Source organism: Novosphingobium lentum NBRC 107847 (genome assembly GCF_001590965.1).
GTDB lineage: Bacteria > Pseudomonadota > Alphaproteobacteria > Sphingomonadales > Sphingomonadaceae > Novosphingobium > Novosphingobium lentum.
The window spans coordinates 57,672-109,037 of sequence record NZ_BCTW01000018.1 but is presented as its reverse complement, the minus strand read 5'-3'; the positions used below and the strand labels follow the sequence as shown (position 1 = coordinate 109,037).

General features: G+C 64.4%; 45 protein-coding genes (1 of these 45 cut by a window edge). 21 read left to right on the top strand and 24 right to left on the bottom strand.

What is annotated here, in order from left to right; translation table 11 throughout:
- Window positions 1-581 (bottom strand): Rv3169 family protein (locus tag NL2_RS15825; protein ID WP_500797116.1); only part of this gene is annotated, 581 nt, incomplete at its 3' end.
- A 165-nt stretch (window positions 582-746) separates the two neighbouring features.
- On the opposite strand from NL2_RS15825, the gene NL2_RS15820 reads away from it, so the two are divergent.
- Window positions 747-1,229: a MarR family winged helix-turn-helix transcriptional regulator gene (locus NL2_RS15820; RefSeq protein ID WP_068076664.1), complete on the top strand. Its 483-nt coding sequence runs from the start codon at window positions 747-749 to the stop codon at window positions 1,227-1,229.
- A 214-nt stretch (window positions 1,230-1,443) separates the two neighbouring features.
- Window positions 1,444-1,926, top strand: a complete 483-nt coding sequence (locus tag NL2_RS15815; protein WP_068076663.1) for a MarR family winged helix-turn-helix transcriptional regulator — start codon at window positions 1,444-1,446, stop codon at window positions 1,924-1,926.
- 21 nt (window positions 1,927-1,947) lie between these two features.
- Here the strand turns inward: NL2_RS15815 and NL2_RS15810 are convergent, their stop codons facing one another.
- Window positions 1,948-3,099 carry an acyl-CoA dehydrogenase family protein gene (locus NL2_RS15810; RefSeq protein ID WP_068076662.1) on the bottom strand — a complete coding sequence of 384 codons (1,152 nt, stop codon included), beginning with the start codon at window positions 3,097-3,099 and terminating at the stop codon, window positions 1,948-1,950.
- A 103-nt stretch (window positions 3,100-3,202) separates the two neighbouring features.
- On the opposite strand from NL2_RS15810, the gene NL2_RS15805 reads away from it, so the two are divergent.
- Window positions 3,203-4,000 (top strand): enoyl-CoA hydratase/isomerase family protein, encoded by a 798-nt coding sequence (locus NL2_RS15805; RefSeq protein WP_169799529.1) that lies wholly within the window; start codon window positions 3,203-3,205, stop codon window positions 3,998-4,000.
- 3 nt (window positions 4,001-4,003) lie between these two features.
- On the opposite strand, the gene NL2_RS15800 is transcribed toward NL2_RS15805, so the two are convergent.
- From NL2_RS15800 to NL2_RS15785, 4 genes are all read right to left on the bottom strand, one after another.
- Entirely contained in the window at window positions 4,004-5,245 is a 1,242-nt protein-coding gene (locus tag NL2_RS15800) for a cytochrome P450 (protein WP_068076660.1), read from the bottom strand.
- Between the two features lie 57 nt (window positions 5,246-5,302).
- Entirely contained in the window at window positions 5,303-7,492 is a 2,190-nt protein-coding gene (locus NL2_RS15795) for a CoA transferase (RefSeq protein WP_068076659.1), read from the bottom strand.
- 40 nt (window positions 7,493-7,532) lie between these two features.
- Window positions 7,533-8,726 (bottom strand): acyl-CoA dehydrogenase family protein, encoded by a 1,194-nt coding sequence (locus tag NL2_RS15790; protein WP_068076658.1) that lies wholly within the window; start codon window positions 8,724-8,726, stop codon window positions 7,533-7,535.
- Window positions 8,727-8,830: 104 nt separating this feature from the next.
- Window positions 8,831-9,874: an NADPH:quinone oxidoreductase family protein gene (locus NL2_RS15785; protein WP_068076657.1), complete on the bottom strand. Its 1,044-nt coding sequence runs from the start codon at window positions 9,872-9,874 to the stop codon at window positions 8,831-8,833.
- A gap of 104 nt (window positions 9,875-9,978) precedes the next feature.
- Here NL2_RS15785 and NL2_RS15780 point away from each other — a divergent pair, with 104 nt between their 5' ends.
- From NL2_RS15780 to NL2_RS15770, 3 genes are all read left to right on the top strand, one after another.
- Window positions 9,979-11,193 (top strand): acyl-CoA dehydrogenase family protein, encoded by a 1,215-nt coding sequence (locus NL2_RS15780; RefSeq protein ID WP_157083208.1) that lies wholly within the window; start codon window positions 9,979-9,981, stop codon window positions 11,191-11,193.
- 80 nt (window positions 11,194-11,273) lie between these two features.
- Entirely contained in the window at window positions 11,274-11,708 is a 435-nt protein-coding gene (locus NL2_RS15775; RefSeq protein ID WP_068076655.1) for a Zn-ribbon domain-containing OB-fold protein, read from the top strand.
- A 12-nt stretch (window positions 11,709-11,720) separates the two neighbouring features.
- Window positions 11,721-12,860 carry a thiolase family protein gene (locus tag NL2_RS15770; protein ID WP_068076654.1) on the top strand — a complete coding sequence of 380 codons (1,140 nt, stop codon included), beginning with the start codon at window positions 11,721-11,723 and terminating at the stop codon, window positions 12,858-12,860.
- A 45-nt stretch (window positions 12,861-12,905) separates the two neighbouring features.
- Here the strand turns inward: NL2_RS15770 and NL2_RS15765 are convergent, their stop codons facing one another.
- Both NL2_RS15765 and NL2_RS15760 read right to left on the bottom strand, forming a co-directional pair.
- On the bottom strand, window positions 12,906-13,676 hold the full coding sequence (locus NL2_RS15765; protein ID WP_084356138.1) for an enoyl-CoA hydratase-related protein: 771 nt from the start codon (window positions 13,674-13,676) through the stop codon (window positions 12,906-12,908).
- Window positions 13,677-13,686: 10 nt separating this feature from the next.
- On the bottom strand, window positions 13,687-14,529 hold the full coding sequence (locus tag NL2_RS15760) for an SDR family NAD(P)-dependent oxidoreductase (RefSeq protein ID WP_169799528.1): 843 nt from the start codon (window positions 14,527-14,529) through the stop codon (window positions 13,687-13,689).
- Window positions 14,530-14,618: 89 nt separating this feature from the next.
- Between NL2_RS15760 and NL2_RS15755 the strand changes: the two genes are divergently transcribed.
- Genes NL2_RS15755 through NL2_RS15745 form a run of 3 tightly spaced genes read left to right on the top strand, consistent with a single transcriptional unit; the run spans window position 14,619 to window position 17,495 of the window.
- Window positions 14,619-15,566 carry an SDR family NAD(P)-dependent oxidoreductase gene (locus NL2_RS15755; protein WP_068076651.1) on the top strand — a complete coding sequence of 316 codons (948 nt, stop codon included), beginning with the start codon at window positions 14,619-14,621 and terminating at the stop codon, window positions 15,564-15,566.
- A gap of 13 nt (window positions 15,567-15,579) precedes the next feature.
- Entirely contained in the window at window positions 15,580-16,737 is a 1,158-nt protein-coding gene (locus NL2_RS15750) for a Rieske 2Fe-2S domain-containing protein (protein WP_068076650.1), read from the top strand.
- Window positions 16,737-17,495: an SDR family NAD(P)-dependent oxidoreductase gene (locus tag NL2_RS15745; RefSeq protein ID WP_068076649.1), complete on the top strand. Its 759-nt coding sequence runs from the start codon at window positions 16,737-16,739 to the stop codon at window positions 17,493-17,495. Before NL2_RS15750 ends, NL2_RS15745 begins: the two co-directional genes overlap by 1 nt.
- A 97-nt stretch (window positions 17,496-17,592) precedes the next feature.
- Here the strand turns inward: NL2_RS15745 and NL2_RS15740 are convergent, their stop codons facing one another.
- The 8 genes from NL2_RS15740 to NL2_RS15705 form a co-directional block, all read right to left on the bottom strand.
- A complete protein-coding gene (locus tag NL2_RS15740; protein WP_068076648.1) occupies window positions 17,593-21,078 on the bottom strand; it encodes an indolepyruvate ferredoxin oxidoreductase family protein in 3,486 nt (1,161 codons plus the stop codon).
- Entirely contained in the window at window positions 21,075-22,073 is a 999-nt protein-coding gene (locus NL2_RS15735; protein ID WP_068076647.1) for an amidohydrolase family protein, read from the bottom strand. The genes NL2_RS15740 and NL2_RS15735 overlap by 4 nt, the downstream gene beginning before the upstream one ends.
- Window positions 22,074-22,086: 13 nt before the next feature.
- Complete coding sequence (locus NL2_RS15730; protein ID WP_068076646.1) at window positions 22,087-22,875, bottom strand: SDR family NAD(P)-dependent oxidoreductase; 789 nt, start codon at window positions 22,873-22,875, stop codon at window positions 22,087-22,089.
- An 8-nt stretch (window positions 22,876-22,883) separates the two neighbouring features.
- Window positions 22,884-23,795, bottom strand: a complete 912-nt coding sequence (locus NL2_RS15725) for a VOC family protein (protein ID WP_068076645.1) — start codon at window positions 23,793-23,795, stop codon at window positions 22,884-22,886.
- Between the two features lie 25 nt (window positions 23,796-23,820).
- Window positions 23,821-24,309 carry an aromatic-ring-hydroxylating dioxygenase subunit beta gene (locus tag NL2_RS15720; protein WP_068076644.1) on the bottom strand — a complete coding sequence of 163 codons (489 nt, stop codon included), beginning with the start codon at window positions 24,307-24,309 and terminating at the stop codon, window positions 23,821-23,823.
- A 4-nt stretch (window positions 24,310-24,313) separates the two neighbouring features.
- Entirely contained in the window at window positions 24,314-25,645 is a 1,332-nt protein-coding gene (locus NL2_RS15715; RefSeq protein ID WP_068076643.1) for an aromatic ring-hydroxylating oxygenase subunit alpha, read from the bottom strand.
- A gap of 100 nt (window positions 25,646-25,745) precedes the next feature.
- Window positions 25,746-26,666, bottom strand: a complete 921-nt coding sequence (locus NL2_RS15710; protein WP_068076642.1) for an NADP-dependent oxidoreductase — start codon at window positions 26,664-26,666, stop codon at window positions 25,746-25,748.
- 127 nt (window positions 26,667-26,793) lie between these two features.
- A complete protein-coding gene (locus NL2_RS15705) occupies window positions 26,794-27,696 on the bottom strand; it encodes an SDR family NAD(P)-dependent oxidoreductase (RefSeq protein WP_068076669.1) in 903 nt (300 codons plus the stop codon).
- Window positions 27,697-27,866: 170 nt separating this feature from the next.
- Here NL2_RS15705 and NL2_RS15700 point away from each other — a divergent pair, with 170 nt between their 5' ends.
- The 4 genes from NL2_RS15700 to NL2_RS15685 all read left to right on the top strand — a co-directional run bounded on the left by NL2_RS15700 (window position 27,867) and on the right by NL2_RS15685 (window position 32,394).
- A complete protein-coding gene (locus tag NL2_RS15700) occupies window positions 27,867-29,123 on the top strand; it encodes an Rv3169 family protein (protein WP_068076641.1) in 1,257 nt (418 codons plus the stop codon).
- A 77-nt stretch (window positions 29,124-29,200) separates the two neighbouring features.
- On the top strand, window positions 29,201-30,349 hold the full coding sequence (locus NL2_RS15695) for an acyl-CoA dehydrogenase family protein (RefSeq protein WP_245647719.1): 1,149 nt from the start codon (window positions 29,201-29,203) through the stop codon (window positions 30,347-30,349).
- A gap of 10 nt (window positions 30,350-30,359) precedes the next feature.
- Window positions 30,360-31,526 (top strand): acyl-CoA dehydrogenase family protein, encoded by a 1,167-nt coding sequence (locus NL2_RS15690; RefSeq protein WP_068076640.1) that lies wholly within the window; start codon window positions 30,360-30,362, stop codon window positions 31,524-31,526.
- 13 nt (window positions 31,527-31,539) lie between these two features.
- Complete coding sequence (locus tag NL2_RS15685; protein WP_068076639.1) at window positions 31,540-32,394, top strand: MaoC/PaaZ C-terminal domain-containing protein; 855 nt, start codon at window positions 31,540-31,542, stop codon at window positions 32,392-32,394.
- 120 nt (window positions 32,395-32,514) lie between these two features.
- On the opposite strand, the gene NL2_RS15680 is transcribed toward NL2_RS15685, so the two are convergent.
- Together NL2_RS15680 and NL2_RS15675 are read right to left on the bottom strand one after the other, a co-directional pair.
- The gene (locus tag NL2_RS15680) at window positions 32,515-33,525 is read right to left on the bottom strand and encodes a TIGR03617 family F420-dependent LLM class oxidoreductase (RefSeq protein WP_084356136.1); all 1,011 of its coding nucleotides are present in this window, start codon (window positions 33,523-33,525) and stop codon (window positions 32,515-32,517) included.
- A gap of 31 nt (window positions 33,526-33,556) precedes the next feature.
- Complete coding sequence (locus NL2_RS15675; RefSeq protein WP_068076638.1) at window positions 33,557-34,180, bottom strand: glutathione S-transferase family protein; 624 nt, start codon at window positions 34,178-34,180, stop codon at window positions 33,557-33,559.
- A gap of 92 nt (window positions 34,181-34,272) precedes the next feature.
- Between NL2_RS15675 and NL2_RS15670 the strand changes: the two genes are divergently transcribed.
- From NL2_RS15670 to NL2_RS15660, 3 genes are read left to right on the top strand one after another with little or no spacing between them, the layout of a single operon-like run.
- Complete coding sequence (locus NL2_RS15670; protein WP_068076637.1) at window positions 34,273-35,454, top strand: acyl-CoA dehydrogenase family protein; 1,182 nt, start codon at window positions 34,273-34,275, stop codon at window positions 35,452-35,454.
- 10 nt (window positions 35,455-35,464) lie between these two features.
- A complete protein-coding gene (locus NL2_RS15665; protein ID WP_068076636.1) occupies window positions 35,465-36,616 on the top strand; it encodes an acyl-CoA dehydrogenase family protein in 1,152 nt (383 codons plus the stop codon).
- A gap of 16 nt (window positions 36,617-36,632) precedes the next feature.
- On the top strand, window positions 36,633-36,995 hold the full coding sequence (locus NL2_RS15660) for an EthD domain-containing protein (RefSeq protein ID WP_068076635.1): 363 nt from the start codon (window positions 36,633-36,635) through the stop codon (window positions 36,993-36,995).
- Window positions 36,996-37,028: 33 nt separating this feature from the next.
- Here NL2_RS15660 and NL2_RS15655 read toward each other — a convergent pair whose 3' ends face one another.
- Entirely contained in the window at window positions 37,029-38,432 is a 1,404-nt protein-coding gene (locus tag NL2_RS15655; protein ID WP_068076634.1) for an aldehyde dehydrogenase family protein, read from the bottom strand.
- 29 nt (window positions 38,433-38,461) lie between these two features.
- Window positions 38,462-40,765 carry a TonB-dependent receptor gene (locus NL2_RS15650; protein ID WP_169799527.1) on the bottom strand — a complete coding sequence of 768 codons (2,304 nt, stop codon included), beginning with the start codon at window positions 40,763-40,765 and terminating at the stop codon, window positions 38,462-38,464.
- A gap of 138 nt (window positions 40,766-40,903) precedes the next feature.
- On the opposite strand from NL2_RS15650, the gene NL2_RS15645 reads away from it, so the two are divergent.
- The 4 genes from NL2_RS15645 to NL2_RS15630 all read left to right on the top strand — a co-directional run bounded on the left by NL2_RS15645 (window position 40,904) and on the right by NL2_RS15630 (window position 44,103).
- Window positions 40,904-41,425 carry a cytochrome P450 family protein gene (locus tag NL2_RS15645; protein WP_068076632.1) on the top strand — a complete coding sequence of 174 codons (522 nt, stop codon included), beginning with the start codon at window positions 40,904-40,906 and terminating at the stop codon, window positions 41,423-41,425.
- A gap of 9 nt (window positions 41,426-41,434) precedes the next feature.
- Window positions 41,435-42,145: a cytochrome P450 gene (locus tag NL2_RS15640; RefSeq protein ID WP_068076631.1), complete on the top strand. Its 711-nt coding sequence runs from the start codon at window positions 41,435-41,437 to the stop codon at window positions 42,143-42,145.
- A 66-nt stretch (window positions 42,146-42,211) separates the two neighbouring features.
- On the top strand, window positions 42,212-43,309 hold the full coding sequence (locus NL2_RS15635; protein WP_068076630.1) for an NAD(P)-dependent alcohol dehydrogenase: 1,098 nt from the start codon (window positions 42,212-42,214) through the stop codon (window positions 43,307-43,309).
- Window positions 43,306-44,103: an SDR family NAD(P)-dependent oxidoreductase gene (locus NL2_RS15630; protein ID WP_084356135.1), complete on the top strand. Its 798-nt coding sequence runs from the start codon at window positions 43,306-43,308 to the stop codon at window positions 44,101-44,103. Before NL2_RS15635 ends, NL2_RS15630 begins: the two co-directional genes overlap by 4 nt.
- A 9-nt stretch (window positions 44,104-44,112) precedes the next feature.
- Here NL2_RS15630 and NL2_RS15625 read toward each other — a convergent pair whose 3' ends face one another.
- The 4 genes from NL2_RS15625 to NL2_RS21250 all read right to left on the bottom strand — a co-directional run bounded on the left by NL2_RS15625 (window position 44,113) and on the right by NL2_RS21250 (window position 48,513).
- Complete coding sequence (locus NL2_RS15625) at window positions 44,113-45,195, bottom strand: NADH:flavin oxidoreductase (RefSeq protein ID WP_068076628.1); 1,083 nt, start codon at window positions 45,193-45,195, stop codon at window positions 44,113-44,115.
- Window positions 45,196-45,275: 80 nt separating this feature from the next.
- Complete coding sequence (locus NL2_RS15620) at window positions 45,276-46,055, bottom strand: enoyl-CoA hydratase-related protein (RefSeq protein ID WP_068076627.1); 780 nt, start codon at window positions 46,053-46,055, stop codon at window positions 45,276-45,278.
- A gap of 1,095 nt (window positions 46,056-47,150) precedes the next feature.
- Complete coding sequence (locus NL2_RS15610) at window positions 47,151-47,885, bottom strand: glycosyltransferase family 2 protein (protein WP_068076625.1); 735 nt, start codon at window positions 47,883-47,885, stop codon at window positions 47,151-47,153.
- A gap of 217 nt (window positions 47,886-48,102) precedes the next feature.
- On the bottom strand, window positions 48,103-48,513 hold the full coding sequence (locus NL2_RS21250; protein ID WP_157083207.1) for a hypothetical protein: 411 nt from the start codon (window positions 48,511-48,513) through the stop codon (window positions 48,103-48,105).
- A 344-nt stretch (window positions 48,514-48,857) separates the two neighbouring features.
- Between NL2_RS21250 and NL2_RS15605 the strand changes: the two genes are divergently transcribed.
- Window positions 48,858-51,366: the 5' portion of a TonB-dependent receptor gene (locus tag NL2_RS15605; protein WP_068076624.1), read on the top strand. The gene runs 14 nt beyond the window's last position; the window shows 2,509 of its 2,523 coding nt (coding positions 1-2,509); it begins with the start codon at window positions 48,858-48,860; the stop codon falls past the right edge of the window.

The window sequence follows — 51,366 nt, the reverse complement described above, 5'->3', positions numbered from 1 at the left end:
CCCGCCGTGCCGGTCATCGGCTCGAACCCGCCGACGCCCGGCCGCACGCCCCAGCTGTGATCGCGCCAGCCGAACCAGTCGTCGGCGGCGACCGTCTCGCCATCGACCGTGACGTGCCCGCTGATCCGGCCCAGCTGGTTGTAGCGCAAGTAATCGGTGTGGAGCCGGCCGTCGCCGCGCGAAACGTGCGGCTGCTCCAGCCTTGGCGGCAGCATCGCGTCGAACGTCATGTCCAGCGCAATGGGATAATCGCCCGCGTCCAGCACATAGCGCAGCTGTTGGAACGCCTCGACGATGTGCAGCGAGAGCGGGCCGATGGACGCCTCGCTGCCGGGCATCGGGCGCAGTTGCCGCGTCAGCCGCACGTTGTACTGGCGCGCCGAACGGGTCTGCACCATCGCGAAACCCTCGATCACGTTCATGTTCTTGAACACGGTGATCCCGGCCAGAAACGCCACTTCGCCGTCGGCGCGAAACCCGCCCATCAGCTGGCGATCATAGAAGCGATGATCGGTGGTGGCGACGTGATCGAACGTCAGGGGCGCCTGATGGTGCAGCGTTTCGTCCAGTGGCGTCAGCACATCGATCTCCCGTTTGCGCATCGGCATATTGTCGCGCTGCAACGAGGTCAATACAAGTTCGCCAGCTTATAGTCAGGATGCTGATATAGCATGACCGTCCAATTTTCTTGACAGCCAAGGCCCACCCTCGCAAGTGATGGAGTAATTCGGGGAAGACTGACAAAAATGGAATACACCGATGCGCCCGTGGCCAGCCAGTTCCGGCTCGGGTTTCTCATCCACGATGTTTCGCGCCTGCGACGGACAGTTATCGACAAGGCGCTGAAGCCGCTGGGCATCACCCGGTCGCAGTGGTGGGTCCTGAGCAACCTGTCGCGCAATTCCGCGCACGAGATGATGCAGACCGAACTGGCCAATGTACTCGACATCGGCAAGGTCGCGCTGGGCGGGCTGCTCGACCGGCTGGAGGCGTCGGGCTACATCGAACGCAAGGCCGATCCGGCCGATCGCCGCGCCAAGCGCATCGTGATGACCCAACTGGGCGAAGAAGTGCTTGAGCGGATGCAGGCACAGGGCGCCGAACTCAACCGCGATACGCTGCGTGACGTCACGCCCGAAGAAGTCAAGATCGCCGAGGACATCATGCACCGCATGAAAAAGCGGCTGATGGAGATGGACTCTGATCTTCGGAATGGGCGCTCCGCATAAACCGGTGACTGCCGCACTGTGTTCCGGCCCTGTCTTCCACTGGTGACTAGTGGTGTTAGTCCGCTGCTTGTCGGCACAAACCGATCTGCCGCACTGCGCTCCGATTACATTCGCTTGCTTATTATTAGGCTCCTGATAACATCGCTATGTACCGTATTTGCCGGTCGATCTGGGCAGGGTCGATAAAGGCAGGGCGGAATTTGGGGGCAGGCCTGTGAAGCAGTCCGACACGCCGACGGTGAGCCGCTTTCGGCTCGGTTTCCTGATCCATGATGTGTCGCGTCTGCGGCGGACCATCGTTGACAAGGTCCAGAAACCGTTGGGCATCACGCGTTCGCAATGGTGGGTGCTGACCAACCTTGCGCGCGACCCCGGCAACGAAATGATGCAGACCGAACTCGCCAACGTCCTCGACATCGGCAAGGTCGCGCTGGGCGGGCTGCTCGATCGGCTCGAAGCCTCAGGCTATATCGAGCGCAAGGCCGATCCAGTCGACCGGCGGGCCAAGCGGATCGTCATGACGCCCGCCGGAGCGACGGTGCTGGCCGGCATGGAAGCGCGCGCGATTGCGCTCAATCGCGAGATGCTCGACGTCGTGACCCCGGACGAAATCAGGCAGGCGGAGGAGATCCTCGGCCGCATGAAGAAGTGCCTGATGGACATGGACGCAGAGCTCAAGGAGCGTAGCAAGGGCTGATATCCGCCCGTTGCCGATGGTCTAGAGCGCGCGACCGATCTGCATCCGCATGATCTCGGCCGTGCCCGCGAAAATGCGGTGAAGGCGCCCCGCTGTAAACAGCCGCGACACCGGGTATTCGTCCATATAGCCCGCCCCGCCATGCAACTGCACGCACTGGTCGAGCACGCGGCCTTCCATTTCCGGCAACCACAGCTTGGCGACGGTCGCTTCCTGCATGTCCACTTCGCCCGTGCGCAGATACGTGCGCAAGCAGCGGTCGATGTAGGCCTGACCCACGTCGAGATCGGCCTTGAGATCGGCCAACTTGAACTGGGTGTTCTGGAAATCGAAGATCGTCTGGCCGAAACCCTTGCGGTTCTTCACGAAGTCCACGGTCAGGTCGAACGCGCGCGTTGCGGCGGCGTGGCTGATGATGCCCCACATCAGGCGATCGCGGTTGAGGCTTTTGGCCAGCACCTTGAACCCGCCGTTGAGCGGTCCGAACAAGTTGGCGGCCGGCACGCGCAAGTTGTCGAAATGCAGCTCGCCGTTGTTGGAGGCGTGGCAGCCCATCTTGTGCAGCACACGGCCGATGTTGAGGCCCGGCGTGTTGCGTTCCGCCAGGAAGATCGAGATGCCGCGCGAACCGGCGGCAGGATCGGTCTTGCACGCGATCATGAACAAGTCGGCGTCGGCGATGCCCGAGATATAGGTCTTGGCGCCGTTGATCACGTAATCGTCGCCGTCGCGCACCGCTGTCGTGCGGATCGCGGCAAGATCGCTGCCCGAATCGGGCTCGGTCACGGTGAACGCGAGCAGGCATTCGCCCTTGACCATCTTCGGCAAGAATCGGCACTTCTGATCTTCCGTACCGAAGTCCATCAGCTGTTCGCACATCTGGTCGCGCTGCACGGCGGGGCCGATGCTGGCACCCGAAATCGAATAGCCCATTTCCTGCGTCATCACCACGCGGTGCAGAAAATCGCCGCCCGGCCCACCGAACGCGTCCGGCACGCCGATGCCCAGAATTCCCGCTTCGCCGGCCTTCAGCCAGAACGAGCGCGGCATGTTTTCGTCGCGGTCCCACTGCTCGACATAAGGGTCGGCCTCGGCCTCGAAGAAGCGGCGGACCGTGCGGCGGAACATCTCGTGTTCTTCGCCGAAAATGTCGGGGTCATAGTTCAGCGGCATCGCGCCCTCCGTTCTTGTTCGTTGGATCACAATACGCAGGATCATTATTTCGTTGCAAGGCCCCTTGCGTGACGGCACGATCGTTTGTGGGAGTATGACCACCATGGACCGTATTGCCGTAAACCGCCGTGACGCCATCTGCGCGATCACCATTAGCCGCCCCGATCGCCTCAATGCGATCGACGACGAGATGATCAGGACCCTCACCCGGGCGTTCGAGGAACTGGCGAGCGACGCCACAACGCGCGTGGTCACGATATCGGGCGAAGGCAGCAATTTCTCGTCGGGCGGCGACATCGGCAACATCGCCGACTGGCTTTCACCCGAACCCGAAGTGCGCCGCGACACGTTCACCAAGGCGGTTTCCACGCTCTCCAAACCGCTGGCGCTGGCGCTGCAGCACGTGCCGCAACCGGTCATCGCATCGGTGCGCGGGCACGCGATCGGCGTGGCGCTGCAGATCGTGATCATGGCCGATATCGTGGTGGCGTCCGATACCGCCAGGTTCAGCCTGCCGCAGCTCGATCTCGCCCACACTCCCGATCACGGCGAAAGCTGGGCACTGCCGCGCAAGGTCGGCATGGCGCGGGCGTTGCAGATGGCGCTGCTGGCCGAACGGATAGATGCAGCGACGGCCGAGCGTTACGGGCTGGTCAATTTCCTTGTCCCCGATGCCGAACTCGAAGCGCGCACCACTGCCATCGCCGGGCGCATCGCCGCCAGCCCGCCGGCGGCCACGCGTGGCGCCAAGGCGCTGTTCAACGCCGCCGAGCGCCAGACGCTGGCCGAAGCGCTCGACGGCGAAATCGCCATGCTCGGTCAGGTCACGATGCAGCAGGATTTCGTCGAGGCGATCACCGCCTTCACGCAAAAGCGCAAGCCGGTGTTCCGGGGCAGCTGAACTCTAGCGCGGCGTCACGCGCACGTTCATCTTGTACACGCCGCGGAACACCCACACCGGCAGGAAATCGAGGTCTTCGTCCAGCACCTCGATCGTCTTCACCTTGCGCACCAGCGCGCCCATGAATTCGGTCAGCTGCATCTTGGCCAAGTGATGGCCCAGGCAGAAATGCACGCCAGGCCCGAATACCATCGACCCCCGGTTGTCGCGCGTGAAATCGAGCGTGTCGGGATGCGCGAACACCGCCGGATCGCGGTTGGCCGCCGCGATCAGTACCGCAATCACCTCGCCCTTGCGGATGGTCTTGCCGCCCAACTCGAAATCCTCGTAGACCAGCCGCGGCTGCCCGCCGACCATGCCGATGTAGCGCTGCAGTTCGGTCACGATGTCGAGCATCTTGTCCTGGTTCTGCTCGACCCACGCCCACGCATCCGGGTTGCGCGCCAGTGCGTCGACCGACAGCGTCAGCGTGTTCATCGTCGTGTCGTGGCCAGCCACGATCGCCACGTGCATCTGCGCAAGGATTTCGTCGATGGTCAGCTTGTCCTCACCTTCGGCCGCGTTGAGCAGCCCGGTGATGAGATCATCCTTGGGATCGGTGCGGCGCTTGTCGAGTTCGATCAGCACCGCCTCGTTCATCTTCTCGAGCGCGTAGCTGGCTTTCTCCAGCCGCTCGGGCGTGGGCACCGTCGCGCCAACGCCTTCCATCAGCCACGTCGCCCAGTCGCGCAATTGCGGGACCAGTTCGGGCGGCATGCCGAGCAGCTTGAACAGCACGTCACCGGTCATCGCGCGCGAGATCGTCTCGTTGAACTCCAGTTCGCCGGCCGACAGCATTGTGTCGACGAGGAATTCGGCGCGCGCCTGCGCATAGGGCCGCAGGTTCTCCACGATCTTGCGGTTGAGCGCCTTCATCAGCAGCGAGCGCAACCGGGCGTGGCGATCGCCTTCGCTGCTGGTGATCCACAAGTCCGAATACTTGACCAGCGCCGGGATGCGCGCGCCCCACTCCTCGGGCGGGATCAGGTGGAACACCGGGAACATGCGCCCGTCGTTGGTCACCGGGATCTTGCGCTGGAATGCAGCGACGACATCGGCATGCCGCGTGACGAACCAGCAGCGCGATTTCTCGCTCCAGTGCACCGGATCGGTGTCGCGGATCTGGTCGAGATCCTCGATCATGTGCTGGCCGCGGGTCCGCGGATCGTTGGTGAGGTCGACGTCGAGAAGTTCATGCACGGTCATGGCAATGTCCTTGGCGTGGCAATTTTCTGGATACGAATTTGATGGAATGCGCGGTGGTCAGACGACCGCCTTGCTTTCGTACAACGCATCGATCTGCGGCTCGGCATAACCGATCGCGTCGAGAATAGCGCGGGTATCGGCACCCTTTTCCGGCGCGGCGCGATCGTTGCCGGTGGCCGAGCGTGACAGCGCGAAACCCGATCCCAGTTCATTGATCCAGCCGAACACAGGGTGGATCGTGGAGCGCACGGTGCCGCGCGCGATCAGCGCCGGGTCGGACAGGATCTGCTGTTCCTTGCCATCACGGCAGGGTTCGACCCAGATGCCGAGCGGCGTGAGCAATGCGACCAGATCGGCGATGCTGTAACCGCCAATCCGGTCACCGATCGCGCGCTCGGCCGCATAGCCCCACTGCGCGAAATCGTCATCGAGCGCCGCATCGAGCCTGAGCGCATCGCGCAGGCCGAGCGCAGCCGTGCGACCGCGCGCAACCACCGCCACCCACCCGTCGTCGGTGCAGTACAGGCATTCGAGCGGAGTGTAGCCCGACAGGCTCTGGCCCAGCTTGGGCACGCCGGCGAAGCTGCCGTCGGCGTGCTGGATCAGTTCGGACAGCGTAAAGATGCCGGCGTTGCACAGCGGCGATTCCAGGCTCGCGCCCTTGCCCGTCCGCTCGCGATGGAGCAACGCGGCCAGCACCGATACCGAGCCGAGCATGCCGCCGGCAATATCGACCAGGTTGGTGCGGTTCCAGCGCGGATCGTTGCCCGCCCCCGCCGCCTTGGCCTCGTGCCCGGTCCAGGCCTGCATGACCATGTCGAACCCGGCCTTGAGCGCGAGCGGACCTTCGTTGCCGAACGCTGGCGCTTCGAGCACCACCAACGCGGGGTTGATCGCGGCAAGGCTCGCCGGATCGATACCGAGGCGGGCCGAGGCGCCCGGACGGAAGTTGTTCATCACCACGTCGGCGCGCGCGCACAACTTGTGCACCACCCCCAGCCCTTCGGCGTTCTTCATGTCGACGCCGATCGTGCGCTTGCCGCGATTGGCGACAAGGAACGACTTGTAGATCGAGCGGTTGGGATCGCCCTGCCGCGCCTCGACCTTGATCACGTCCGCCCCCAGCTCGGCCAGGGCAACGCCGGCCAGCGGACCCGCGACGAACGCCCCGCAATCGACCACGCTGATGCCGTCGAGTGGGCGCGCGCTGTGGGCAGCACGCTTGGCCGCGCCCGCGCCCAGCGGATGTGCGCGGAACGGCAGCGCCACATGGCGGATGCCATCAGCGTCGCGCGCGATCACGCCGTTGTGACGCACTTGCTCCTCGTCCCAGCAATCGCCGGGATTCTGCACCAGTTCGGCGGGCAACCCGCGTTCCCAGATCCGCGCGAGCAGGTCGGCGCTGTCCTTCCTGGCCACATGTTCGGCGAGCAGTTCGTAATCGCCGAAGAAATCTCGGCGGCTGCCGCCGGGCTTGGGCATACCGCTGTCACCGGGCAGCACCGTGGGATCGTCGATCTCGAGCGCTTGGTAGAAGCCGTACTTGGACCCGGCTCCGCCAATCGCCATGTGCAGGAACTTGCCGTCGCGGGTGCGGAAGATCAGCGGCGCGACGCCGCGCGGGATCACGAAATCGGACGCGGGCGTCGGCTTTTCCAGCTTGGCCCAATATGTCCCGATCCACTGCAGGGCGCCCTCGAACAGCGAGGTGGTGACAACCTGCCCCGTGCCCGACGCCTCGCGCTCGAACAACGCGCCGAGCAACCCGATCACCCCCTGCAGCGCAGCACCATAACTGCCCGGCTCGAACGCGTTCACGATCGGCCGGCCCGGCTCCTGTTCCCACACCAGGCCTGCGCGCACTTGCGCCAGCAGTTCGGTCGACGGGCCGACGTAGTCCGTGCCTTCCGGCCCATCGGTGATGTCGAGGAACACCACGCCGGGAAAGCGCGCAGACAGTTCGGCCACATCGCGCCGTCGCGGCAGATCGGGATGATCCTCCCCGCCCAACAGGCAGGCGTCCGCCGCCGTCAGTTCAGCATCGAGCGCAGCGGCATCGGCGCGCCGAGCGCTGCGATGCCAGACCTCGTAGGCTGGATACGTCGCCGCAAACGGATCGCCCGCTGCGGGTTCGATCCGCACGACGTCCGCGCCCATGTCGGCGAGCAGCTTGGCGGCCAGTGCAGCAGCCATGCCCACACCCAGATCGACGACCTTGAGGCCATCCAGCAAGCGGATATCGTTCACCCGGCATAGTCTCCCGTAGCTGATCTCAACGCTCGCGGCTTCAGCCGGTGTAGCGCCGTCCCAGCGTGTGTTTCATCAGTTCGGTGGCGCCGGCAAAGATGCGCTGTACGCGCGCTGCGGTAAACATGCGGCTGATCGGATGATCGTCCATCCACGCCTGACCGCCCCACAGCTGGACGCAATTGTCGAGGGTGCGGAACTCCAGCTCGGTCAGCCAGATCTTGGCCATCGAGCTTTCGGCATCGGTGATGTTGTTGCCCGAAACCTTGCGCAGCAGCGAATTGTAGAACGCGCGACCGACGCGGATTTCGGTCTCCATCTGCGCCAGCACAAACTGGGTGTTCTGAAAATCGATCAGCCGCTGGCCGAACAGCTTGCGGTTGCGGCAATGATCGAGCGTCATCTCGAACGCGCGCTGCACCGCGCCGATCGAGCGCGCCACCACTTGCAGCCGGTCAAGCGCCATGTTGGGCACAAACATGCCCGCCGCGCCGTTTTCGGGTCCGACGAGGTTGGTGACCGGCACACGCACGTCGTCGAAGAACAGCTCGCCGGTGTCGCCGCCCGCATAGCCTTGCGTGATCATGCGCCGCTGGGTGAAGCCGGGCGTGCCTTTGGGCACGATGATCATGCTCATGCCCTTGGCGCGCAGTTCGGGCGCGGTCTTGCACAGGACATAGCAGATGTCGGACTTGGCGCCGTTGGAGATGTAGATCTTGCTGCCGTTGATCACCCATTCGTCGCCGCCCTCAGCATTCTTGGCTCGCACCGCCGTGGTGCGCGCGGCGAACGCGTCTGAGCCAGACTCGGCCTCGGTCATGCCCATCGACTGGATGCAGTCGCCCGCCAGGATCAGCGGGAAGTAGTGACGCTTCTGTTCCTCGGTGCCGTAGTCGACGAGGAAATTGGTGCAGATGTCGGTGCCGATGAACGACCCGGCCGTCGCCCCGGCGGGCGAATAGCCCATCTCCTCCGACGCGACCATGATCGCGAAGCGATTGGCGCCGGGGCCGCCGTATTCCTCGGGGATGGTGGTGCCCAGGATGCCGTATTCGGCCGCTTTCTTCCAGATTGCGCGGTCGGTGCCAGCCGCCTCGAACTCGCGATAGCGCGGCTCGACCTCTCGATCGAAATAGGCGCGCACCGTAGACCGGTACATCTCCATCTCGTCGCCGTAAGGACTTTCTTCGGTATCCCAGTTGGTCGGATCCAGCTTCAGGAATACGCCGCTCATCCCAGTCTCCTTATTTGATACGCACGCTAACAATGTGCCAGCGACATATCAATGGGCGATTTGCGCAACATGCGGATTCCGGCCTGCCGGGGCTCAAGGAGTAATCACCGCATCGTGACGATGATCCGCCCTTCCGCCTCGCGATCAAGCAACCGGCGCAGCGCCGCGCCCGCCTGAGCAAGATCATAGCGCTCGGTGATGATCGGGTGCAGCAGGCCCTGCTCGTACCACGCGAACAACTGCCGCAGCGCAGCCGGCGTTCGACCCGGCAGCCGCAGTTCGGGCTCGGACGGCTGGATGCCATAAAGGCTGGCGTTCTTGAACAGCAGGGGTCCCAGCGCAACCTTGGGCATCCCCGCAGCGAACCCGACCGACAGGTATCGCCCTTCCCACGCCAGCGCGCGGATCGCTGGCTCGGCATAGGAACCGCCGACCCCGTCGTAGATCACGTCGAAGCCTGCTGCATCGCGCACCGCGTTGATCGTACCGATCGTCACCCGCCGACGGCTGGCGGCCGATTCGAGCAGTTGCAGGGCCAGACCTTTCTGGGCAGCGAGATCGAGCTGCCCGCGCGCGTAGAGCAGCGTCGCATCGGCGCCCGCGTCACGCGCCAGCGCCAGTTTGCTTTCCGACGAGGCCGCGGCGACCACGCGTGCGCCCAGGGCCCTGCCCATCTGCACGGCGGCCAGCCCTGCCCCACCGCCCGCGCCCAGCACCAGCAGCGACTCGCCCTCCGTCAGTCGCGCCCGCGTCACCAGCGCATGCCACGTGGTAAAGGCGGCGATGTAGAACGCAGCGGCATCGTCCATCGTCATGGCGTTGGGAATGCGGGCCACGGCATCGCTATCGACCGCAACAAGCTCGGCGAACCCGCCGCACATCAACTGGCACAGCACGCGATCGCCCAGCGCGAACCCGGTCGTGCCCTCGCCCAGCGCTAAGACCGTTCCTGCCGCCTCGACGCCCGGAATCATCGGAAAATCGCGCGCGAGCTGCGATCGTCCGCCGGTCGAGAGCACATCGGTGAAGTTGACGCAGGCCGCCTCTATCGCGACCAGCACCTGTCCCGGGCCGGCCACCGGATCGGCAACTATCTCGACTTTCAGGGTTTCAGGCGGGCCGAATTCCCGGCAGACCAGTGCACGCATCCATTGTCCCCGTGGCCGGAAGCACGGTCCGGCCTGTTATCAGCTATTGTGATGCAGCGGATGATACGCTAGCGCAACAATAAAGCGATGTGGGAGAATGATGCGTGGCCGGCCAGGATCTAGTGCGCGACGTCGAGGCATTCATGCTCGAACGGGTGATCCCGACTGAGGCGGAGCATCACCACCAGTTGCAGGCCGCAGCCAACCGCTGGACCTACACGCCGATCATGCGCCAGCTGCGCGCCGAAGCCCGTGAAAAAGGGCTGTGGCTGTTCCCGATGCCGGTCGAACTGGGCGGACGCGGGCTGTCGCTGACCGAATATGCGCCGATCGCCGAGATCATGAACTGGTGCAACCACGGCCCGGAAATCTTCAACTGCTACACCGGGACGATTTCCAACGGCACGGCGATGGCGGCGCACGCCTCCGACGAGTTGAAGGAACGCTACATGAAGCCGCTGCTGGCCGGTGACATCCGCTCGTGTATCTCGATCACCGAACGCAACGTGCCCTCGTCGGACCCGACGGACCTCAAGTTCGACATCAAGCGCGATGGCGACGAATGGGTGCTCAATGGCGTCAAGTCGTGGGCAACAGGCGGCGCGATGGACGAGTGCAAGTTCTTCCTCGTGCTCGGCGCCACCGACGTCAGCGCACCGCGCCATGCGCGCCATTCGATGGTGCTGGTCCCGCGTGAGGCTGCCGGGCTCAGCACGGGCCGGATCGAAACCGTGATGGGTTATGACGATGCCCCATTCGGCCACTGCGACCTGATTTTCGACAACGTGCGCGTGCCCGTGGGCAACCTCATCGGCAAGGAAGGCGAAGGCTTTCTGATGATGCAGTCGACGCTGGGTGTGGGGCGCATCCAGCTCGGCATGGGCGCGATGGGCGCATCGGAACGGGCGATGATGGAAATGTGCTCATGGGTGGAAAAGCGCGTGATCAACGGCCGCCCGCTGGTCGATCGCGGCGTGGTCACCGATGCCATTGCCCGCAGCCGGATCGAGATCGACGCGTGCCGCGCGTTCATCGTCCAGACCGCCACGCGGATGCAGCAGCAGGGCATGAAAGCGGTGCGCGGCGAGATTGCGCAGCTCAAGGTTCTCGCGCCCGAGGTGGCGCTCAAAGTGCTTGACCGCGCGATGCAGTTCCATGGCGGCGCTGGCCTGACGTACGATACGCCGCTGCCGGAAATGTGGGCGCACATGCGCACCGTGCGGATCGGTGAGGGCGCCGACGAAGTGCACCGCGAAACGGTGGCCAAGCTGGAACTGCGCCGCCAGGCGGAATGGCGCGCCACGCACGGGCGGGCGTGATACTGCTTCGTCCAAACGCCCCTTGCGAAATTTGGTGAACTTATTTACTAACTGGTGCGAAAGCGTACGAAGGACCTGAAATGACCACCACCACCGAACTGCCGCGCGCAGCATTTCCATTCATCGTCGTCGATGACATGGGCCGTCCAGCACTTACCGCGCAACGCTGCACCAAGTGCGGCGCGACGTATCCCGACAGCGAGCGGATGGCCTGCGGCAAATGCGGCGCGCGCGCCGATGCGCTCGAGGCGTTCAGCCCCGCGATGGAAGGCACGCTGCATTCGGCGGTGATTGTCCGTCGCGGTTTTCCCGGTGTGGAAGTGCCGTTCATTTCGGCGGTGGTCGATCTCGATGGCGGTCCCACGCTGAAGGGCACGCTGCGCCATTCGGGTTTCGAACTGGACGACATCCAGCAGGGCCGCCGAGTGAAAGTGGTGTTCGACGATGCGCTGGGCCGCCAGGACAAGAACGGCAATTCGTACATCGCCCACCACTTCGAACCCCTTTCGGCCTGAGGAGCGCCCATCATGAGCCAGGACACCTACATCGTCGGCATCCACATGATCGATTTCGGTCGCTACCCGCACCGCACGCCGGCGCAGCTGGGCGCGCAGGCCGCGCTTGAGGCGCTGGACGAGGCCGGGGTCACCATCCACGATATCGAAGCCGTGTTTTCGGGCAGCAACTACACCACGATGATCGGGCAGAAGATCCTGCAGCAGATCGGCCAGACCGGGGTGCAGATCATCAATCTGGTCAACGCCTGTTCGACCGGCGCGTCTGCCGTGCGCATGGCAACGACCGCGATTCGGGCCGGTGAGTTCGACACCGTGCTGTGCGTCGGCGTGGAACAGATGACTGGGCTCGGCATGCTCGGCGGCGCCGTGCCCGGCTCGATCCCGACCGAGGGCATCCTCGGTTCGGCGACGATGCCGGCGGTGTTCGGCGAATCGGGCATGGAATACGCCGCGCGCTCCGGCGCGACGTTTGCCGATTTCGCGCAAGTCGCGGTCAAGAACCACCACAACGCGACGATGAATCCCAAGGCGTTCCTGCGCAAGGAAACGCCGCTGGACATGGTGATGGAAGCCGAGATGATCGCCTATCCGCTGACCAAGCTGATGTGCTCGGTCAACGTCGATGGCGCCGCGGCCGCCGTGGTGATGTCGGAAAAGAAGGTCAAGGAACTGGGTCTGATGGACCGCGCGGTGCGTATCCGCGCGTCATCGATGGCCTCTGCGCCGTGGCAGGAACGCGACCCGGTGATGCATGACGTCAACGGCCCGACGCGGCTGGCGGCGCAAAAAGCCTATGCCATGGCCGGCGTCGATCCCAAGGACATCGACCTGGTCGAACTGCACGACTGCTTCGCCTCGGTCGAAATCCAGCATTACGAAAACCTCGGCCTGTGCGGCGATGGCGAAGGGGTGAAGCTGCTGCGCGACAAGACGACCGAAATCGGTGGCCGCATTCCGGTCAACGCCTCGGGCGGATTGCTGTCGAAGGGCCATCCCATCGCTGCCACCGGCATCGCCAACATGTACGAGATCGTGCAGCATTTGCGCGGCCACGCAGGGGAACGTCAGGTTCAGGGTGCGAAGATCGGCATGACCCACGTCGTCGGTCTGGGCACCAGCGCGGCGGTACACATCCTCGAAAAGATGTGAGCGTTGCAAGACCGGGCGGGGCTGCGCGAGCGCCCTGCCCGGGCCTTATTTGCCGGCAAACACCGGCCGCCGCTTGTCCATGAATGCGGCCATCCCTTCCGCAAAATCCGCGCTGGCCATGCTTTGCGCGCGCAGTTCCAGTTCGACGCGGTCGAGTTCTTCCGCCGAAGCGCCCGCCAGCGCCAGCTTCATGATCCGGCGCGTGATCCGCAGCGACAGCGGCGAACCTTTCAGCATGTTCGCAGCGATGGCCTTGGCCGCATCCACGACCGTTCCCGCCGGAACAACCTCGGCGAGCAAACCGAGCCGGTACGCTTCCGCCGCATCGATCCGCTCGCCCGTCAGCGCCAGTTTCATCGCGTGGCTGGGCGGCATCTTGCGCGCAAGCTGGATCAGCCCGCCGCCCAAGGCAGCAGCGCCGACGCGCGGTTCGGGCAGCGCGAAACTGGCGGTCTCGTCGGCGATCAATATATCGCACGCCAGCGCGATTTCGAACCCGCCCCCCATGCACAGCCCGTTGATCGCCGCGATCACCGGCTTGTTCAGCGTGGTATTGTGCGTGAGCCCGCCGCCGCCTGCGGGGGGCAACGGGCGGTTGGTTCCCGCGACATAGGCGGCGATGTCGGATCCGGCGCAGAACGCCCGGCCCGCGCCGGTCAGGATCGCGACGTGCAATTCCGGATCGGCCTCGAAGGCGTTGAAGATGCCTGCCATCTCGTCATGCGCGTGCGCGACCAGCGCGTTGAGCTTGGCAGGGTTGTTCATCGTCACGACAAGGATCGCGCCGTCGCGCGCCACCGTACAGAATGGTGTCATCGATCTGCCCTCACTGATAGCGCGCCGGTGCGCTGAGGCTGGTCATTGCGGGCTGCTGGCCCTGAATGCCGTGCCCGGTCCACGCGATCACGTCGCTCGCCGCCTTGTAGGCGTCCATCGGCGCAAGGTCCGCATCCCATAGCCGCGCCTGAATACGCCGCCCCGTGATCGCGTCGGCTTCGTCCGAGGCGAGGAACACCATCGGCGGCCCCATGATCTCGGGCGCCAACACCGCACTGCGCGGCAGACCCATGTCGTCGGTCATGCGCGAACCGCAGCCGCCGCCGGGCACAAGCACGTTGGCGGTCACCCCGGTGCCGACGAGGTCGTTGGCCATGATCGCCATCTCCGCCTCCAGCGCCGATTTCGATCCGCCGTACAGCGATGTGCGCAGCATGGTGTCGAGGCTGGTCGTGTCGGACACGATCCGGCCCCAGCCTTGCGCCTTCATCGGCGCGACCAGCGCAATCGACAGGATCATCGGCGCGATCACGTTGACCGCGAAATAGCGTTCGATTACCGCCCGATCGGATCGCCAGAAGCGATACGGGTTGATGAGGTAGTCCTTGGACACCTCGTTGATGCCCATCCCGGCGTTGTTGAGCAGCACGTCGATCCTGCCATGCTTTTGCAGCGCGTGATCTGCCAGCCGCTCGGCCTCTCCGGCTTCTGCCAGATCAGCCAGCACGTAATCCGCCTCAGCCCCCAGCGCACGGCATTCGGCCACGGTGGCCTGCAGCGTATCCTCGCTGCGCGACGTCAGCAGCAGCGTATGCCCCGCTTGCGCCAGCGCCAGCGCCTGCACTCGACCGAGACCCCGGCCACCGCCGGTCAGCAACACAACGCGTCCCATGGAACTCTCCCAAACTGTTTCCGCGAAGATATATTGCATCCTTATCATGCGCCAGCTAACTTTCAGGCTTGGGAGACGGAGTCCGCCGAATGGTTCCGCTTGAATCGATCGATCTCGGCCTTGCCGGGAAGGCCGCCGTGGTGACCGGCTCTGCCCGAGGGTGGGGGCGCGGCATCGCGCTCGAACTGGCGGCGCGCGGCGTGCGCGTGATCGTCAACGGGCGCAGCGCCGCCACCACCGACGCCACGGTCCAGGCGATTCGGGACGCAGGCGGCACCGCCGAATCATGCATCGCAGATGTCGGCACCACGCCCGGTTGCGATGCGCTGGTCGAAGCCTGCATCGCCGCATTCGGCACCATCGACATCCTGATTAACAACGCCGGCTTCCTGATGTCCGCCCCGCTGTGGGACATGACCGACGCGCAGTGGGACGAGGTGCTGGCGACCCAGCTCACCGCGCAGTTCCGGTGCAGCCGCGCCGCTGCGCGCCACATGATCGCGGCCGGGCACGGCGGGCGGATCATCAACATGGTCGGCGGCGGGGGCTTCACCGGGCAGTTCAACAACGCCAACCACGCTGCGTCGAAAGGCGGCGGCATGGGCGCGGTGCTGACGTGGGCGGGCGAACTGGCGCCGCACGCGATCACCGTCAACGGCGTGGTCGGCATCGTCGAGACCGACCTCACCCGCCCGCTGCACGACAAAGTCCGCGCCGCGCGCAAGGCTCAAGGCATGGCCGACTGGGACATTTCCGCGCGTGATCTCGGCAGCTTTCCGGCCGACGAGGCGGCCTCGATCGTCGTGTGGCTGGCCAGCGCAGCGGCGGCCGAAGTCACCGGCCAGTTCTTCGAAATCCAGGGGCCGGAGATCCAGCTGTGGCGCATGGCCACGATCGAGCGCAGCTTTCACCGCTATCCCCGCTGGACGCCCGAGGCGATCGAACAGGCCGGGATCGCCCGGATCGCCGCCGGCCCGCCGCGCATCGAACCCAGTGTCGCCGCCCGCCTCGCGCGGATGAAGATCATGCACAAGTAAGGAGACCTGCCCCATGGCCACGCAGCCCCTGGTCGATCCCGAACTGCTCCAGCGCAAGACCAGCTGGCAGCCCTATTTCGCCGCCAAGCTGGGTTTTCGCGATCACTGGTATGTCGCCTGCTTCAGCCACGAACTGGGCGAAGGCGCGGTGGTGCTGCGCCAGATCATGGGCGAAGGCATCCTGCTGCGCCGGATCGACGGCGCGGTTTATGCCATCCGCGACCGCTGCATCCATCGCGGCGTGCGGCTGTCCGAAAAGGTGGAATGCCACACCGCCGACACGATCAGCTGCTGGTATCACGGCTTCACCTTCCGCTGGGCGACGGGCGACTTGTGCGCGGTGTTCGGTGCCCCCGAAAGCACTGCGATCGGCAAGAAAAAGATCGAGACGTATCCCGTCTCGGAGGCCAAGGGGCTGGTGTTTGTCTATATCGGCGAACAGGGCGCGACCCCGCCGCCGCTGGCGCACGATTGCCCGCCCAACTTCCTCGACGATGACAACGTGGTCGAGGGCGAGGCGCGAATGGTCGCGTCCAACTGGCGGCTTGGTCCCGAAGGCGGGCTGGACGAAATCCACCGCTACCTCCACCGCGAATCGCCGCTGCTGCTCAACATCCAGGGCTCGATGCCGCTGGGCCACACGGCGATGCGCGGGCAGTTCGAACTGATCGACGGCGAGGACGGACCGCGCGGGATCATCGACCGGTTCAAGGCCGAAAAGATGTTCTTCGATGCCGAGATCGACGGCGTGACCGTGGCCAAGGGCGTCAACTTCGGTGCAGCCAAACGGCGCGCGGTCTATTCCTCGTGCTGGATGCCCGCCTGCCTCAAGGTCGAAGGCTTTCCCGACGACGGCGTGACGCTGTTCGAATGGTACGTACCGGTCGACGAGACCACGCACCGCTGCTTCATCACCTTCGGCAAACACTGCGCCGACGCGGCCGGGGAAGCCGCGTTCCGCCGCGAATACCATACGCGGTGGCTGCCGCTGGCGATCGACGGGTTCCTCAGCCAGGACATCATGGCGCGCGAAAGCTCGCAGCATTACTACCAGAACGACCGCGCGTGGTTCGAGGAAGGGCTGATCGGCGAGGATTTCATGCTGATCGAATGGCGCAAGCTGTGTTCGCGCCGCCAGCGCACCGTTCAATCCCTCGACCGCCTGCTGTGATGCTGGCGGGCAAAGTCGCGCTGGTCACCGGCGCGGCATCGGGCATCGGCCGCGCCGCCGCGATCCTGTTCGCGCGTGAGGGCGCGGCGGTAACGGTGGCGGATATCGACGAGCCGGGCGGGCACTTCGTTGTCGCGGAAATTCTGGCGAGCGGCGGGCGCGCGCACTTCATCCGCACCGACGTGACCCAGGCCGAAGCGGTGACGCATATGGTCGATGAGACCGTCGCAGCGTTCGACGGGCTCGACGTGGCGTTCAACAACGCCGGCGGCCCGGTGCGCTATGCGGCGGTCGACGATTGCACTGCAGCGGATTGGGACAAGGCGGTGGCGCTCAACATGACCGGCATGTGGCTGTGCATGAAGGCGCAAGTCCCGGCGATGGAGCGGCGCGGCGGCGGCGCGATCGTCAACTGCGCCTCGCGCAATGCCGATGCGGCGGCTCCCAACCTGTTCGCCTATACCTCGACCAAGCACGGCGTGATCGGCATGACGCGGTCGGCGGCGCTCGATCTCGCCTCGCGCAACATCCGCGTCAACGCGCTGCTGCCCGGCGTCACCCGCTCGCCGATGATCGAGCAGGCGCTGAAGGGCACCGGCTTCATCGCCTCGGGCAAGCTGCAGGAGCGCGTGCCGATGGGGCGCCTGGCTACTTGCGAGGAACAGGCCGAGGCCGCGCTATGGCTGCTGTCGGACCGCGCGTCGTATGTCACTGGAACGACGCTGACGGTCGATGGCGGGCTGAGCGCGGCGATGTAGGCGGCGGCTATCGTCGTCCCGGACTTGATCCGGGACCGCTGGCGAGGTGACGCCTGCCTGCCAGAGGTCCCGGGTCAAGCCCGGGACGACGCATGGTTCAAGCCGCCGCCTTCACTGGCGTATCCAGCGCTGCGATCAGCTTCGCCTTCTCCGCCTCGTACAGCACCGCATTCTCGTCCTTCACGTGGCCATAGCCTTTGACCATGTCGGGCAGCGCGGCGATCGCGGCGATCTGTACTTGCGTACCGGCGTTGAGATGCGGCAGCAGCGCGTCGATCATGTCGCGGTATTCGCCGATCATCCGGCGCTCCATGCGGCGTTCCGCGCTTTTGCCGAACACGTCGAACAGTCCTCCACGCAAGCTCTTCATCTTCGCCAGAAGCTTGAACCCGGTGAAGATCCACGGCCCGAACTCGATCTTGCGCGGTTCACCGCCGGCTTTGCGCGGCCGTGAGATCAGCGGCGGCGCCAATTGCACGCGCAGCTTGAAGTCGCCTTCGAACTGCTGCTCGATCCGCTCGCGGAACTCGGGCGCGCTGTAAAGCCGGGCGACTTCGTATTCGTCCTTGTACGACATCAGCTTGGACAGATAGCGCGCGACCGTCTCGGTCACCTTGAGATCGCCGCCCAGCCCCGCTGCGGTTTCGGCAGCGCGGACTTTCGCCACAAAATCCGAATACGACTGCGCCCAAGAAGCGTCCTGCCACCCGGTAAGGTGCTTGATCCGGCGGGCCAGCAGCGCGTCGAGATCGAGCGATAGCGGCTCGCTGACTTTGTGCACGCCGGTGCGCGCCAGGTATTCGCCCAGCTTCACCCGGTCATGCGCCGCCAGGCGCCCCCAGTTGAACACCTGCATGGTCGACTTGACCTGGCTGCCGTTCAACTTGATCGCCTCTTCCAGTGAAGCGATCGACAGCGGCACCAGTCCCTGCTGCACGGCATAGCCCAGCATGAACATATTGGTGGTGATGCTGTCGCCCATCAGCTCGGTTGCGATTTCGGTTGCCGAAATGCCCTCGACATTGTCGCCGACTACCGAGCGCAGCAGCTCGATCTGCGCGTCGGAGGCGAAGTTGAGCGTGTTGTTCGACTGGAACTGCGCGGTCGGCACGACTTCGGTGTTGACGACGATGCGCGTGTCGGGCGCGACCATGTCGAGCGTGCCGGGGCTGGCGGTGACGACCATGTCGCAACCGATCACGAGATCGGCCGACTGGTTCCACAGGCGCGGCGCGTGGAGCTGTTCAGGCGATGGCGCGATGCGGATGTGGCTGAGCACGCCGCCGCCCTTCTGCGCCATGCCGGTCATGTCCATCACGCTGGCGCCCTTGTTGTCAAGGTGCGCGGCCATGCCCGCGATCGCCGCCACGGTCAGCACGCCGGTGCCACCGATGCCGGTCAGCAGGATATTGTAGACATCATCGTGCGGCTTGATCTGCGGCGCGGGGATCGCGGCGAACACCGACGCCAGCTCCTCATCGCGAAACGCCGCGCCGAACTTGCGCGGTTCACCGCCGATGACGCTGACGAACGACGGGCAGAACCCCTCCTGGCACGAGAAGTCCTTGTTGCATTGCGACTGGTCGATCTTGCGCTTGCGGCCGAACTCGGTGTCGACCGGCTGGACCGCAACGCAGTTCGACTTCTTGCTGCAATCGCCGCAGCCCTCGCACACGTCCTCGTTGATGAACACGCGCTTGGGCGGGTTAGCGAACGTGCCGCGCTTGCGACGACGGCGCTTTTCGGCGGCGCACGTCTGGTCATAGATGATTGCGGAAACGCCGGGATGCGCTTGCATCTCGCGCTGCACGTCTTCCAGATCGCGGCGATGGCGGATTGTGGTGCCTTCGGGCCAGCGCGTGTCGGAAGGATACTTGTCGGGTTCGTCGGTGACGATGACGACCGGCTTGACGCCTTCCCAATAGACCTGGTTGGCCATCGATTCCACGGTCAGCGTGCCGTCGAGCGGTTGACCCCCGGTCATCGCCACGGCATCGTTGTACAGCAGCTTGTAGGTCATCGTCGCGCCGCTCGCGACCGATGCTCGCACCGCGAGCAGGCCCGAATGGAAATACGTGCCATCGCCGATGTTCTGGAACGCGTGCGGCACGTCGATGAACGGGTGCAGCCCCGCCCACAGCATGCCCTCGCCGCCCATCTGCGCCGACCATTCGGTCGGGCGGTCGGGCATGAACATCGCGGCCAGGCCGTGGCAGCCGACTCCGGCAAAGGTCAGGCTACCATCGACCGTGCGGGTCGAGCTGTTGTGCGGACAGCCCGAGCAGAAGAACGCGGTGCGCATCAGCCCGGTCGGCTTGATCGCGTGGACTTTCGAGCGGCCTTCGCGGATGCGCGCGATCCGTTCAGCCAGCACCTCGTCGGCCAGCCCCAGCGCTTCGATCCGGCCGATCAGCACGTCGATCGCCAGATGAACCGATGTTTCGCCGAAATCGGGCACCAGCGGCTTGCCCGAAGGCTCGCGCTTGCCGGTCAGCACCGGACGCTCGTCGGCGGGCAGCGAATAGAGCATCGAGGCGAGCTGTTCCTCGATGAACGCGCTCTTTTCCTCGATCACCAGCACTTCGCGATGGCGGCGGCTGAACGCCAGCGCGCCTTCGGGATCGATCGGGAAGGTCATGCCGATCTTGTAGAGCCGGATGCCGAGCCGCTTGGCCCGCGCATCGTCGATACCCAGCTCGCTCAACGCCTCGCGCACATCGAGGTAGGGCTTGCCCGAGGTGACGATGCCCAGCTCGCGACGGTCGCCGTCGAAGATCAGCTTGTCGATGCCATTCGCGCGCGCGAACGCCTGCGCTGCGGGAAGCTTGTATTCGACCAGCCGTCGCTCGATCGGCAGCGGGAAGATATCGCCCTTGATCTTGTTGAGCCCGCCCAGCGGCATCATGAAATCGGGAATCACCGGCAGCGATTGCGAGCTGGACAGATCGACGGTCGAGGTGCGCTCGATCGTGTCGGTCACCACCTTGAACGCGGTATAGACCCCGGCAAAGCGCGACATCGCCCAGCCGAGCAGCCCGAAATCGAGATATTCCTGCGTGTTCGACGGGTACAGGATCGGCATCAGCGCCGCCTTCCACACCGGGTCGGACGAGGTCGCGGTCACGGTCGACTTGCCGCCGGTATCGTCGCCGCCGATCACCAGCACGCCGCCGTATTTGGCGCTGCCTTCAAGGTTGGCCTGGCGCATCACTTCGAACGCGCGATCGACGCCCAGGTTCTTGGCGTACCAGATCGCGAAAATGCCTTGGTACTTGGCCTGCTCGTAATAATGCAGCCACTGCGTGCCGCGGATCGAGGTGAGCGCCAGCTCCTCGTTCACGCCCGGCTGGAAGCGGATGTGGTTTTCCTTGAGCAGGTCGGACGCAGCCCACAAGTTGCTGTCGTAAACCCCCAGCGGCGATCCGCGATAGCCGGTGATATAGCCGGCGGTGTTCAGTCCGGCGGCCAGATCGCGCTGGCGCTGCATCATCGGCAGGCGCACCAGCGCCTGGTTCGACGAGATATATATCCGTCCTTCGTCCTGGGTGTACTTGTCGTCGAGGCGGATGGCGGTCTTGGTCATCGGGTCAGTCCCAGAAGGCGAGCGGCATTGCCGCCGAGGATGGCGTCGCATTCGGCCTGGGGCAGGCCGGTGGCGAAAATGAAGTTGGGCAGGTCGGTCTGACCGATCTCGGTCGGCCCGTCCGTGCCGGCAAGCAGGCGATCCGTGCCGAAACGGTCGGCGATGTAGCGCAGGTTTTCAGGCGAGAAGACGACGGTGTCGTACCAGAACCGGCGCGCGTATTGCGTCGGCGGCACGGTCAGCGCGCCCTGCATCGCGGCGGGAAACTTGCGCCAGACCAGCTCCATCCGGTCGATCACCGAACCGATCATCCCGCCACCGTGTGCGAACACGATGTCGAGCCGGGGGAACCGCGCGAAAATGTCGGTCGCCATGAATCCGGCGAGCGCAGTCGTGCCCTCATAGGGAATGCCGACCACGGCAGCCATCAGCGGCGGACCCTCGATCCGCTCGAGCCCGCCCGGCTTGATGCCGTGGACGAACAACGGCAGGCCGTGCCGCTCCGCCTCCGCCAGCACTGGATAAAACGCTTCGGCCGCGATCGAGGTGCCGTTGACGTGGCTGCCGACGAAAATGCCCGACAGCCCCAGTTTCGCGATGGCTGCAACTTGCGCCACCATGTGGCCCACGTCCTGCAACGCCACGATCCCCAGCCCGCGCAACCGCCCGTCCGATCGCGCCACCATGTCGGCGCACGACACGTTCATCGCGTCGGTCAGGATCGCACCGGCCTGTGGCGCAAGCCAGTAGGACAGCAGTTCGGGCAGCGGGCAGATCACCTGTACGTCGGTGCCCGCCGCATCCATCGCGGCGATGCGGCGGTCCACATCCCAGTACAGCGTCTCGAAATCGCGGAACTTCGCCTCGCCCACGAACATCGTCGCAGCCGAACCGTCGGCTGCATGGCGCAGGCTCGGCCAGGCCGGTTCGGTCAATTCCGCCGGCTTCTCCGGAAACGCGGCGGGTATGAAGTGATTGTGGAAGTCGACGATCATCGCGCCGACCCGATCACATCATCCATTGCGCACCGTTGATGCTGTGGATCTGCCCGTTGATCGCCTGCGCATCGTCACCCGCAAGAAACGCGACCAGCGCGGCGACTTCGTGCATTTCGGTAAAGCGCTGCGCCGGAATCTCGAGCCGGGCGACCTCGCGCGGGTGCACGCTCATCTTGTACTTGGCGAGAACCTCGGGGTTGTCGCTCATCATTTCCTGCAAGTCCTCGGTCAGCACGCCACCGGGGGACACCGCGTTGAACGTCACGCCATGCCTGGCAAACTCGAACGCCAGACCGGTGATCATCGCATGGACGCCGCCTTTGGCCGCGTTGTAGCCCGCGTGGCTGTAGGTGCCGGTATGCACCGAATCCGCGCCGATGTTGATGATGCGCCCCGCCTGCCGCGCGATCATCGCGGGCAGGAACGCGCGCGTGCACCAGATCGTGGTCCACAGATTGCGGTCGATCGTCTGGCGCAGCGTTTCGGCGGTATGCTCAAGGAACGGGCGGATCACCCCGCCGCCGGCATTGTTGACGAGGATGTCGCAGCGGCCGTGCGTCGCCACGGTCGCGGCGAGCAAGGCTTGCGCGCCGTCCTCCGCGCTGAGATCGGCGGCATGATGCACCGCCCCGGGCGAACCCGCTGCCTCAAGCTCGGCGCACAGCGCCGCCAGTCCGTCGCCGTTGATGTCCGAAATCATCAACGCCGCGCCTTCGCGCGCAAGCCGCGTGGCGATCGCCTTGCCGATGCCGCGTGCTGATCCGGTGACGACCGCGATCTTGCCTTCGAGCGTACCCATATCCCGGCTCAGCCCGTGACCAGGCCAGGGAATTTGGCCGCGTGCTGCGTGTCGGGCCTGGCGTCCCACAGGTCGAGGTTCTCGGGCGCGGACGACATCCGCCGGGGTTCGCGCGCGCCGGTTTCCGGAAACTGCTCCATCCCCAGCGTATATTCCCACACGAAGTAATCGGGATCGTAGATATACAGGTGGATGCTGCCCGAGGTCGGGTGGCGGCCGATGCCGAACTGGATCTGCACATCGAAGCGCTTGATCCGGTTGAACAGCTTGCCGATGTCATCGATCTCCTCGACCATGAAGGCAAGGTGGTGGAACATCGGCTTTGGCGCGGGAAAGCCCAGCGGCGCGAAGCTGTGATGGTTGGGATTGGGGAACGCGCGCAGCAGCGCGGCACCCCAGCCTTCGAGATAGTCGGACACTAGGAAACCCATGTTCTCGACCATGTAGTCGGTCACGGCCTTGCAGTCGGGCGTGATCAATCCGTAGTGCTTGCCGCCCTGGAACTTGGTCAGCGTGTTCTTGCGCGGCACCGAAGTGTAGCTCATCCGGGCATAGTATTCCCAGATCGTGTTGAGCTTGGGCTCGACGATGCGGAACGCGCGCTCCAGCCCGAGCGAGGCGGCTTCGTCGTGCGGGACCAGCTGCGGCGCCAGCCCGATGCGCTGGTAATGCGCAAGCGCCTGGTCCAGATCGTCCTCGCTCTCAAGTTCCCAGCTCGATCGCGCGAAAGCAGCCTTTTCGGCGGGAACGAGCATGATGTCGTGGTGGTTCGGGCCGGTGCGGAAAAAGCGCGCGCCGCCCTCACCTTCCCCGGCGGCGTCCATGCCGAACACATCGGTCGCGAACGCCGACGATTTGCCGATGTCGGTGACGTTGAGCGTAAGGTAGCCAAGCCTGCGGTAGCGAAAATCGACGGCCATTGCCGTGCCCTCCCAAAATGCGAAGTCAGAGGATAATCGTCAGCCGGCCCTGGTTGTACAGGCTGTTGAGATCGAGCACGCAGCGCTTGTGCAGGATGCGGGCATCGGTGCCCGATCCGGCGATCGTGAAGAACGCCTCACCCATGTAGATCGTGCTGTTGTCTTCCTTGGTACGAAAGACCGCAAAGTTGGCGCGGCACTTCGTCTCGTCGCCCTCGCCGCCCGTCACCCGGACGTTGCTGACCATGTGGCGGGTCTTGGAGTGCGGATATTCGGCGTGCGCCGTCTTCTTCATCAGCCGCTTGGCGCGGCCGGTGATGCGATCGTACTTGTCCGAAATCAGGAACAGCGTGTTGGCTGCATCGGCTCCGTAAGGATCGGCGCAGGCCGGCGAGGTCACTTCATAGAGCGAGTCCGGCGTGTACATCGCCGCCCAGTCCATCAGTTCCCAGGCATCGAGCAGTTCGGCTTCGTGGAACAGGACGTCCTCGGCCTCGGTGCGGGTCATCACCATCGAACTATTCCACCTCCAGCTTGATCTTGCCGTTCATCACGCGGTCCCACATCGTCCAGTAGGCCTGCATCTGGATCTCGTCGTCGGGCGCGCCCGAAGCGTGGCACGGGTCTTCGGACTTGCCGAAGCCCTTGGAAATCTCGCTCCATTCCACCGGCGTGTGACTGGCTGCGGTCTGGCACAGTTCGAGCATTTCGATATCGTCGGGCGAACCGAACCCGGCCGGGCCGAGGAACGACACGAAATTGTCGAGCCGCATCGCGCGCAAGGTATCGCTCTCGTCGGTCGGGCCCATTGCCCAGGCGGTGACGCGGATGCGGTTCTCGCTCTCCGGCTCGATGATCCGCACGGTAACCGACAGGATGTCGTTGATCACCAGATTGGGAAAGATCACCAGGTTCTTCTGCGTGGTGGCAATATAGTTGGCGCGCTCCTCGCCGAACCTTTCGACCAGCCGGGCATACTTGCCCTCGATCTCGGGCTTCACTTCGGGGCCGAACGAGGGCAGCCACTGCGCTACCGGGCGGCCCGTAGGCACATAGCTGTCGAGGATGGCGTGCCCGTTGCCCAATGCGCGCACCGCGCCCATCGTGGTGTAATCGGCCAGCGTCTGGTCGATCAGTGCCGCAGCGGGCGTGCCCTCCAGCTGGTCGCGCAGGAAATCGAAGTACGAGGCATGCACCGGGAACAGGTGGTAGCCATCGTAGCTGTTCTCGCACAGCAGCTTGTAGTTGGCGTTGATCGAATACGTGTGCTCGCCCGACAGGATCACCTGCTTGGCTTCGGTCTGGTCCATCAGCGCGTCGATCGCGTCGCGGGCGTTATCGAGGTAATCGTAAAGGCTGATCGCCTTGGGATTGAAGTTGACGAACCAGAAGCCGCGATATTCCTCCAGCCGTTCGACGCTGCGCAAATCGAGGTGGCCGTCGGCATTGATGTCGTCGTGGTAGCCGGTCTTGGCGTTCTGCGAGGCCAGCTTGCCTTCCGAATTGAACACCCAGCCGTGGTAGGGGCAGGTGAACGTGCGGGCATTGCCGGTGCGTTCGCGGCAGACTTTGGCGGCGCGGTGGGTGCAGGTGTTGTAGTGTGCGCCGACGGCGCCGTTCTTGTCGCGGTTGAAGATGATGTCGCGGCCACCGACCCGGCGCGCATGGAAATCGCCCTTCTTCGCCAGCTCGCTGTCATGGCCGAGATACAGCCAGCACTTGCCGAAGATCAGCTCTTTCTCGCGCTCGAACACCTCGGCGCTGCGATAGGCGTCGCGGTGAACGCGAAACGATCCCTTGGCAGGATCGGCCACTACCAGCGAAGCGGGGTCCCGGTCGTACAGGGCCATCGCGATTCTCTCCCAAATTCGGTCGATTTCAACCTATGTGCCCGCATATAGTAAGGAACCGAACTTTTTTCGCAACCGGGAAAGCGTGATTTTTTTGTGGTCAATCTGCCGTCAGCACGATCTTGCCGCGCGTGTGGCCGACCATGCTGAGGCGCAGTGCGTCGGTGGCGGCGGCCAGTGGGAACGTGGCGGCGATGTCGGCGCGCAATTCGCCGCGATCCATCATCGCCGAAAGCTCGCGCAACTGCGCACCGTTGGGCCTCACCCGCACCTTGTAACTGCGCACGCCATCGACAACTTCTTCGGCCGGCGCGGTCGCCCCGCCCGCGACGCGCAGCACCGAGCCGCCCTCGCGGACCAGCGCCCACAGCCCCGATTCGAGCGAATTGCCGACCAGATCGAGCAGCACGTCCATGTCGCGCGCCATGCTTCCTGGCGAGGTGTTGCGGAAATCGACCACCTCATCGGCGCCGAGCCCACGCACGAATTCGGCGTTGGCATCCGATGCCGAGCCGATGACGTGGGCACCGCGTGCTTTGGCGATCTGCACCGCAACGCTGCCCACTCCGCCCGCCGCATTGTGGACCAGCACTTTCAGCCCCGAAAGATCGCGGCCATCGGCGGCGAATGCCTGCCACGCGGTCAGCGCCACCAGCGGGATCGCGGCAGCCTGCGGACACGTGATGTCGCCGCCGATCGGCGCAACGATATCATCGACCAACACGATGGATTCGGCATAACCGCCGGTCAGGCCGGGATGCGCGAACACCCGGTCACCGCGCGCAAACCCGGTCACGCCCTCACCCACCGCATCGACCACGCCCGCAACGTCGCCGCCCGGCACCAGCGGCAGCGGCGGCAGCACCGGTGCCTTGCCGCTGAGCAGCTTCCAATCGACCGGATTGACCCCCATCGCCCTGACCGCAATCCGCACCTGGCCCGGGCCGGGTGCAGGTGCATCGATCGTATCGAGCACTAGCTTGTCGACTCCGCCGAATTCATGGGCGCGCACGATCCGCATCGGAAACTCTCCTCGGGTTTTGGAACCAGTCACTCAGTCGGCGATCCGACAATTGGGGGTTGAGGCCTGAGGGGTTGAGGCCTGAGGGGTTGAAGCCTCAGGGGTTGAAGCCTCAGGGGTTGAAGCCTCAGGGGTTGAGGAACGTGTCACGCTCGATCCCGGCGTTGTATCCGGCGGCGGCGAGGGCATGGCGCAGCGATTCCTCGACGCCGGCGGCATCGCGCGATGCCGTGGCGCGAGGGCCGTGCTTCCAGCCGTCGCCGACCGTATAGCCAAAGCCCCAGACTTCGGCGAACACGCGCCCGGTGATATCCTTGGCGGCGGGGCTGGCAAGGAACGTGACCAGCGCGGCGATCCATTCCGGGTCGCGCCGTTCCAGCATTTCCCCGGTCACTTCGCGCAAGCCTTCGGTCATGCGCGTTTGTGCGCGCGGGGCCAGCGCGTTCACGGTCACGCCGATGCGCGACAGTTCGCGCGCCAGGATGATCGAGAACGAGGCGATGCCCGCCTTGGCTGCGCCGTAGTTGGTCTGGCCGATATTGCCGAACAGGCCCGAGCCGGAGCTGGTGTTGATGATCCGCGCATCGCGCTGGCGCCCGGCCTTGCTTTCCAGCCGCCAATAGTTGGCGGCGTGGTGGCTGGGCGCGAACGTGCCCTTGAGGTGGACCCGGATCACCAGATCCCAGTCTTCCTCGGTCATGTTGACCATCATCCGGTCGCGCAGGATCCCGGCGTTGTTGATCAGGATGTCGAGCCCGCCGAACGAATCGATCGCCTGCTGGATCATCTGCTGCGACTGGGTCCAGTCGGAAACGTCGGCGCCGTTGACTTCGGCCTGGCCACCGGCGGCGCGGATTTCATTGACCACTTCCTGCGCCGGCGAAAGATCCACGCCGTTGCCCGCCGCGTCTCCGCCCAGATCATTGACGATCACTTTCGCGCCTTCGGCTGCCAGCTTCACCGCATAGGCCTTGCCCACGCCGCGCCCGGCCCCCGTAACGATCGCAACCCGTCCTTCGCAAATGCCCATCGAGCCCTCCATCTGCCTGTACTGTTTGTCCCGCACCCCAAATTAGAAAGGATGCGAATTGTCATATTGCAAACTATATCGAACGCCGCTTATTGAACGGCATTGGGAGTGTCAACGGCGGGCGTGTCAAACGCGCTGCGATCCGCACGACCCTTCCGGGAGAAGATGGCATGGCCGAACATGATTTCGAGAAGATGGCGCTGACGCCGCTGGACGAATATCCGTTCCACGCGACGCCCTATCCGATGTCGTACATTCCCAACTCCGATCCGGCGTGGGACGACGGCTATTATTTCCTCGCCTACGATCTCGACACCGGCGCATCTGTGTGGACCGGCATGCGCATCGCCCCCAACAGCAACATGATCGGCGGTTATGCCAACACCAACGTGCGCGGGGTGCAGCGTGCCGTCCGGCTGAGCCGGATCTGGCGCCCCGATTTCGATGTCGCAGTCGGCCCGCTGAGGTTCGAGTTCGTCGAGCCGCTGAAGGCGATCCGGCTGATCTGCGAACCCAACGAATCGGGCATCGCATTCGATATCCTGTGGCGCGGACTTTCGCCGTGCCATCTCGCCGCGCACCACCGCGCGGTGCGCGCCGGGCGGCTTGCCACCGACCAGAGCCGCTACCACCAGGTCGGTCAGGCCACAGGCTGGATGCAGGTGGGCGACCAGCGCTGGGACATGCCCGAGGATGCGCCGTGGGGCGGTTCGCGCGACCGGTCGTGGGGCATTTACGAAAGCCGCCCGCCGCTCGCCGCCGCGCCGAAATTCCTGCCGCCGGTCGAGCCGGCTGGAACGCCGCGCGCGCTGCGGTTTTCCTGCTTCGTCGAGTGCGAAAACCTGTCGGCCTACTTCCACTTCCACGAAGGCCCGAACGGCGAGCGCGACGGGCTTAACGACGCATTCGGCATCCCGCTGGAAGGTTCGGTCGATTTCGGCTGGCCGGGTGACGAAGGACATCGCGAGAAGATCGCGTTCACCGATTACGACCACAAGCTCAACTGGCGCCCCGGCACGCGATCGGTCACCGATGGCACGGTCACGCTTACCGACGCCAACGGCAGCCAGTGGTCGCTCGCGCTCGATGTGCGCCATCCGCCGCACGTGCTGGGCCAGATCGGCTACCATGTCGGCGCATGGAGCGATGGCGGCACGATCCACACCTGGCACGGGCGCAGCCCCGCGCTGGAATGGGACGAGTTCGATTTTTCGCAGCAACCCTGCCAGCACACCTTCCCCGGCAACGGCGAGACGCGGACCGTTTTCGGGGTCGAGCATCTTGCCGCCGTGACGCTGACCGCGCCCGACGGCACCGTCCACAACGGCCGCGCGCAGTTCGAGGTGTTTCTCAACGGTCGTTACGCACCTTACGGTTTCGAGGGTCAGGAAAACCACGGCGGCCTGACCGGCCGCGGAATCGCCTGATCTTGCAGCATACCGCAGCATTGACTTTATGTAAACTGATGTACTAACTGCCGGTAGCCGGCTGATTGGAGCTTGAAGTGCAGACCATCCCCCGCCCCGTCTACGGCGAAGAGCACGAGATGTATCGCGATGCCGTGCGCCGGTTCATCGCCGCCGAAGTCACGCCCCACCACCGCCAGTGGGAGGAAGACGGCGTCGTCAGCCGCGAAGTCTGGCGCAAGGCCGGTGCTTCCGGTTTCCTGTGCTCCAACGCGCCCGAGGAATTCGGCGGCGCGGGCGCGGATTACAAATACAACGCCGTGTTCACCGAAGAGCTGGGTTTTGCCGGCGCGACCGGACCGGGCTTTGCCGTCCATTCGGACATGGCCGCCAATTATATCCTCAACTTCGCCAGCGACGAACTGAAGCACAAATGGCTGCCCAAGATGGTCAACGGCGAATGCATCGTCGCGCTCGGCCTGTCCGAACCCGGCGCGGGCAGCGACCTCAAGGCGATCAAGACGTCGGCGGTCCGTGACGGTGACGAATACGTCATCAACGGCCAGAAGACCTATATCTCCAACGGCCAGCTGGCCGACATCGTCGTGCTGGCGTGCAAGACCGATCCGGCGGCCGGTGCGCGCGGCATGACCTTCATCATCGTCGAAACCGATCGCCCCGGCTTTGCGCGCGGGCGCAACCTGGAAAAGCTGGGCTTGCTGGCGCAGGACACGTCCGAGCTGTTCTTCTCCGATGTGCGCGTGCCGGTGACCAACCGCATTGGCGAAGAAGGCCAAGGCATGGCCATCGCCGTGCACAACCTGGCCGAGGAGCGCCTGTCGATCGCGGTCCACGCCGTCGGCATGTGCAAGTTCATGCTGGACGAGACGATCGCCTACACCAAGGACCGCATGATTTTCGGCAAGGCGGTGGCGGAATTCCAGAACACCCGCTTCAAGATCGCCGAAATGGCCGCGCAGACGCAGGCGATGCAGGTGTTCGTTGATCGCTGCGTCGAACTGGCCTGCACCCGCGATCTCGACATCGAGACCGCCGCGATGGCCAAGATGCTGGTCGGCGAACTCCAGTGGAAAATCGCCGACGAATGCCTGCAATTCTATGGCGGCGCGGGCTACATGCTGGAATACCCGATCGCACACGCATTCATCGATTCACGCATTCGCAAGATCGCCGGCGGTTCGTCGGAAGTCATGCGTGAAATCATCAGCCGCAAACTTTTCCGCTGAGGGCACGCACATGGAAATGGAACTTAACGACACCCAGAAATCGGTCCAGGAGGGTGTGGCCAAAGTCGTCGAGCAATTCGGCGACGAATACTGGTCGAAGCTCGACCAGACGGGTGAATTTCCGCACGAATTCCACAAGGCCATGGCCGATGGCGGCTGGCTGGGCATCACCATGCCCGAACACCTCGGCGGCGCGGGCCTTGGCGTGACCGAAGCGGCGATCATGATGAACACCGTGACCAAGGGCGCGGGCGGCTATTCGGCCGCCTCCACCATCCACATGAACCTGTTCGGCCCGCACGCGGTGGTCGTGTTCGGCAATCCCGAACAGCAGGAGCGCATGCTGAAGCCCCTGATCGCTGGCACCGACAAGGCATGCTTCGGCGTGACCGAACCCGACGCGGGCCTCGACACCACCAGCATCAAGACGTTCGCGACCAAGGTCGATGGCGGGTACCGCATCACCGGGCGCAAGATCTGGACCTCGACCGGCCAGGTCGCCAACAAGATCGTCATTCTGGCACGCACCACACCCAAGGATCAGTGCAAGAAGCCCACCGACGGGATGAGCTTTTTCTACACCGACCTCGATCATTCCCAGATCGAAGTGCGCCGCATCCCCAAGATGGGCCGCAACGCGGTGGATTCGAACGCCACGTTCATCGACGATTATTTCGTGCCCGATTCCGACCTGATCGGTGAGGAGGGCAAGGGCTTCAACTACATCCTCCACAGCCTCAACCCCGAACGCATCCTCGTCGCCGCCGAAGCGGTCGGGCTTGGCCAGGGCGCGCTCGCGCGCGTTTCGCAATATGCCAAGGACCGCCACGTGTTCGGCCGCCCGATCGGCATGAATCAGGGCATCCAGCACCCGCTCGCGGAAAGCTGGATGGCGCTGGAATCTTCGTTCTGGATGGTGATGCGCGCAGGCTGGATGTACGACGCCAAGAAATCGTGCGGTGCCGAGGCCAACGCCGCCAAGTTCCTCGCCGCGCGCGCCGCGTTCGATGCCTGCACCCGCGCCGTGATGTTCCACGGCGGCATGGGCTACAGCCGCGAATACCAGGTCGAGCGCTTGTTCCGCGAATCGATCCTGCTGCGCATCGCCCCGGTGACCGAGCAGATGATCATGAACTTCATCGGCGAAAAGGTCCTTGGGCTGCCCAAATCGTACTGAGAGCAAGACACCGATGAACCGCGACGCCATCATCAACCGCGCCTTCCCCGATACGACGCAGACCTACACCTTCAAGGACACGATCCTGTACGCGCTGGGCGTGGGCTTCGGCGCTGAACCGCTAGACGCCGGCCACTTGCGGTTTCTCTATGAGGACGGGCTGCAGGCGATGCCAACACTGGCCAACGTGCTGGGCCATCCCGGCATGTGGATCCGGGGCGAGGAATACGGCGTCGACTGGAAGAAGCTGCTCCACGCCGAACAGCGCATGGAAATGCACGCGGTGCTGCCACCGGAGGGCAACATCACGGCCAGCCACCACATCATGGGCCTGCGCGACATGGGCGAGCGTGGCGCGATGCTCCACCAGCGCAAGGTGGTAAGCAACGCCGAAACCGGCGAGAAGCTGGCCACCGTCACCAACACGCTGATGCTGCGCGCCGACGGCGGCTGCGGCGATTTCGGCGATGTGCCCACCGAACTGACCAAGCTGCCCGAAACCGCGCCTGACTCCACGCTGGAGGTTCAGGCGACCGAGATCCAGCCGCTGATCTATCGCCTGTCGGGCGACCTCAACCCGCTGCACATCGATCCCGCCGTGGCGACCGTGGCGGGCTTCCCCCGTCCGATCCTCCACGGCCTCGCGACCAAGGGCATGGCGGGTTACGCGCTGATCCGCCAGTTCTGCGGCATGGATGCGCGGCTGCTGGGCTCGATGGCGGTGCGCTTTACCCGACCCGTGCTGCCGGGCGACCTGCTCCGTTTCGAATTCTGGGGTTCGGGATCGGGTACGGTGCGCTTCCGCGCGGTGGTGCCCAACCGCGACAACACCGTCGTGCTTGATCGCTGCACTGCCGAGATCGGGTGAGCGCATCAGACCAAGAATTTGTCTCTGAGTGCGTCCCCGCGAAGGCGGGGAGCATAGGCATTCAGCCGCAACTGAACTCCAAACCGCCTGAGGCCCCCGCCGTCGCGGGGGATCGCATTTCTATGATGTCCGCTGCGCCTTGAACGCGCGCATCACCGGGTCGGGCATGCCTGGTCCCTGCCCCGAATAGCCGCACAGCATGTCGAAGATCCCGCCATAGCGCCGCTCGATCTCCGCCGCCGCCTCGGCCGGTTTGCCGACCACGCAGTAGGTGTTGAGGATCTCGTCGCTCACCAGCTTGCCCATGTCGGCCCACTGGCCGGCTTTGGACAGGCGCAGCATTTCGGGGTGGATGTCGCCGAACCCCTCGGCCTCGAGCACGCCGACATAGGCCGGGGTCGAGCAATAGAACGCCACCGATTCGCGGGCGTGGGCCACGGCCTTTTCCAGTTCCTCGTCCGTTTCGCCCGAGGCGATGAACGGCATGCCGACCAGCCGGAACTTCGCCCGGTCGCGCCCGTGTGTCGCCAGCGATTCCTCGACCAGCGGCAGCGTCACGCTGCGCAAGTATTTGGGCGAGGTGAAGCTGTGACACAGCAGCGCGTCGGCCACTTCGCCCGCCACCTTGGTCATCTCCGGACCCACAGCGGCCAGTCCCACCAGCGGCCGCCCGAACGGGTGCTCCACCGGCGTGAACATGTGCGTCATCAGCGTGTGGTTGTAGAACCGCCCCTCGAACTTCAGCGGCTTGCCGTCATGCCAGCAATCCCAGATCGCGTGCATCGCCTGGATGAATTCGCGCATGCGCGGCGCGGGGTTGGACCACGGCATGCCATAACGCCGTTCGATATGCGGCTTGATCTGCGAGCCGATGCCCAGCGTAAACCGCCCGCCCGAAATCTGGTTGAGATCGTTGGCCGACGCCGCGGCCAGCATCGGCGTGCGCGCCAGCGCCACCGCGATGTAGGTCATGATCTCGACCGTCCTGGTCCGGTCCGCCACCAGCGTGGAAAGCACGAACGGATCGTGTTTCGACTCGTTGGTGAAGATCGCGTCGAACCCGTCGGCTTCCCATTCAGCCGACTTGGCGATTGCCTGCTGCGGCGAGGTCGTCATCGTCGCGATTTTCATGGCGCTTGCTCTCCCGTCAAATGCGCGGTTGTCAGATGGTGGCGAGCCCGCTCTCGTCGATCGCCTGCACCCGCAGGAACGCGGGCCGCGCAGTGCAGCGCGCCAGCCAATCGGCGATCAGCGGAAACGGCGCCATGTCGATGCGCGGCGCGATCCCGGAAATCGGGAACGCGGTGTTGATATCGCCGATCGTAAAGCCGTCCCCGGCGACATAGGCGTTGCCCGCCGCCAGATGCGTTTCGAGCGCGCCGAGCGTTACCGCCACGTTGGCGAGGCACGTCGCCACGACATCGCCATTGGGCGCCTCGCCCGCCTGCCCGGCCCGGCGGATTTCGCGGACCATGATCGTGAAATGGAACTCGACCTCGGTGATCGCCCAGCTCGACCACTGGTCGATCCGCGCGCGCAGGCGCGGGGCGGAGGGCAGCAGTTCGCTGGGTTGCAGCGAGGCAAGATACGCCGTGATCGCCACGGATTCGGTCAGCACGAAATCGCCATCGACCAGCACCGGCACTTTGCCCATCGGGTTGAGCGCGAGGTACGCAGGCGCCTTGCTGTCGGGCACCGCAACCTGGGTATAGGCCAGACCCAGTTCTTCCAGCGCCCACAGGCAGCGCGCCACCCGGCTCGGCTTGGTGCCATAGATCGTCAGCATATTTTGTGCTCTCCCGCTTGACCTGGAATTAACACGCTGGTTTAAAGTGTGCTAGCGAATAAAAGCGCGACATGCGCTGGAGAGAGCCGCGAATGGCAACCAACAGCTTCGACGCCTGGCGGCGCAATTCGCCGTATTATGGCGAGACGCATCAGGCATTGGCCGACAGCGTGCGCACGTTTATCACGCGCGAGGCGCTGCCCCATGTCGATGCGTGGGAGGACGCCGGCATCGTTCCGCGCAGCTTTCAGGAGAAAGCCGGCGCGGCGGGGCTGCTGGGCCTCGGCTTCCCCGAGGCGTTCGGCGGCACGTCGGACGGCATCGACAGCTTCCACAAGCTGGTGCTGGTCGAAGAAACCGCGCGGTGCGGTGCGGGCGGCGTGCAATCGGGCCTGTTCACCCACATGGTCGCGATGCCCCTGCTGATCGAGAATGGCGACCCCGATCTGGCCCGCGCGATCGTCCCCGAAGTGATCGCGGGCCGCACGATCATCGGCATCGCGGTGACCGAACCATCGGGCGGATCGGACGTCGCCGCGCTGCGCACCACCGCGCGGCGCGATGGCGATCAGTTCATCGTCGATGGCTCCAAGACGTTCATCTCCAACGGCATGCGCGGCGATTATTTCGTCACTGCGGTGCGCACGGGCGGTGCGGGCATGGGCGGCATATCGATGTTGCTGATCCCAGCGGACAGCGCAGGCTTTTCGCGCACCTCGCTGAAGAAGATGGGCTGGCATTCGGGCGATACCGCCACACTCCACTTCGATGGCGTGCGCGTGCCGGCGCGAAACCTGCTGGGTGAGGAGAACAAGGGCTTCAAGCCGATCTTGCGCAACTTCAACTGGGAACGCATTCAGGCCGCGCAGCAGTGCACCGCGTTCGCGCGGATCGCGCACGAGGAAGCGGTCGACTGGGCCAACGCCCGCGTCACCTTCGGCAGCAAGCTGGGCGCGCATCCGGTGATCCGCTCAAAACTGGCCGACATGAAACGCCACATCGACGCGACCCAAGCCTGGACCGACCTGTGCGCGTGGCAGTTCGATCGCGGCAGCGAGGTCGCCGCCGATATCGCGCTGCTCAAAGTGCAGGCGACGCAGATGTTCGAAAAAGTGCTGCGCGAGGCGGCGCAAGTGCTCGGCGGCGCCAGCTTCGTGCGCGGCACGCTGACCGAACGCATTTATCGCGAAGTGCGGGTGGTCGCGATCGGCGGCGGCTCCGAAGAAATCCTGCTCGACCTCGCCGGGCGCCAGCTTGGCTACGGCCTCAACTGAAGGACTCCCGATGCCTTACCAAACCACTGAATCGCTCTGGGGTCCGGAACATCAGATCTTCCGCGAAACCGTGCGCCATTTCATCGCCACCGAGATCGAGCCCAATGTCGATGAATGGGTCCACAACCACGAAATCCCGCGCAGCTTCTGGCTGAAGGCGGCCGAAGCGGGCATCCTCGGTGTCGACATCCCGGTCGAATACGGCGGCCCGGGCGGCGATTTCCTCCACCGGCTCGTGATCGCGGAGGAGATCGGCTATACCCCGGCGGGCGCGAGCATGGCGCCGTCGCTGATCGCCGACGGCACGACCGAAATCCTGTTCCGCTCGGCCAATGAGGCGCAGCGCCGCCAATACATCCCCGCCATGGTCCGCGGCGAACTGCTGTTCGGGCTGGCGATCACCGAACCCGACAGCGGCAGCGATGTTTCCGCGATCCGTTCCACCGCCACGCGCGACGGCGACGAATGGGTTATCAACGGCTCGAAGACCTACATCAGCCAGGCCAATGTCGCCGATGCATTCATGGTCGTGGTCCGCACCAGTGAAGCGCCGGGCGCCAAGGGCCTGTCGGTGATCATCGTCGAGGCCGACCGCCCCGGTTTCCGCCGGGGCAAGGAACTGCACAAGATGGGGGTCAAGGCCTCCAACACCGGCGAGATCAGCTTCGACAACGTGCGCGTTCCGGCCGAAAACCTGCTGGGCGAGGAAGGGCGCGGCATGGCGATCTGCCTGGGCGGAGTGAACATGGACCGCATCACATGGCCGCTGATCGCGCACGCCGCCTCGCAGCGCGCGTTCGAGGAAACGGTCGAGTTCGTCAAGAACCGCAAGGCGTTCGGCCAAACGATCTTCGATTTCCAGAACACCCAGTTCAAACTGGCCGAAATGAAAACCGAGATGGCGGTGGGCCGCGCCTTCCTCGACGAAGTGATCCGCGACTATCAGGCCAACGGCAAGCTCGACAACCTGAAGTGCGCGATGGCCAAGATGTGGCTGCCCGAGATGGAAGCGCGCGTGATGGACGGCTGCGTCCAGCTTCACGGCGGCGCGGGGTACATGGACGAATACCCGATCTCGCGGCTTTATACCGCCGCGCGGCTGCACCGCATTTTTGCGGGAACGGCGGAGATCATGCGGCTGCTGGTTGCCCGGTCGATCTGATGAGAAGGCCCATCTGATGTTCAAGGTCATGTTGCTCGCGAAGAAGCGCCCCGACCTCAGCGCCGAGGCGTTTCGCGACTATTATTCGAACCACCACGTCCACCTGATGAACCGCCTGCTCGAACACGGCGCGGCAGTCCACCGGCGCAACTTCGTGATCCACCCCGATCCCGCCACGCCGGGCGAGGTCGATGTCATCAGCGAGGTGTTCTACGAAGACCGCAGCGTGGCCGAGGCCACCATGCGCGAACTCGCCGACCCCGAAGTCCACCGCCAGCGGATCGAGGACGAGCAGCGCTTCCTGATCCCGGAATCGGTGCGGGTGTTCATGGTCGAGACCGACGAGACGGTGTTCCGGCCGATGGACGGTTGCCGGTAGCGCGCCCATCGCGCCGCCGCGACCGCCCGACCATCAGGCGGGCACGAACACCAGCCGGCGCTGGGTGAATTCCTCCAGCCCCGCCTGCCCCAGTTCCTGCCCCATGCCCGATTGCTTGGCCCCGCCCATCGCGATGAACGGGTTGATGTTCATGTGACTGTTGATCCACACCATCCCGGTTTCCAGCTGGCCAGCGACGTCGAGCGCACGCGCCTTGTCGGTGGCCCATACAGTACCGCCCAGGCCCTGGTCGGTGTCGTTAGCCCGCGCTATCGCGTCGGCCACGTCGCTGTAGCGCAGCACCGGCAACACCGGGCCGAACTGTTCCTCGCGCACGATCCGCGCATCGTCGGGCACGTCACGCACGATCGTCGGGCGGATGAAATAGCCGGGGCGATCGAGCGCGGCGCCGCCGTGGACTTTGCCGACGGTGGCGGCGTCCGCGATCATCTCGCGGACTTTGTCGTACTGCGCCTTGTTCTGCAGCGGGCCGTATTGCGCGCCCTGCTTGGCGCCATCGTCGACCACCGCGAGGTCGGCCAGCACTTCCAGCTCGTCGCAGATCGCGTCGTATTGGGATTCATGGACATATGCGCGCTTGATTGCGAGGCAGACCTGGCCTGAATTGACCATCGCGCCTTCAAACAGGCTTTTGGCCGCGCTTTTGGGTTCGACATCGTCGAGCACGATCGCGGCGTCGTTGCCGCCCAGTTCCAGCGTGATCCGCTTGAGCAGGCTCGATGCGCTAGCCATCACCTTGCGGCCCGTGGCGGTCGATCCGGTGAACGATACTTTGGCGACATCGGGATGCGCGGTCAGCACGCCGCCCAGATCGTTGGCGTCGGTGACCATGTTGAACACACCGGCGGGCACGTACTTGTTGAAGATCTCGCCAATCCGCAACGAGGCGAGTGGCGTGGTCGGCGCGGGTTTGCACACCAGCGTGTTGCCGGCGAGCAGCGCGGGCGTGGCTTTCACCGCCAGCAGCGAGATCGGGAAATTCCACGGCGCGATCGCGGCGACCACGCCAAGCGGATAGCGCTGTTCCACGAACCGCCCGTTCTCGTCGTCCTGCACCACCTTGTCGACCAGATGGAGGCTGGCAAGCGCGCGCAGGATGAACGCCGAACCGCCGATTTCCTCCATCGCCTTGTCCAGCGGCTTGCCCTGTTCGGACGTGAGGAGGCGCGCGAGTTCATCGATGCGCGCCTCCATCTCGTCCGCCACCTTCATCAGCGCAGCCCGGCGATCCGCGATGGGCGTTGCCGCCCATCCCGCGAATGCCGCCTTGGCCGCCGCGACGGCGGCATTCACCTGCGCCTCGTCGGCACGGGGGCAATCGACGATCGACGTTTCGGTCGCCGGATTGATGACCGGCATGGTCGATGCGCCGGCAACCAGCTTGCCGCCGATGATCAGGTGAAAGGGTTCCATCATATCCTCAGGTATTTTGAGTATCGCAGGTATCAGAAATGGAAGCCGATCGATCCGCCGAACGTGCGCCCGGCGGCCGGAACACCTTCGTCACCCGAACCGTTCTCGTTGAGCGACAGCAGGTACTTCTTGTCGGTCAGGTTGCGCACGAAGCCGCGGATGTTGAAGTGACCGTCGGGCGCGGTCCACGTCATCTGCGCGTTGAACAGGCTGAACTTGGGCTGCTTCACGCGGTTGTCGACCGCCCAGAAGAAGCCGCTGTTGTACGACCAGTTGACGTTGGTGGCGAGCTCGCCGCCGGCCAGCGTCAGCTTGTTGTTCAGGCCCATGTTGAACGTGAAGTCGGGCGTGTTGACCAGCTTGTTGCCCGTGGCCGAGCAATAGAACTTGCCCGCGTTGGCCGCGCCGCTGCAGCCCGGGAACACATAGTTGCCGACGCCGGAAATGAACCCGGCACCCGGGATCAGGTTGTCGTAGCTCGGCGCACCGGCAGGCTGCGACAGGAACGAGACCGTCGCCACGGGGAAATCGCCGTAACGGTGATGGAGGTATGCCCCGCTGCCGCTGAGTGAGAACCCGGCGCCCAGTTCGGCGAGGAAATCGAAGTCAACGCCATAGATCTTGGCCGAGGCGGCGTTGGTCAGCGTGGTGCTGGCACCGTTGACCTGGAACGCCTGGATGTTCTTGTACTTGTAGTAGAATCCGGCCGCATTGAAGCGGATGCGGTTCATGATCGTGGACTTGAAGCCGATTTCTCCGGCGTCGAGCGTTTCGGGCTTGGCCGGAGCATCGCCGGGCGAGGTCAGGTTGAACACCCCGCTCTTGAAGCCGCGGCTGTAGCTGGCGTAGACCATCAGATCGCTGCTGAACTTGTGGTCCAGCGCCAGCCGCCAGGTCGCCTTGTTGAACGTCTTGGCCTGGTCGATCGTGCCCAGCGGAATCAGGAAGCCCGCCTTTTCGTCGCAGAACTGCGTGCACAACGCCGTGGGATCGGGCTCGATCGCCACCGCCTGGGTCGCATGCAGCTTGCGCTGGTCACTGGTATAGCGGCCGCCGACGGTCAGGTTGGTATCCTGCGCGAATTCCCACGTGACCTGGCCGAACCCGGCGTAGGACTTGGTCTTCTGCGCCGAGTAGATCACCAGCCGGTCAGGGCCGGGAGCCGAGCCGATGGCGGCGCCGACGATCTGGAACGGGTTATACTGGCTGGTGGCGTCCATGTAGAACAGGCCGGCGATTGCCTTGATCGGGCCGTGATCGTAAGCCAGCTGCAGTTCCTCGGTCCACTGCTTCTCCTGGTTGAACAGCGGCGCATCGACGATCTTGAGCGCGGTGGCATCGACGTCCACGCGCTGGAAGCCCTTCGATCCGCGATAGGCGACGATGTTGGTCAGACTGAAATCGCCCATGTGATGCTCGAGCTTGGCCGATCCGCCGTACATCTGCGTGTCGATCCGTGGCAGGAACTCGCTCTGCGAATCGTAGTAGCCGTTGCCCGCTGCGGTAAACGCGGCATAGCCGGTGCCGTTGATCAGTTGCGAGGTCGGCACCGGGCGATAGGCGATCGCGAACGAACCGCTGGTGCGCGCATAATCGCCGGCCAGCGTCAGCTTCGTGTCCGGCCCCAGTTCGAACAGCAGCTTGCTGCGAACGACGATATCGCGCGACTTGTTGACGTCCTGGTTGATGATCTTGTTGAAGCCGAAGCCCTTGTCCTGGTTGCGGTAATAGACCGCGATGTCCGCCGCGACGCCATGGGCGAGGCCGCCGGTGGCATAAAGGTTGCCCTCCATCGTCTGCAGGTTGCCATAGCCGAGCGAGGCATCCATCGAGAAGTCCTGCTGCGGCGTCTTGGTGATGACGTTGACCGCACCGCCGGTGGCGTTGCGGCCATAGAGCGTGCCCTGCGGGCCTTTCAACACTTCGATCCGCTCGATGTTGTTGAGCGCGAACGTGGCGCCCGCCATCGACGGAATATAGACGCCATCGACGAACGTGGCGACCGCGCTGTCCTGCCCGGTCGAGCCGCCCTGCGTGCCGACGCCGCGCAGCGTGAACACGGTCGCTTCGGTGGTGCGCGTCACATTCAGGCCAGCCACCGATTCCGCCAGATCCTGCGTGGTGCGGATGCCCGCTTCTGCCAGTGCGGCGGCGGGGACGGCGGAGATCGCGATCGGCACGCTCTGCAGGTTTTCCGCACGCTTCTGCGCGGTCACGACGATTTCCTGAAGCCCGGTCCCCTGGCCGGACGTGGCGTCAGCCGACTGCGCCAGCGCGGGCTGCGCCGCCATCGCGAAGCCCAGCGAAACCGATGCGAGCCATACTGCCTTTGTCATCATCATCCTCCCAGATGCACTACCTGTTTGACGTAGCAATCACTCTGAAAGTGGCATATTGTCAACCGTATAATAATACGCTGCATTATCATAATTCGACCTGTGGTATTAACATCACGGCAGCACGGGAGACGGCTGATGGCGGTGAGTGAAGCGCTAGATTTTGCGCTCGATATCAAAGGTTTGGGCAACCGGTTGGTCGATCGACTCGATTCGCTGCGCGATGCCAGCCCGATTTTCTGGAGCGACATCAACGCCGCCTGGCTGGTCACCGGGCACAAGGAAGTGCTCGACGGCTACTATGGCCGGCTACCGCTGTCGTCCGCGCGCCTGCCCCACCTGGCGGTCTCGCACCTCGATCCGGCGGACTGCGCAAAGTTCATTCCCAACGTCATGGCCGCGCCCAAAAGCTGGCTGCTCAACATGGACGGTCCCGAGCATCACCGCATCCGCCGGCTGATCCAGAAGGCGTTCAGCAAGCCGGTGGTCGAGACGATCCGGCCCGACATCCGGCGCTACGTCCAGGAGACGCTGGACCACGTCGCGACGATCGACGGCCCGGTCGATTTCGTCGAGCAAGTCGCGCGGACCATCCCGGCGCGGATGATCCTCAAGGTGTTCGGGTTCGACGATACGCTGATCACCAAGATGCAGCACTGATCGATCTGCATGAACACCACCGGCAACCTGAATGTGCCGCTGGCCGACCTGATCGAGGTGGACAAGGTCATCGTCGAACTGCGCGAGCTGTTCACGCCCGAGTTCGCCCGGCGCCGCGCGCACCCGACCGACGATTTCCTCTCGGCGCTGGTGACGGCGGTCGATGGCGGTGACACGCTGAGCGACGAGGAGATGTTCGGCGTCTGCACGATCACGCTGATCGCGGGGCACGACACCACGGTGAACACCATGGCGCTGGGCATGGCAGAGCTGGCGCGCGATCCCGCGGCGATCGCTGCGCTGCGCGCCGAACCCGCGATCACGGTCGACACGGTCATGGAAATTCAGCGCAAGGCGCAAATGTCCACATTCATGTCGCGGGTGGTTGCCGAAGACTTCGACTGGAACGGCCATGCGCTGAAGAAGGGCCAGTTCGTGCTGCTGTGTCAGGGCGCCGCCAACCGCGATCCGACGGTGTTCGCCGATCCGGACAAGTTCGACTTCGCGCGCAGCCAGCAGCCCAACATGACCTTCGCGCCTGGGCTGCACCACTGCATCGGCCACTTGCTCGCCAAAATGGTGCTGGGCGAATTCTTCCCTGCATTCATCGACCGGTTCGATTTCGCGCTGGTCGACGATACGCTCGATTTCTCGCCGACGATGGCATTTCGCGGTCTGGAATCGCTGCCGATGCGGCTGACCGAACGGCGGCGCGGCTAAGCAAGTCCGGCAAGGCCGCACCCCACGCAAACCTGCCAGAACTCAACAATCACAAAGGGACGATGCATGAAGATCAGAGCCGCCGTCGCGCGCGAAATCCACGGAACGTTCACGGTCGAGGATGTCGATCTGGTCGAGCCCAACGCCGACGAAATCCTCGTGCGGCTGGTCGCGACGGGCATCTGCCACACCGATCTGGCGATCATCGAACAGATCATGCCGATCCCCCTGCCCTATGTCCTCGGCCACGAAGGCGCCGGGATCGTCGAGCGCACCGGCAGCGATGTGACCGGCTTTGCGCCCGGCGACCGCGTGGTGCTGACGTTCAACACCTGCGGTGCCTGCGCGCCCTGCACCGACGATCACCCCGCCTATTGCCAGCAATACGGCCTGCTCAACTTCTACACCCGCCGCCCCGATGGCAGCGCCACGCTGCACGATGCGGCGGGCGAACCGCTGGGCAGCGCGTTCTTCGGCCAGTCTTCGTTCGCGACCTACGCGCTGTCGAGTCCGCGCAACACCATCAAGGTCCGCGCCGACGCACCGCTGGAATTGCTCGGGCCGCTGGGCTGTGGGCTGTCGACCGGCGCGGGGACGGTGATGAACGTGCTCAAGCCCACTGCCGAAACCAGCATTGCGGTGTTCGGCACGGGCGCGGTCGGCATGTCGGCGCTGATGGCGGCCAAGGCGTTGGGCGCAGGGCGCATCATCGCGGTCGATCGGGTGGAAAGCCGACTGGCGCTGGCCCGCGAACTGGGCGCGACCGACACGATCGACACCTCGAAGCAGGATTTGGCCGAAGCGCTTACGGAACTCGGCGGCGTGGATCAGGCGATCGACACCACCGGCGTTCCCGCGCTGATCGCGGCGGCTGTCGGCGCACTCAAGGAACGCGGCACCTGCGTGCTGCTGGGCGCGTCGAAGGACCAGCTGGTCACGCTCAACATCCTGCCGCTGATCAGCGGGCGGGTGATCCGCGGCGTGGTCAACGGCGATTGCGATCCCGCCGTGCTGATCCCGCAACTGGTCGACATGTACCTTGCCGGGCAGTTCCCTGTCGACAAGCTCTCGGCGTTCTACACCCTCGACCAGATCAACGAGGCGGTGGTCGATTCCAATTCGGGCAAGACGATCAAGCCGATCCTGCGGTTCGAGCCGGCATGATGGGCGACTTTGCCAACAAGCGCGCGCTGGTCACCGGCGCGGGTCGCGGCATTGGGCGAGCGATCGCGCTCGCGCTGGCCGAAGGCGGTGCCGACGTGATCCTGGCGGCCCGGTCGGTCGATGAACTCCAAAGCGTCGCCGCTGAAGTCACGGCGCTGGGTCGCACCGCTCACGTCGTGCCCACCGACCTCGGTGATCAGGCAGCTGTCGAAGCGCTGGCAGCCCAGGCGCTGGAACTGGGCGGGATCGACGTGCTGGTCAGCAACGCCGCGTTCTCGCCGCCACCGTCGAGCCTGCTCGATCTCGACATGGACACCTGGCGCCGCACGTTCGCGGTCAACACCGGCGCCGCGCTGATCCTGATCAAGGCGCTGGCAGGTGACATGACCAGGCGCCCCGGCGCCAACATCGTGATCGTCTCGTCGATCCGCGGGCTTGGCGGCACGCCGTGGGGCGGCGCCTATGGCTCGTCCAAGGCCGCGCTCAACCAGATGATCAGGACGCTGGCCTGCGAGCTGGGGCCGCAGGGCCTGCGCATCAACGGCGTGCTGCCCGGCCCGGTGCTGACCGCGATGACTACCGAATTCCTGCCTGATAACAAGGCGTTGTTCGACTATTACGGCGACATCGCCCCGATCAAGGGCTGGACCATGGCCGAGGACATGGTCGGCCCCGCGCTGTTCCTGGCCGGGCCCGGCGCGCGCAAGGTCCACGGGCATCTGCTGGTGGTCGATGGCGGGCTTTCCGCGATCAACCAGGATGCGTTCCCGCCGCCCGATGCGCTGCTGGGCTAGGCCGCGCGCTCAATCCGCCACGTAGTTCTTCCACCCCGTGGCGAGGTAGTTGACGAACGCCGCGCCGACGCCCTCGCTGGCGAGGTAGGCGCTCGTGACCGGGAACGTCGCCGAGACGAACGCGGGATCGGCCAGCGCCCGCCTGGGGAAATCGTGGTGCAGGATCGCGCCGCGACCGACGAACACGAAATCCGCGCCGCTGGACAGGCAGTCCACCGCCTCGGCGGTAGAGAAGATCTTGCCCGCCACGCCCAGCCGGGTTTCGCCGCGCGGCAACTGCCCGAACCAGTCGATCAGCCGCTTGCCGTGGAACGGTTCCTCGTCGGGTTCCTTGAAGCTGTCCCACAGCGACATGTCGAGATAGTCGAGCTTGCCCCCGCCCAGCAGTTCGCCGGCAAAGCGCAAGGCATCGCCGAAGCCATAGCCGTATTTCTCCGGCGAAACGCGCACGCCCAACTGGAATTGCGGGCCGGTCGCGGCGCGGATGCCGTCGATCACTTCATGATAGATGCGCGTGCGGTTCTCGTACGATCCGCCATAGCGATCGGTGCGCCGGTTGCGCTCCTCGTGCAGGAATTCGCACAGCATGTAGCCATGCGCGCCGTGCAGTTCGACGCCGTCGAAGCCCGCCGTTTCGCAGCGCACCGCCGCCGCGATGAAATCCGCCACCAGTTGCTCGACCTCGGCGGTGGTCAGCGCGCGCACGCCGCGATCGGGGCGATCGAACGGCGCGACGACATCCTCGCCGGTCAGCGCGGCACTGCTGCGCTCGCCCGAATGCTGCAGCTGGACCGACGAAACGCTGCCCCCCGCCCTGATCGCCGCCGCCAGACGGGTCAGCCCCGGCAGGTGATCGTCCGACCAAACACCCAGCTGCCCCGGAAAGCCCTGCCCGCCCTTCTGGACATGCGCTGCGCACGTCATCACCAGCCCGAAGCCACCGTCGGCGCGCTTGGCGAGGAACGTCAGCTCATCATCGCCCAGCGTGCCGTCGGCGTTGCTCTGGTGGTTGGTCAGCGGCGCGAGCGCGAACCGGTTGTGCCACTGCGGCCCGCGAGGAAAGGTGATCGGCTGGTCGAGAGTCGGGCGCACAAGGTTCTCCGGTCGGGTTGCGTGGCTTAGTAAGCTGGCGAACTAATGCGTGGCAAGCCCCTTTGCGGTCATCCCCGCGCCTACTGCCCGGTCCACACCGGGCTGCGCTTTTCGGCGAACGCGCGCGGACCCTCGATCGCATCGTCGCTGGCGCGCCAGGCGACGAATTCGGGATAGTCCTGCTGGTGGCGCATCGCGATTTCGACGCTGGGTTCTTCCAGCCCGCGCTGGACCACCGCCTTGGAGGTGCGCACCGCCATCGGCGATCCGCGCAGGATCTGATCGACCCAGCGCCGCGTGGCCGCCGCCAATCCGGCTGCGGGCACCACTTCGTTGACGAACCCCATCCGCAACCCCTCGTCGGCGGGAATGCGCCGCGCGGTGAGGATCGCACCCATCGCCTGTTTCAGCCCGACCTGCCGCGCCAGTCGGTGCAAGCCCCCGCCCAGTGCCACCGCGCCCACCAGCGGCTCGGGCAGGCCGAAGCTGGCCGTGTCGCTGGCGACGATGATGTCGCACGCCAGCGCCACCTCGAACCCGCCGCCCAGCGCCACGCCGTTGACCGCCGCGATGAAGGGCTTGGGGCAATCGAACCGCTCGATCAGCCCGGCGTAGCCGCTGCGCGGATATTCCGGCGGCAGCCCGGACACCGCCGCCGCCTTGAGATCGGACCCCGCACAGAACGCCCGCTCGCCCGCGCCGGTGACGACGCACACGAACTGGCTGTCATCGCCCGCAAACGCATCGAACGCGTCCTGCAGTTCGTGGTGCATGGCGATGTTGATCGCATTCATCACCTCGGGCCGGTTGAGCGTGATCGTGGTGACCGGACCGTCGCGGGTGGCGGTTATGAACTGCATGGCGTGTCCTGTTGCTGGGGGCTGGAAGGGCGGGATCGGGCTTCGCCAACTTCTCCATGTTTGCCCGAGTGGACTCCCAATGGTCTCGCGGGCGAGTCGGGTGAGCAGGCATATATATCGTTATGTTTCAGCATGTTGTTTCAAGGCCAGAGAACGTGGCGAACTTAACCGCGCGACCGGCGTGTAGGACAGCGCAAAAGTGGAGTGCAAGCCTGTCGCCGTTCATGCCTGGCGGAGAAGGCGGACCCGAAGGTCCGCTTTCGACTCGACACTGCGCATAGCGGAGGTTCGGTGGCCTGCTGAACCAACGGCAGCTTATGGCCATCGCAGGTCGGCAGCCCTATGACCGGAAATGGTGGAAAGCTGCCGTTAGCACCTGCCCGTTATGGCGGGTATATTGTGACAGGGCTGGGCGAAAACGATGTTCGGAAACACACTAATATGCGACGAGGAATTTACTGAACTCAACCACGTCACAAAGAACATAAGTGATTACTATTTTAAAAGCTGCACGTTCTCGGAAATGGATTTCGAGGGTGGCGATTTTGGAACGTTAATGATCTTTTGCAAATTGAACGCGTGTGATCTGTATTGGACGATCATGGCATCTGGCCTATTCGTATCAACCACATTTTTGGGGACTGCTTTCAGAGGGTTAAATTTCGCAGGAGCAAAGTTCATCGAATGCACATTTGTGGATTGCGACTTCGCAAAGGACAATCTCGGTAGCGATTGCGACTTTGCGGATGCCAAATTCGTCGATTGCAGGTTCGAAAATACCACTGGAGGTCCCACCATCAACTACGTCCGCTAGTGGGGGGCGCAAGCTGCCTTACAGGCAATGGTCTGCTTTATGGTCGCATCCCGACAGGCCGCTGCTGGCTCGGAAGTTCGGATGGCCGGACATTCGGCGGCTTGCTGAACCAACGGCAGTTTACGGGCATCGCAGGCCGGGAGACCGGTGACCGGAACATCGGGGGAGAGGCTCGTCGATGGAGGTGGATGACTGCGGACTAACGTCGAGTACCCGCAATGAGTTCGTGCGCGAAATGGCTCGCTCCGTCGCATTGGGGGGAAACAGGAAGTTCAATCGCCTCAAATCAAGTGGGCCGGCCTCCTGGCCTCGACGTGAAGTCGGCCCAGGCTTAGCATTTTGGCCGCGAGTTCAAGCCGCTGCTCACGGAAGCCCGCCTGCTTCCACTGGGCAATGCCTGGCTCATTTGCGGTGGGACATTGCTCAAGTGGACCAAGGTCGTGGATGCGAGGAGCAGCCTCTCCCGAGCAGCTTAACAGCAAATCGTCGCCAAACCGAACGTCAACCCAGCTCTCAAATCCCGCGAGGGAGGCGAGCACCATCGCTTCCTGCGCCTGCACCTTCGTGAACGCATAAACCTGGTTCAGAAAACTGACGTCTGCATTTCTCCGTATGATCCCATCCAACAGCTGGTATTTGCCTTCGGCGTCGGAAAAGACAACTTGCCCCCATACGCCATGCGCACGGCCCGGTTCCTTGCTTTGCATGAACATGAGCATTTTGATTTGCGCAGCGGTGAGGAACACGTCGTCGTCGATGCACAGATAATGATCGAACGGCAGAGCGGCGGCCAGCTCGATCCGGGCGCCCGGTCCTCCATTCGGTCGGGGCTGCCGCCAGATGAGATGCCAAGGAACATCATGGCGACCCTCCAGGCTATTCGGCGCTTCCGCCTGGTCCAGCACGAAAATGCGTGCCTCGGGCAGGGCATCTGCGGCGGCTCGCACGATGCGCCCAATGTTCTGAGGCCGTCGCCAGTTCAAAATGATTACGGCAACGGTGGGAGAAACGGGCATCAAACAGCTTTAGCAAGCCGATCAATGACCGCAATGGAGTCGTGTGCGGATAGGCTGCTTCCGATGCAGATGGGCGACCAGCGGCCCTTCATGACATTGCCCAATGGCGGCTTTCAGGATCGATCGGCAAGGGGCGCTACGGCAGAAAAGGCATGGATTGAGGACGGGGCAGATGTGCGCGGACGGCTGAGATTGGTGGGAAGCGGCCAGTCATTGTTTATCGACTGGTCGCCTCGCTGAAATTCTTATTCACGATCCGCCCATTTGCGTCGATCATGAACCTGCCTTCGCCATATCCAGTCGCGCCAGTTGTGGTACTGACCTCGTAGATTATTCCCGGCCGTAGCAGTTTCGCATCAATTGTCGGCCACTCCGGCTGAGGATGGCCCGTGAGCTTTGCACCGAAGGGGATTGGAAATTTGTTGGCACAGGCATCTTCGTAATCAACACTATCGCGCCAAACGCAGCTTCGCTCACCTTCTGCCGATACTTCGATGCGGCGTAGACATGAAGGAACGCTGGGTGATTTCGGATCAACGATAAAGACAATGTGCCCATCACGCATAAGCGCCAGCAGGTTGTATGCATATGAGCAGCCACCAAGGGCCATCGACAGTGCGACAAGCATTGCAATTCGCTCAAACATCCGTGCACTTTGCTCATTCCGTTGATGTCCGCAAGGGGGCGCAAGCTGCCTTGCGGGCAATGGTCTGCTTTGGCGTCGCATCCGGAAAGTCCGCTTTCGGCTAGGGACATACAGATAGCAGACATTCGCCGGCTTGCTGAACCAACGGCTGCTGATGGGCATCGCAGGCCAGCAGCCCCGCTGACCGGAAGGTCGAGGGCTCCCCAAAAACTGCCCCGCAAGAATTGTCAGCAAACCGGGTTGCACGGCTGATACGGTTATAGTACGCCTACTCATAGTAACGCAGCGGACTGTCGATCCGGCTGCGATGGGCGGAGGGGATCACCATGTCACGGACATCATACCTTTATCTGGCGTCGACGGCGGCGATGGCGCTGGCGCAGCCGGCACTCGTCGAATCGGCCATGGCGCAAGGCGCGCCGGCCGCAGCGGACGAAGCCGCCCCGCAGACCGGTCTGCAGGAAATCGTGGTGACGGCGCAGAAGCGCGGTGAAAACCTGCAGGACGTGCCGATCGCGGTGACGGCGGTCACTGCCGAGCTGGCGGAAAAGGCCGGGATCACCGGGCCCGAACAGCTGACCCAGCTGATGCCGGGGGTGACCTTCACCCGCCAGGCACAAGGCGGCGTGCCGTTCATCCGCGGCGTGGGCACGACATCGTCGTTCGTGGGGAACGAGCCGTCGGTCGCGCTGTTCGTCGATGACGTGTACCTCGTTTCGGGCAACGCGGCGGTGTTCGATTTCAACAACATCGCGGCGGTCGAAGTGCTGAAGGGCCCACAGGGCACGCTGTTCGGCCGCAACGCCACCGGCGGCGTGATCCACGTCAAGACCAAGGATCCGACGTTCGATCCGCATGCCGACATGACGCTGGGCTATTCCAATTACGACACCATCACCGGGCAGTTCTATGGTTCGACCGGGCTGACCAAGACGGTCGCGGTCAACTTTGCAGGTTTCTACAACAACCAGCAGGATGGCTGGGGCCACAACTTTGCGCCCACCCAGCAGACCTCGCTGACCTCGCAGCCCTATGCCGTCACGCCCGGCCAGGGCAAGGCCAACTACAGCTCGTCCTACGGCTTTCGCGGCAAGCTGCTGTGGGAACCGTCGGACGATACCCGCGTGCTGCTGTCGGGCATGTACGCTCACCGCCGGTCGGACCAGGGCTATGCCAACCGGGTGGTTCCGGGCACCAAGGGTCGCGGCGGCTATGACCCCGAAACCGGCGCGCCGGGCACCGGTCCGGGCTTCGGCGGCAACCCGATCGGGTTCTACGACAACGTCGACAGCATCGGCAACGGCTACGGCGTCGATTTCTCCAGCTTCAGCGGCAAGCTGACGCACGATTTCGGCGCGGTGAAGGTCACCAGCATCACCGCCTACAGCAAGCTGCGCGTCGATCCCGATCTGGCGCTCGACGCTTCGCCGCAGAACGCGCTCAATTCGTACAACCACTACGGCGCCAACACGTTCACGCAGGAACTGCAGGTCGCCTCGCCCGACGGCAACACGTTCAAGTGGATCCTCGGCGGGTTCTACATGCACGACCGCAGCTTTTTCCTCGGCAATTTCTCGGGCAACCTGATCAACCAGGCCTCGTTCGGCTATTCGGCGGCAGGCGTCGCGCTCGCTGGCCCCGGAACACCGCTGTTCCTCACGCCCAAGTACCAGACCAGCAACGCGCGGATGCTAACCAATTCGTACTCGGCGTTCGCGCAAGGCACCTACCCGGTGCTGCCCGATACCAACATCACGCTGGGCGTGCGCTACACCTCCGACCATCGCAAGGCGTATGGCGGCGAAGGCGGGTTCTACAACCCGGTCACCGGCGCGCTGTTGAACGCCACCGTTCCGGTGCTGGGCACGGTGCCCGCCTATGGCGGTCCGTTCTCCGATCAGGCGACGTTCAACGCGGTGACCGGCCGCGCCGCAATCGACCACCACTTCGGCAAGGACCTGATGATCTATGCCGCGTACAACCGCGGCTTCAAGAGCGGGGTGTACAACCTGGCCGGCTATGGCCCCAACACGCTGGCGTCGCTGCCGCCGGTGAAGCCTGAAAAGATCGACGCCTACACCGCCGGGTTCAAAAGCGAATTCTTCGACCACATGGTCCGCCTCAACGTCGAGGGCTATTACTACAAGTACAAGAACATCCAGGTGCAGAACAACCGGCCCGATGTGGGCGGCACGATCTTCGTCAACGGCGGCGCGGCGACGATCAAGGGCCTCGACGCCGAACTGACCGTGGCCCCCGCCGCCGGCCTGACGCTGACCGCTGCGGTCAACGTGCAGAAGGGCCGCTACGACGAGTTCAAGAACGGACCGACGTTCTTCCTCACCGGCCCCAACGCACCGCCGGCGGCGCAGCAGACCGTCCCGGCCAGCTGCAACTTCGCTGCTTATCCGGTGTCGGCCACCGGCTCGCCCGAGACGCAGATCCTCGCGCCGCTGGACAAGAACGGCAATCCGGTTGCGGGCGTGCGCCAGTGCGACCTCAGCGGCAACAAGACCGTGCTGACCCCGCCGTTCACGCTGTCGCTGACCGGCGACTATGCGATCCCGACTTCGGCGGGCGAGTTCGGTATCACCGCTTCGTGGCTGCACACCGGCAACTACTTCTTCGAGCCGGACAACCTCTACCTCACGCGCCAGCCGATCTACGACATCGTCAATGCCTCGGTCCGCTGGACCAGCGTGGGCAAGGGCGTGACCGCCAAGGTGTTCGTCGCCAACCTGCTGCAGAAGAAGTATTTTGCCTATATCGCCAACAGCACGACGTCGGGCACCAAGGGGGCACCCGCCGCGCCGCGCACGTATGGCGTGCAGGTGG

Bases quoted from the DNA above. Each gene is read 5' to 3' on its own strand.
- NL2_RS15820 (WP_068076664.1), top strand. From the start codon at position 747: ATGGAATACACCGATGCGCCCGTGGCCAGCCAGTTCCGGCTCGGGTTT.
- NL2_RS15810 (WP_068076662.1), bottom strand. From the start codon at position 3,099: ATGCCGCTGAACTATGACCCCGACATTTTCGGCGAAGAACACGAGATG.
- NL2_RS15805 (WP_169799529.1), top strand. From the start codon at position 3,203: ATGGACCGTATTGCCGTAAACCGCCGTGACGCCATCTGCGCGATCACC.
- NL2_RS15800 (WP_068076660.1), bottom strand. From the start codon at position 5,245: ATGACCGTGCATGAACTTCTCGACGTCGACCTCACCAACGATCCGCGG.
- NL2_RS15790 (WP_068076658.1), bottom strand. From the start codon at position 8,726: ATGAGCGGCGTATTCCTGAAGCTGGATCCGACCAACTGGGATACCGAA.
- NL2_RS15785 (WP_068076657.1), bottom strand. From the start codon at position 9,874: ATGCGTGCACTGGTCTGCCGGGAATTCGGCCCGCCTGAAACCCTGAAA.
- NL2_RS15775 (WP_068076655.1), top strand. From the start codon at position 11,274: ATGACCACCACCACCGAACTGCCGCGCGCAGCATTTCCATTCATCGTC.
- NL2_RS15770 (WP_068076654.1), top strand. From the start codon at position 11,721: ATGAGCCAGGACACCTACATCGTCGGCATCCACATGATCGATTTCGGT.
- NL2_RS15765 (WP_084356138.1), bottom strand. From the start codon at position 13,676: ATGACACCATTCTGTACGGTGGCGCGCGACGGCGCGATCCTTGTCGTG.
- NL2_RS15760 (WP_169799528.1), bottom strand. From the start codon at position 14,529: ATGGGACGCGTTGTGTTGCTGACCGGCGGTGGCCGGGGTCTCGGTCGA.
- NL2_RS15755 (WP_068076651.1), top strand. From the start codon at position 14,619: ATGGTTCCGCTTGAATCGATCGATCTCGGCCTTGCCGGGAAGGCCGCC.
- NL2_RS15750 (WP_068076650.1), top strand. From the start codon at position 15,580: ATGGCCACGCAGCCCCTGGTCGATCCCGAACTGCTCCAGCGCAAGACC.
- NL2_RS15745 (WP_068076649.1), top strand. From the start codon at position 16,737: ATGCTGGCGGGCAAAGTCGCGCTGGTCACCGGCGCGGCATCGGGCATC.
- NL2_RS15740 (WP_068076648.1), bottom strand. From the start codon at position 21,078: ATGACCAAGACCGCCATCCGCCTCGACGACAAGTACACCCAGGACGAA.
- NL2_RS15735 (WP_068076647.1), bottom strand. From the start codon at position 22,073: ATGATCGTCGACTTCCACAATCACTTCATACCCGCCGCGTTTCCGGAG.
- NL2_RS15730 (WP_068076646.1), bottom strand. From the start codon at position 22,875: ATGGGTACGCTCGAAGGCAAGATCGCGGTCGTCACCGGATCAGCACGC.
- NL2_RS15725 (WP_068076645.1), bottom strand. From the start codon at position 23,795: ATGGCCGTCGATTTTCGCTACCGCAGGCTTGGCTACCTTACGCTCAAC.
- NL2_RS15720 (WP_068076644.1), bottom strand. From the start codon at position 24,309: ATGGTGATGACCCGCACCGAGGCCGAGGACGTCCTGTTCCACGAAGCC.
- NL2_RS15715 (WP_068076643.1), bottom strand. From the start codon at position 25,645: ATGGCCCTGTACGACCGGGACCCCGCTTCGCTGGTAGTGGCCGATCCT.
- NL2_RS15710 (WP_068076642.1), bottom strand. From the start codon at position 26,666: ATGCGGATCGTGCGCGCCCATGAATTCGGCGGAGTCGACAAGCTAGTG.
- NL2_RS15705 (WP_068076669.1), bottom strand. From the start codon at position 27,696: ATGGGCATTTGCGAAGGACGGGTTGCGATCGTTACGGGGGCCGGGCGC.
- NL2_RS15700 (WP_068076641.1), top strand. From the start codon at position 27,867: ATGGCCGAACATGATTTCGAGAAGATGGCGCTGACGCCGCTGGACGAA.
- NL2_RS15690 (WP_068076640.1), top strand. From the start codon at position 30,360: ATGGAAATGGAACTTAACGACACCCAGAAATCGGTCCAGGAGGGTGTG.
- NL2_RS15685 (WP_068076639.1), top strand. From the start codon at position 31,540: ATGAACCGCGACGCCATCATCAACCGCGCCTTCCCCGATACGACGCAG.
- NL2_RS15680 (WP_084356136.1), bottom strand. From the start codon at position 33,525: ATGAAAATCGCGACGATGACGACCTCGCCGCAGCAGGCAATCGCCAAG.
- NL2_RS15675 (WP_068076638.1), bottom strand. From the start codon at position 34,180: ATGCTGACGATCTATGGCACCAAGCCGAGCCGGGTGGCGCGCTGCCTG.
- NL2_RS15670 (WP_068076637.1), top strand. From the start codon at position 34,273: ATGGCAACCAACAGCTTCGACGCCTGGCGGCGCAATTCGCCGTATTAT.
- NL2_RS15665 (WP_068076636.1), top strand. From the start codon at position 35,465: ATGCCTTACCAAACCACTGAATCGCTCTGGGGTCCGGAACATCAGATC.
- NL2_RS15660 (WP_068076635.1), top strand. From the start codon at position 36,633: ATGTTCAAGGTCATGTTGCTCGCGAAGAAGCGCCCCGACCTCAGCGCC.
- NL2_RS15655 (WP_068076634.1), bottom strand. From the start codon at position 38,432: ATGATGGAACCCTTTCACCTGATCATCGGCGGCAAGCTGGTTGCCGGC.
- NL2_RS15650 (WP_169799527.1), bottom strand. From the start codon at position 40,765: ATGACAAAGGCAGTATGGCTCGCATCGGTTTCGCTGGGCTTCGCGATG.
- NL2_RS15645 (WP_068076632.1), top strand. From the start codon at position 40,904: ATGGCGGTGAGTGAAGCGCTAGATTTTGCGCTCGATATCAAAGGTTTG.
- NL2_RS15640 (WP_068076631.1), top strand. From the start codon at position 41,435: ATGAACACCACCGGCAACCTGAATGTGCCGCTGGCCGACCTGATCGAG.
- NL2_RS15635 (WP_068076630.1), top strand. From the start codon at position 42,212: ATGAAGATCAGAGCCGCCGTCGCGCGCGAAATCCACGGAACGTTCACG.
- NL2_RS15630 (WP_084356135.1), top strand. From the start codon at position 43,306: ATGATGGGCGACTTTGCCAACAAGCGCGCGCTGGTCACCGGCGCGGGT.
- NL2_RS15620 (WP_068076627.1), bottom strand. From the start codon at position 46,055: ATGCAGTTCATAACCGCCACCCGCGACGGTCCGGTCACCACGATCACG.
- NL2_RS15610 (WP_068076625.1), bottom strand. From the start codon at position 47,885: ATGCCCGTTTCTCCCACCGTTGCCGTAATCATTTTGAACTGGCGACGG.
- NL2_RS21250 (WP_157083207.1), bottom strand. From the start codon at position 48,513: ATGCTTGTCGCACTGTCGATGGCCCTTGGTGGCTGCTCATATGCATAC.